The organism is Marilutibacter spongiae (genome assembly GCF_014145325.1).
GTDB classification, from domain to species: domain Bacteria; phylum Pseudomonadota; class Gammaproteobacteria; order Xanthomonadales; family Xanthomonadaceae; genus Marilutibacter; species Marilutibacter spongiae.
Genome location: NZ_JACHTF010000009.1, coordinates 1 through 56,816 on the forward strand (window position 1 = coordinate 1; position 56,816 = coordinate 56,816).

The window sequence follows — 56,816 nt, forward strand, 5'->3', positions numbered from 1 at the left end:
GCGGCCAATCCCCCCATGCCGTCATTCCAGCGAACGCTGGAATCCAGCCTTGGGCCCCGGAATCTGGCTGCTGAAGGGTGACTCGTGACCCGCTATCCGCAACGAGCCCAGGATCGAATCACCCATCCCCGATCCCCCTTCAACTGCCCCCAAACGAAACGGGCCCCGGTTCGCACCGGGGCCCGTGGCTCATGCAGCCTGGATCATGCGCCTATCAAGGCGTGTCGATCCACAGGTTGTAGCTGCCGCTGCCGGAGTACGACAGCACGCGCCAGTAGTAGTAACCGGCCGAACCGTTGTAGTTGACCGACTCCTCGCTGGTGGGCGTGGTCGACTCGGCGACCTTGCTCCAGCCCGAGCCGTTCCAGCGGTACAGCTCGAGGTCGAAGTCGGTGCCGGCCGGACCCTGCAGCCAGCCCTTCTGCGCACCCGCGCCGGACTGGTAGTAGGTGCCGTTGGGCTGCACGGCGGAGTTGCCCGTGCCCGACAGCGAACCACTGTACTTGTCGCAGCCCGTGCAGGGCTCGCCACCGCCGCCACCGGTGCTGTAATCGGCGACCAGGGACAGGCCGTTGTAGGCGCTGTAGCCGCGCAGCATCACGTGCCAGGTGCCGGCCTGCGGGCTGGCGAAGGTGCAGCTCTCGGCATTGCCGCTCTTGTACGGACGGCAGTCGTAGGTGCTGGTGGTCGGCGCCGAGCCGAAGCGGACGTACAGGTCGGCGTCGCCGCTGCCGCCGCTGGTGGTGAAGCTCAGGTTGCTGGCACCGGCCGGGACCGTCAGGGTGTAGCGGGTCTCCGAGCCCTGCGCGCCGTTGACGCTGACCGGCACGCCCTTCTGCAGCGTGCCGGGCGTCGGATCCGGATCGGGATCCGGGTCAGGGTTGCCGCCGCCGAAGACGCTGTACAGCAGCAGGTTCGGCGAGCCGGTCTTGGCATCGCTGACCTTGTTCGGGGTCGCGTTGTTGACGATCGCGCTGGTGACCTGGCTCGGCGAGGCGTTCGGGTTGCCGGCCAGATACAACGCGGCGACGCCGGCGACGTGCGGCGAAGCCATCGAGGTGCCACTGATGGAGTTGGTCGCCGTGTTGCTGGTGTTCCAGGTCGAGGTGATCGACGAGCCCGGGGCATAGATGTCCAGGCAGGTGCCGTAGTTCGAGAACGAGGAACGCGCGTCCGAGGACGTGGTCGAACCGACGGTGATCGCGCTGGCGGCGCGGGCCGGCGAGTAGTTGCAGGCGTTGCCATTGTCGTTGCCCGCGGCTACGACCACGGTGACACCCGCATTCACCATGCGGGCGACCGCCTGGTCGGTGGTCGACGACGCGCCGCCGCCCAGGCTCATGTTGGCCACGGCCGGCTTGACGTGGTTCTGGGCGACCCAGTCCATGCCGGCGATCACGCCGGAGTTGCTGCCCGAACCGTCGCAGCCCAGTACTCGGACCGGATGCAGCTTCACCGCCTTGGCCAGGCCATAGGTGGCGCTGCCGACGGTGCCGGCGACGTGGGTGCCATGGCCGTTGCAGTCGTTGGTGCCGTTGCCGTCGTTGATCGCCGAGTAGCCGCCGCTGACGCGGCCGCCGAAGTCGTTGTGGCTGGCACGGATGCCGGTGTCGATGATGTAGGCGTGCACGTTGCTCGCCGTGGTGTCGTAGCTGTACGTGCCGCTCAGCGGCAGGTTGCGCTGGTCGACGCGATCGATGCCCCAGGTCGCGTTGTTCTGCGTCGCCGAGATGTGCATGTAGCCATCTTCCTCGACGTAGGCGACGCGGTCGTCGGCGAGGATCTGCGCCAGCGCCTGGTCGTCGGCCTCCACCACGAAGCCGCGCAGGGCGCTCTGGTAGGTGCGCACGACGTTGCCGCGACCGCCACGATTGCCCTTGTTGCGGGCAAAGGACTGCGCGACGGCGGCGACGCTGGGCCGGTTCGCCGTCTGGGCCTCGAAGCCCATGCTGGCGGCATCGTCCTTGAGCACGACGATGTAGCGGCCTTCGATCGGCGCCTTGGCGAAGCGGAGCTCCGCATCGGCGGCGGTCGCGTGCCCGGCTCCGAGCATCAGCACGGCGCCGACGCTGGCGGCAAGAATGGTTTGTCTACGATTCACGATACTACCCTCACTGGTTGTATTTGGATCCGCAGTTTGTGGATCACTGCGGTGTGATGGATCGCATGTACGCAGCACAGTTCCCTTGGACTACCACGGTATCCCCGTGTTGACGATGGCCGGTCAATAGTGGCTGCGGACACGTTCAATCGAGCAATGGATGCCTCGAGTGACTGGGTCCCCTGCGTATGTCGGTGGATCTCACTGCCTGCAGTCTCCTCGTGATCGCCATGACCGGTCGATCCGGGGACGACTTGGACTCCGCGCACGTTGGGTTCCGCTCCTTCGGGCATGCGCGGGATTCGGGAAAAGCCTTCGGACCGAGGTCGGGTGCAGTGCATCTGCGATGATCTGGAAATGGGCCCCGGCGGCTGCCGGGGCCCGCATCGACTGCAGGAAGCGGCTCGACCGTTACGGCGTGTCGAGCCAGAGGTTGTAGCTGCCGCTGCCGGAGTACGACAGCACGCGCCAGTAGTAGTAGCCGGCCGCGCCGTTGTAGTTGACCGACTCCTCGCTGGAGGGCGTGGTCGACTCGGCGACCTTGCTCCAGCCGAAGCCGTTCCAGCGGTACAGCTCCAGGTCGAAGTCGGCCCCGGCCGGACCCTGCAGCCAACCCCTCTGCGCGCCTGCGCCGGACTGGTAGTAGGTGCCGTTGGGCTGCACGGCGGAGTTGCCCGTGCCCGACAGCGAACCGCTGAACTTGGTGCAGCCGGTACAGGGTTCGCCGCCACCGCCGCCGGTGCTGTAGTCCGCCACCAGCGCCAGGCCGTTGTAGGCGCTGTAGCCGCGCAGCATCACGTGCCAGGTGCCGGCCTGCGGGCTGGCGAAGGTGCAGCTCTCGGCATTGCCATTCCGGTACGGGCGACAGTCGTAGGCACTGGTGGTCGGGGCCGAACCGAAACGCACGTACAGGTCGGCGTCGCCGCTGCCGCCGCTGGTGGTGAAGCTGAGGTTGCTGGCGCCGGCCGGGACCGTCAGGGTGTAGCGGGTCTCCGAGCCCTGCGCGCCGTTGACGCTGACCGGCACGCCCTTCTGCAGCGTGCCGGGCGTCGGATCCGGATCGGGATCCGGGTCAGGGTTGCCGCCGCCGAAGACGCTGTACAGCAGCAGGTTCGGCGAGCCGGTCTTGGCATCGCTGACCTTGTTCGGGGTCGCGTTGTTGACGATCGCGCTGGTGACCTGGCTCGGCGAGGCGTTCGGGTTGCCGGCCAGATACAACGCGGCGACGCCGGCGACGTGCGGCGAAGCCATCGAGGTGCCACTGATGGAGTTGGTCGCCGTGTTGCTGGTGTTCCAGGTCGAGGTGATCGACGAGCCCGGGGCATAGATGTCCAGGCAGGTGCCGTAGTTCGAGAACGAGGAACGCGCGTCCGAGGACGTGGTCGAACCGACGGTGATCGCGCTGGCGGCGCGGGCCGGCGAGTAGTTGCAGGCGTTGCCATTGTCGTTGCCCGCGGCTACGACCACGGTGACACCCGCATTCACCATGCGGGCGACCGCCTGGTCGGTGGTCGACGATGCGCCGCCGCCCAGGCTCATGTTGGCCACGGCCGGCTTGACGTGATTCTGGGCGACCCAGTCCATGCCGGCAATCACGCCGGAGTTGCTGCCCGAACCGTCGCAGCCCAGTACGCGGACGGGGTGCAGCTTCACCGCCTTGGCGATGCCGTAGGTGGCGCTGCCGACGGTGCCGGCGACGTGGGTGCCGTGGCCGTTGCAGTCGTTGGTGCCGTTGCCGTCGTTGATGGCCGAGTAGCCGCCGCTCACGCGGCCGCCGAAGTCGTTGTGGCTGCCGCGGATGCCGGTGTCGATGATGTAGGCGTGCACGTTGCTCGCCGTGGTGTCGTAGCTGTACGTGCCGCTCAGCGGCAGGTTGCGCTGGTCGACGCGGTCGATGCCCCAGGTTGCGTTGTTCTGCGTCGCCGAGATATGCATGTAACCGTCTTCCTCGACGTAGGCGACGCGGTCGTCGGCGAGGATCTGCGCGAGCTCGTCGTCATTGGCCTCCACCACGAAGCCGCGCAAGGCGCTCTGGTAGGTGCGCACGACGTTGCCGCGTCCGCCGCGGCGGCTCTTGTTGCGGGCGAAGGACTGCGCGACGGCGGCGACGCTGGGACGGTTCGCGGTCTGGGCTTCGATGCCCAGGCTGGCGGCATCGTCCTTGAGTACGACGATGTAGCGGCCTTCGATCGGTGCCTTGGCGAAGCGGAGTTCGGCTTCGGCGGCGCTGGCGTGTCCGGCGCCAAGAAGCAAAGCGGCGCCGACGCTCGCGGCGAGAATGGTCTTTCTGCGATTCACGATACTACCCTCACTGGCTGTATTGGTTGCCCGCGGTTCGAGCCCACGGAATGGATCGCAAACGAATACCGGCCTTCCCCTGATCTGCCCCATGCGGCAGCGCCGATGTGCGATGGGCGTCGAGTCGATTTCATGCGGCATGCGGGTCTTGCGCCCGACTTGGCCTGCATCACGCGCCACCGGGACCTGGACTGGGGCCCCCGTCGCGACTTCCCCTCTCGTCGACAGGCCAAGTGAACTCCGGGCGGGGCCGGCGCGTCCAATACAGATAACGCATGACCTTATCCACCTTTTCGCTCATCGATTTTCCGGATTTGCTTATCCGGAAATCGGATAAGGCCGCTGCCATTGCTGCGACGGCGGTGCCGGCTTTACCCGGGCCCGCCGTGGTGCTATACGGGGAGTGCTCCATTGGGATGGCTGACTCCGGCTGGGCATGGCCAGGAGTGAGGCAGCGCGGTCCCGCGACTACGCCACGTCGCTGCCTCTGGCGGCGGCGGGCGCCTGCTTGCGCAAGGACGTTGCCATGACACTGAAAGAGTTGCGTTGCCTGCTGGCCATCGTCGATGCCGAGCTGAACATCAGCGCGGCGGCCGAGATCATGCATGCCAGCCAGCCCAGCCTGTCCCGCCACCTCAAGCTGCTCGAGGACGAGCTGGGTTTCCAGATCCTCATGCGCCACGGCCGCAGCATCAGCGGCATCACGCCCGCCGGCCAGGAAGTCATTCGCCTGGCGCGCCGCGTCGTCAACGACGTCGCCAGCATCCGTGCCTATGCGGCCAACGTGCGCGGCGAAGAGACCGGCGACCTGGTGCTGACCACGCCGCAGACCTACGCGCGCCACGTGCTGCCCCCCGTCCTGTCGACCCTCGTCCAGCGCTACCCCCGCCTCAACGTCCGAATCCAGAACATGGGCGAGGGTGCGCCGCCCGAGCGCACCTGCGACAACGCGGGCGACATGATGCTGGTGAGCACCGCGGGCGACCGCGTGCCGCCCGGCGTGGCGTTGCCGCTATTCCGCTGGAAGCGCATGGTGCTGGTACCGCGCGGCCACGTGCTGGCGCGCATGGACCGGCCGGTCGCCCTGGGTGAACTGGCCCGGCACGCGCTGGTCACCTATGAGGCGTCCCGGCGTTCGGACTCGTCTTTGTGCCGCGCCCTGAGCGAGGCCGGCCTGCGGGCGCGTTTTGCCTGCTCGGCCGAAGACGCGGACCTGATCAAGGTCTACGTGCGTGCAGGACTGGGTGTCGGCCTGGTCGGTGAACTGGCGCTGGAGCCGGCCGACCACCAGGAGTTCATCGTGCTGCCGGCCGATCCGGCCCTGCCCGAGTGCGTGGCCTGGGCCATCCTGCCGACGGGCCGCGTGGTCCGCGACTACGCGCTGGACCTGATCCAGTTGCTGGCGCCGCAACTCGACGTCGACGACATCCGCCGCGCGGTGGACGGCAGTGCCCGCCCGGCCTGGCCGCGACCGCGGCTGTGGGAGTCCGATTACGAGGACGTCGGCACGCCGGTGCTGCCGAGCCGTCCGATCAGTGGCGTCACCCGGTTGCCGATGCAGACCACCTACCTGGGCTGAAGGCTTTCAGGCGGTGCGTGCGGCGTCGCGCAGGGTCACCACCAGCACGTCGCGGTGGGACGGCAACGAAGGATCGATCGCCTCGACCGGGGTCACGCCATGGAACACCCGGGCATCGTCGACCAGCGCGGCATCGAACGGCCGGGTCAGGGTGAACGCGCCGACCTCGCGGCCCTGCATGTCGTGGATGCTGGTGGTGCCGCGTGCGATGTTCTCGCGATCGACCAGCAGTACCAGAACATAATCGACGCCGTCGCGATGCATGCCTTCCGGCGTCGGCTGGCCAGGGGTGTCGTCCTGCGCCTCGATGCGGAACTGGTGCACCTCGACGTGCCAACGCGCGACGCATGGCGCGAGCGAGCCGAACAGGGACTGGCAATGCCGCAGGATGGCATGCAGGCTCTGGCTGTCGCCGATGGCCGGCAGGATCGGCTCGAACCACCGCTCGATGTCGCCCTGCAACGCGTTGTAGTCCAGGCTCTGGAAGTGCGGCTGGTGCGCCTGGCGCACCGCGCTGCCCGCCGCCGGGCCGCGGTTGGGCAGGCTGTAGACCGCGTGCCGCCGCCGTCGCTGCTTGCCCAGCTTCTCCAGGTAGCGGTCGGGCGCGAGGTCGTTCCAGCTGTCGCGGAAGGCCGCCCAGTCTCCGAGCGCGCCCTGGTCCTGCAGCCAGGCCTGCATGGTGTCGGCGGCGACGAAGCAGAAGCCATCGTCGCGCAAGGCGTCCAGGAAATCGGGCGATGCGGACATCGGGAGGTGCTCAGCGGGCGACCTGGAGCGCGGCCATCGCCAGCAGCGCCAGCACGCACAGCAGCCCGCCGAGCCAGCTCAGGCTGCGCAGCAGGTGTTTGTCGGCCAGGTAGAACAGGCCATGCAGGATCCGCAGGCCGGTGAACGCCAGTGCGAGCCCGGCGATCCGCGCCTCGACCACGCCGGCCAGCTGCGCCATGAGCACGCCGGCCGCGAACGGGGCGAAGGCCTCGAAGGCATTCGCGTGCGCGGCGTTCGCGCGCCGCGTGCGCGGATCGTCCTGGCGCTCCATCCAGCCGCGCGGGTCGCGGTTGTTGTAGCGCGGCCCGCCCCCCTTGGCGATGGCGACCCAGACATAGGGCAGGAGCGCCGCGATCAGGACGCACCAGTAGGCGGTGGAAAGGGTCATGGCCGTTGCGTCGAAGGGGGAAGGCGACAGCGTAGCCGAAAACAACGACGGCGCCTTCCGGCGCCGTCGTCATGTCGAACTAGCCGATACTCATGAGCTCAGCCGCCATCCCCGCCGACGAGCTTGTCGTGCGCGGCGCGGAAGGCGTTGCCCTCGTACCAGTTCGGTCGCTTGTCGCTGCCGGCCAGATCGCGGCCGACGCCGTACAGCGCTTCCAGGTCCTGGACCACGCCGTCCATGTTCCAGCTGTCGCTGAACTCGTCGGCGGCCTTGTGGTAGCGGTTGTCGCGGTAGTCGCGCTGCGCCGCATGGCCGGCCTCGGCGCCGCCGTCGACCAGGTCGTCGCCGCCCTTGGCATAGAGCGCCGGCACGCCGGCCTTGGCGAAGTTGAAGTGGTCGGAGCGGAAGTAGAACCCGTCCTGCGGCGTGGCCTCGGGCACCAGCGTGCGGCCCTGCTCGTCGGCGTGCACCTTCAGCATGTCCTCCAGCTCGGAGCTGCCGAAGCCGACCACGGTCATGTCCCTGGCCGGGCCGATCACCGGCATGGCGTCGAGGTTGATCACGCCCACGGTCTTGTCCAGCGGGATCGCGGGGTGGGCGACGTAGTACTTCGAGCCGAGCAGGCCGGACTCCTCCAGCGTCACCGCCAGGAACAGCACCGAACGCTCGGGCGCCGGGTCCTGCGAGGCGAACGCCTCGGCGATCTCCATGATGCCGGCCACGCCGGTCGCGTTGTCCACGGCGCCGTTGTAGATCTGGTCGCCGTCGGCGCTGGCGGCTTCGCCGTGGCCTTCGTGGCCATGGTTGCCCAGGTGGTCCCAGTGCGCCATGTAGACGATGGCTTCGTCCGGGCGGGTGCTGCCCGGCAGCAGCGCGACCACGTTCTTCGACGACTTCTCTGCCGTGGTGCTCTTGAGGTCGAGCGACAGGGTGGCGTCGAGCGGGATGGCCTTGAAGCCCTTCTTGTTGGCGGCCACGTACAGCTGGTCGAGATCCTGGCCCAGGTCGGCCATCAGCTGGCGGCCCGCGTCGGCGGTGATCCAGCCCTGCGCCGGCAAGCGCGGTTCCGGGTCGTCCTTGGCCGGCAGGTCGAACTGCGGGCCCGACCAGGAGTTCTTCACCACGTCCCAGCCGTAGGACGCGCCCTCGGTGTCGTGGATGATGATCGCGGCGGCGGCGCCCTGCCGGGCGGCTTCCTCGTACTTGTAGGTCCAGCGGCCGTAATAGGTCATCCGCTTGCCTTCGAACAGCGACTCGTCCTTGGCGTGGAAGCCCGGGTCGTTGACGAACATCACGACGGTCTTGCCCTTCACGTCGACGCCGGCATAGTCGTTCCAGCCCTGCTCGGGCGCGTTCACGCCGTAACCGACGAAGACCAGCTCGCTGGCGTCGATCTTCACCTCGGGCTCGCCGGTGCGCGTGCCGATGACCATGTCGCTGCCGAACTTGAGTTCGCGCGGCTCGCCCTTCACGTCGAGCTTGAGCACGGTGGACTCGTCGGCGGTCGTCTCGACCATCGGCACGTCCTGGAACCAGCTGTCGCCGTTGCCTGGCTTGAGGCCCATGGCCTCGAACTGGGACTTGAGGTAGTCGAGCGTGCGGGTTTCGCCTTCGCTGCCGGGCGCGCGGCCCTCGAACGCGTCCGAGGCCAGCGTCTTGACGCGCTCGGCGAAGTCGCCGGCATTGATGCCGGGTTCGAAAACGTGGGTGGCCGTGTCCTTGGCGGGGGTGGCGGCGGTGCCACCGGCATCGGGCGTGGCGGGCTGCGAACAGGCCGACAGGACCAGGGCGGCGGCCACCAGCTGCGTGGCGGTATGGAGCGGGGTGCGGGACATCGAGCCTCCGTTGGAGCGGTTGCAACAAAGTCCCGATCATACGATGGCGGCGGCCACCGTGCCGGACGGGGCGCACAGCGCGCCCCGCCGGGCCCTGTTCATTCGGTCGGCGCGGTGTCGCCCGAGTAGCGGACCGCGGTCGCGCCGGTGATCGCGCCGGTGCGGGCGGTGTCGTGGATGTACAGCAGCACCTCGCGCTCGAACACCAGCGGTCCCTCGACCACCGCGTCCGGACCGATCACCACGCGCGGCGGGCGCCCGTTCTTGTTGATGCGGAACCACTGCGGGCTCGGCTTCTCGTAGTGGATGCCGCCGCGCACGTGCGATCCCGCGCCGACGGTGAGGTCGCCGCTCACGGTCTCGATGTCGCCGCCGACGTCGGCATCGACCAGGCCGATGGAGCCGTTGACGGTTTCCACGTCGTCGCCCACGTTGCCGCCCAGGCCGATGAAGATGCCGCCGTTGACGGTGCTCACGCCGCCCTGGACCTGGACGCGTTCCTCCAGGCGGATGGCGCCGTTGACGGTCTCCAGGTCGCCGGTGCGGGCCGAGGCACCGACCTTGATGCTGCCGTTGACGGTCTCGGCGTCGGCCACCTGGGCGTTGTCGCCGATGCGGATGCTGCCGTTGACGGTTTCCAGGGTGCCGTAGGTCTGCCCGGCCTCGGCGGTGATGCTGCCGTTGACCTTGTCGATGTTCTGCTGGGCGAAGGCCGCGGCCGGCGCGAGCGCCAGGGCCAGGGCGAGGGGAACGAGGCGGAGCGGCTTGCGTGCGGTCATGGGCGTGTCCGTTCAGTGGGGTCGGAAGGAAGGATGCGCGCTGCATCGCGAAGGTTTAAGGCGGCGTCCGGGCGATCCGGCCCTCGCGCCGTCTCCGCTACAATCGCAGGCCCATGCACCCCGGGCACCTGCCCGAAGTCACGGAAGCCCCCACGTGTCCCAGACCCGAGCCACCGCCACCGAGCGCGCCCCCGACCGCATCAAGCCGGTCGTCCTGCTGATCCTGGACGGCTGGGGCCATCGCGAGGACCCCACCGACAACGCGCTTGCCGCCGCGTCGCTGCCCAACTGGGACGCCCTGCTGGCGCAGGCGCCGCACACGCTCATCCACACCGAGGGCCGCCACGTCGGCCTGCCGGACGGGCAGATGGGCAATTCCGAGGTCGGGCACATGAACCTCGGCGCCGGGCGCATCGTCTACCAGGACCTGACCCGCGTGGACGCGGCGATCGGGGATGGCAGCTTCTTCGCCAACGCGGCCCTGCGCGACGCCTGCGCGGCGGCCAAGGCCGCCGGCGGCACCCTGCACCTGATGGGCCTGCTCTCGCCCGGCGGCGTGCACAGCCACGAATCGCACATCTTCGCGATGATCGAGATGGCCCGCCGTGAAGCCGTGCCGCACGTGGCGGTTCATGCCTTCCTCGACGGTCGCGACACCCCGCCGCGTTCGGCCGAGGCCAGCCTCAGGGCGCTGCAGGAGGCCTGCCAGAAGGCCGGCAACGCGGAGATCGCGAGCGTGAGCGGACGCTACTTCGCCATGGACCGCGACAACCGCTGGGACCGCGTGCGCCGCGCCTGGGACGCGATGGTCGAGGCCGCCAGCGACCACCACGCGCCGGACGCGCTGACCGCGCTGGCCGATGCCTATGCGCGCGACGAGAACGACGAATTCGTCTCGCCCACCGTCATCGACGATGGCGCGACGATGCGCGACGGCGATGCCGTGGTCTTCATGAACTTCCGAGCCGACCGCGCCCGCCAGTTGGCGGCGGCCTTCATCGCGCCGGACTTCGAGGGCTTCCATGCGCGTCGCCCGGTGCTGTCGCGCTTCGTCTGCCTGACCGAGTACGACGCGCGCCTGCAGGCGCGCCTGGCGTTCCCGCCCGACGACCTGCGCCACACCCTGGGCGAGGTCCTGGAAGCCAACGGCCTGGCCCAGTTGCGCATCGCCGAAACCGAGAAGTACGCCCATGTCACGTTCTTCTTCAGCGGCGGCCGCGAGACGCCGTATGCCGGCGAGGAGCGCATCCTGATCCCCAGCCCGCAGGTGGCGACCTACGACCTGCAGCCGGAAATGAACTGCCCGCAGCTCACCGAACAACTGGTCGAGGCGATCGCGTCCGATCGCTTCGACGCCATCGTGTGCAACATCGCCAACCCGGACATGGTCGGCCACACCGGCGTGTTCGACGCCGCGGTGAAGGCGGCCGAGGCCGTCGACGTGGCGATTGGCGCCGTGCGTCGCGCGGTCGAGGCCAAGGGCGGGGCCCTGCTGGTCACCGCCGACCACGGCAATCTGGAGATGATGCGCGACCCCGCCACCGGCCAGGCCCATACCGCCCACACGACCGGTCCGGTGCCCCTGGTGTACGTGGGGCCGCGCAAGGCCGCGCTGCGCAGCGGCGGCGCGCTGCGCGACATCGCCCCGACGATGCTCGAACTGCTCGGCCTGCCGCAGCCGGCCGAGATGACCGGCAAGAGCCTGCTGGAGGCCTGATGCGCGCCAGGCCCGTGCTTGCCGCCGCCCTGCTCGCCGGGGCCTGGCTGGGCCTGTCCAACCCGCTGTCCGCGGCCCAGGACCGCGGCGAGACCGAGCGCAAGCTCGACGCCGTCAAGGCCGAACTGCGTTCGGTCGCCGCCGAGCGCCGTCGCATCGAGGGCGAGCGCGGGACCGCGCACCGCGAGCTGCGCGAGGCCGACGAGAAGGTCGGGCAGTCGAACCGGCGGCTGCGCGAGATCGAGGCCGAGCTCGCCGCGCAGCGCGAGGCGCTGGACGGCCTGGAAGCCCGGCGCGCGACGATGCAGGCGGCGATGTCGGGCCAGCGCGAGGAACTCGCGCAGCTGGTCCGCGCGGCCTACGCGCAGGGCGGCGACGCGCCGCTGAAGGTCCTGCTGGCGCAGGACAGCGTCGCCGAGGCCAACCGCCTGCTCACCTACCATCGCTACATGCAACAGGACCGGATGAAGCGCATCCGCGAACTGGCCTCGCGCCTGGAGGCGCTGGATGCGGTCGAACGCGACATCGCCGCGCGACGGCGGGTGCTGGAGGATTCGCGTGGGCGCCTCGACGCCCAACTGGCGACCCTGCGCGAGGACCGCAGCGCGCGCGAGGCGGTGGTCGCCAACCTGGACAAGCGCTACAAGAGTCGGCGCGACCGCGAGCAGGCCCTGGGGCGCGACGCGAAGGGGCTGGAACAGTTGCTGGCACGACTTCGCGCCGCGGCGGCGAAGGCCGAGGCCGAGCGCCGTCGCATCGCCGCCGAACGCGCTGCCGCGGCAGCCGCGGCGGCGTCGGCCACGCCCGGCGGCCGCCCGGCGGCTCCGGCCCCGCAGCTGGCCAGTACCGCGATCGGCGGTCCGCAGGTGGGCGGTACCGGCTGGCCATTGAGCGGCGCCCTGCTGGCGGGCTTCCACGCCCGGATGCCGGACGGTCGCAGCAGCGACGGCCTGCTGCTGGGCGCGGCCGCGGGCACGCCGGTCAAGACCGTCGCCGATGGCAGCGTCGTCTACGCCGGCTGGATGACCGGCTATGGCCTGCTGCTGATCGTCGACCATGGCGGCGGCTACATGAGCCTGTACGCGCACAACGACGCCTTGCTCAAGGACGTCGGCGACAGCGTCAAGCGCGGCGACGCCGTCGCGACCGTGGGCAGCTCCGGCGGCCACGGGCGTCCCGCCCTGTATTTCGAGCTGCGCCGCGACGGGAAGCCGGTCAATCCGAATGTGTGGTTGCGGCGCTGAACCGCCAGGCCTGGGCGCCGCCCGTGTTAACGAAAGCTTCCGTTCGCGGGCCCTAACGTGTTCCCATCAAGGCGCCGGGGCCGTGACGGCCCCGGCCCGTCCACCGATCGCCCCGGAGTGCGCTGCATGAGGTTCCGTTTTCCTTCCAAGGCATCCCCGCTGCTGGCCCCCACGCTGTGCATGGCCCTGTTGGCCGCCCCGGCGGCGTGGGCGCAGGACGCGCCGGTCGACGAGCCGCCTGCCGCCACCGCCGCCGAGGCCCCCGACGGGGCGGCCGCGGACGAAGCGCTCGACACCACGGTGCCGCTGGAGGAAATCCGCCGCTACGTGACCGTCTACAGCGCGATCAAGCAGGCTTACGTCGAGCCGGTGGAAGACAAGGCGCTGATGGAGGCCGCGATCCGCGGCCTGCTGTTCGACCTCGACCCGCACAGCGTCTATTTCGACAAGGCATCGGCCGAGGATTTCGACGAACAGTCGCGCGGCGCCTACGAGGGCATCGGCGTCGAGCTGCAGCGCCAGCCCGACGGCAACCTCAAGGTCATCGCGCCGATCGACGGTACGCCGGCCGAGCGCGCGGGCCTGCAGTCGGGCGACCTGATCACCGCCATCGACGGCAAGACCTTCGACCCGGACGAAGGCGACACCTCCGCGCCCCTGCGCGGGCCGGCGGGCAGTTCGCTGACCTTGACGATCGTGCGCAAGGGCAAGGACGCGCCGTTCGACGTGACCCTCACCCGCGACACGATCCGCATCACCAGCATCCGCGGGCGCATGCTCGAGCCGGGCTACGGCTACATCCGCATCAGTGCCTTCCAGGCCGACACCGCGGCCGATTTCGAGACCCAGCTCGAGGCCCTGAAGACCGAGGCCGGCGGCAGGCTTCGCGGCCTGGTGATCGACCTGCGCAGCAACCCCGGCGGGCTGCTGACCTCGGCGGTGCAGATCGCCGACGACCTGCTCGAGACCGGCGACATCGTCAGCACCCGCGGACGCATCGCCATCAGCGACGCGGAATTCTCCGCCACCCCGGGCGATCGCCTCGACGGCGCCCCCGTGGTGCTGCTGGTCGACGCCGGTTCGGCCAGTGCCTCGGAGGTCCTCGCCGGCGCCCTGCGCGACAACGACCGCGCCCGCGTCGTCGGCAGCCGCACCTTCGGCAAGGGCTCGGTGCAGACCCTGCTGCCGCTGGACAATGGCGACTCGGTGAAGCTGACCACGGCGCGCTACTACACGCCCAGCGGCAAGTCGATCCAGGCATTGGGGATCGTGCCCGACGTGGTGCTCCACCCGGCCGCTGACGCCGCCGACGGCGGGCGCGCGAGCTATGTCGAATCCAGCCTGCCGGGCCACCTCAGCGGCGACGAAGAGGGCCAGGGCAACGCCGGCGACAACGCGGGGGAGGTGCTGGTCGGCGAGACGCACATCGCCGCCGCGCTCGCCGAGCTCAAGAAGCTGGCGGCGGGCGTCGCGACCGCGGCCCCCGGATCGCGCACGCGCTGAAGGCGCGGGCGGGCCCCGTCAGCGGGGCTTGCCGGGCACGGGGAAGGGCGTGACGACCTTTTCCCCGCTGCCGGCATCGCGGATGGTCGCGCTGCCTTTGCGCTCGACCTCCTCGATCCGCACGATGCTCTGCATCGGCAGGTGCAGCACGCGGGTATCGCCGAACTCGTCGCGCAGGCGTTCCTCGGTCGGGTCGACGACGACGCCCGCGTTGACGTCGAACACCAGGTCGCGGATCTCGGTGAAGCCCCACAACGCGCCGGAGGCGACCGAGCGCGCGTACAGCTCGTAGACCTTGCCGGCGTTGAGGAACGTGACCTTGTACAGGGGCTTGGACATCGGACGGGCGTTGGGTGGGCGACAGCCCTGTAGTGGTGCCGGGGTGGCGCGATTGCAATGCCGCGGTCAGAAGCCGCTGCGGCGCCGCATCTGGCGCGCGATGCCGGCACGGGCCACCAGCGCGAAGGCCCCGCCGAAGGCGAAGCCCGCCAGGTGGGCCGACCAGGCCACGGTGCCGAAGGCCGGGCCGATGTAGGTGAACAGGATCTGCAACAGGCCCCAGGTGCCGATCAGCAGCGACGCCGGCACGCGCAGGAACTGCAAGTACAGGCCCAGCGGCAACACCACGCCGAGCTTGGCCTGGGGGAACAGCGCCAGGTAGGCGCCGATCAGGGCCGAGACCGCGCCGCTGGCGCCGATGATGACGCGATCGGGGGTGCTGATCGAGATCACCGCGGCCAGGTTGGCGATCGCGCCGCCGAGCAGGAACACCGCCAGCAGGCGCCAGGGACCCATGATCCGCTCGGCGGGCAGGCCGAAGATCAGCAGGAACACCAGGTTGCCCAGCAGGTGCGCCCAGTCGGCATGCATGAACACCGCGGTGAACAGGCGTTGCCAGTCATGGAGCGAGGCCGGGCTCAGCCCGCCCGAAAGCGCGCCCCAGTCCTGGATCAGGGCGGCCTGCCGGCCCATCGGCTGGAAGGTGGTCCAGGCGAAACAGACCCACAGGACCGCGAAGAGGAGCGGCGTTGCCCAGCGGGGGGACTGCTTTCCTCGGGAGGGAACGGCTATGAACATCGGAACCGGGTACTCGGAATCGGGTGTGCGAAGCGGGCAGCATGACCACTGGGACTGGCCGTCGACCCTGGCTGTGGACCATAAGGCATGCGCGCAGGCCGATGCATCCGATACCCCCCGGAACCATGACGCAAGTAGTTAATAACCGGTTAACACGCGTTATAGTACATACGGCGTCGTATGTCGGGAGGGGTTTCCGGCACGCAAGGACCGGCAAGCCGGACCTGGGCGAACGACCCGGGAAGACCCAAATAACACTCCAATGGAGACAACACTCTATGCAACACGCAGACCGCATCATCCGCCTGTCGGCGCTCGCCCTGGGCATCACCGGCGCGCTGGCCGTGGGCCAGGTCCATGCTTCGGGTTTCCAGCTCAAGGAAAACAGCGCCAAGGCGCTCGGCAACGCGTTCGCCGGCGCGGGCGTGCGCACCGATGACGCCTCGGTGGTGACCAACAACCCGGCCTCGATGACGCAGCTCCAGGGCACGACCACCGTGCAGCTGGACGTCACCGCCGTCGACCTGAACTACGAAGCCGACGGCGTCAGCGGCACAGACGTGCTGGGCCAGCCGCTCAGCGGCGGCAACGGCGGCCAGGCCGGCGACGTCACCCCGGTCCCGGCGTTCTCGATCGTGCACCGCTTCGACGACACCGGCGCCGCGATCGGCGCGATGGTCAGCGCTCCGTTCGGCCTGAAGACCGAGTACGACCGCGACTGGGTGGGCCGCTACTACGCCGCCACGTCCGACGTGCAGATCGTCGACCTGACCCTGGCCGGCGCGCTCGACATCACCGACCGCTTCTCGGTCGGCGTGGGTGCGATCTTCTCGCGCGCCGACGTGACCCTTTCCAAGTCGGTCGACTTCGGTACCGCGCTGTTCGGCAACCCGGCCACCCGCCCGCTGCCCTTCGCCCGCCCGCAGGCGGCCGACGGCTTCGCGGACGTGCAGGGCGACGGCACCGGCTTCGGCTGGCTGGTCGGCGCCAACCTGCGTCCGACCGACAAGCTGACCCTGGGCCTGTCGCACCGCTCCGAGATCGACTACGAGCTCGACGGCGACGTGGACTGGACCGTGCCGGCCAACGTGCGCGCGGTGTTCGACTCCAGCCCGATGACCCGCGTGCTGTTCAACGACGGTGGCGTCACCGCCAACCTGACCACGCCGGCGATCACCACGCTGGACGCGAACTACCAGTTCACCGAGGCGTTCTCGATGGCGGCCACCGTGTCGCGCACCAACTGGGAATCGCTGCGCGAGGTCCGCATCGACTTCGACAACCCGGATCCGGATTCGGCCGAGGAGTTCGACTGGCAGAACACCACCTACTGGTCGATCGGCGGCGAGTACAAGCTCAACGACGCCTGGACCCTGCGCGCCGGTTACGCCCAGGACGAGACGCCGACCCACATCGAGACGCGCACCCCGCGCCTGCCCGACGCCGACCGCAACTGGTACTCGATCGGTGCGACCTGGGCGCTGAGCGACGCGTTCGAGATGAGCTTCGGCTACACCTACATCCAGCCGAAGGATCCGAAGATCGACATCGTCACCCCGCCGGCGGCCGGTGGCCAGCGCCTGGCCGGCGACTTCGACGGCGACGCCAACCTGTTCGCGATCTCGGGCCAGTACCGCTTCTGATCGGACTCGCGAACGCTGCAAGAAAAAAGCCCCGCATATGCGGGGCTTTTTTTTGGTTCTTCTCCCAACTGAGGGGGGCAGGGTGCGATGGCGGATGGTTTTGCGCCTTATAAACCCGGCGGTTCCATCCCCTGCCCAGCGCAGCGCGCTGGGCGTTCGGCCAGACCGTGCGGCAGTGCCGCGCAAGCAGTCCCTCACCCCAGCGTTCGCTGGGATGACGGCGGAAAGCGGTTGTGACGGCTGCAATGCGTTCCGCCATCGCACCCTGATCACGAATCAGCAATCAGCAATCAGCAATCAGCAATCAGCAATCAGCAATCAGCAATCAGCAATCAGCAATCAGCAATCAGCAATCAGCAATCAGCACCAACCCATCACTCGCCCAGCGTCAACAGCGAGGCGTTGCCGCCGGCGGCGGTGGTGTTGATGGTCACCGTCTTCTCGGTCACGAAACGCGTCAGGTAGTGCGGACCCCCGGCCTTGGGGCCGGTGCCGGACAGGTTCTGGCCGCCGAAGGGCTGCACGCCGACGATCGCGCCGATCTGGTTGCGGTTGACGTAGCAATTGCCGACCTTGATCGCCGAGGTGATCTTCTCGACCGTCTCGTCGATCCGCGAGTGGATGCCCAGGGTGAGGCCGAAACCGGTGGCGTTGATCGCGTCGATCACCGCGTCCAGCTCGTTCGCCTTCCAGCGGATCACGTGCAGCACCGGCCCGAAGATCTCCTTGTGCAACTGGTCCAGCGACTGAAGCTCGTAGGCGCGCGGGGCGAAGAAGGTGCCGTGCGCGGTCTCGTCGCTCGACGCCACGGTGGCGATGTGGCGGGCCTCGTAGTCCATGCGCACGGCGTGCTGCTCGAGGTTGTCCAGTGCGTCCTGGTCGATCACCGGGCCGACGTCGGTCGACAGCAGGCCCGGATCGCCGAGGCGGAGCTCGGCCATCGCGCCGGCGAGCATCTCGACCACCTTGTCGGCGATATCGTCCTGCACGAACAGCACGCGCGCGGCCGAGCAGCGCTGGCCGGCGGAGGTGAAGGCCGAAGCCATCGCGTCCTTGACCAGTTGCTCCGGCAGGGCGGACGAGTCGGCGATCAGCGCGTTCTGGCCCCCGGTCTCGGCGATCAGCACGCCGATGGCGCCGTCGCGCGCGGCCAGGGCGCGGTTGATCGCCGCGGCGGTGTCGTTGGAGCCGGTGAAGGCGACGCCGGCCACGCGCGGGTCGCGGGTCAGGGCCGCGCCGACGATCGCGCCGTCGCCCGGGACGAACTGCAGCACGTCCTCCGGAACGCCGGCCTCGTGCAGCAGCTTCGTCGCCACGTAGCCGACCAGGTTGGTCTGTTCGGCCGGCTTGGCGATCACCGCGTTGCCGGTGGCCAGCGCCGCGGCGACCTGGCCGATGTAGATCGCCAGCGGGAAGTTCCAGGGGCTGATGCAGACGAACACGCCGCGACCGTGGAGTTCGAGCACGTTGGTCTCGCCGGTCGGGCCGGGCAGCGGCTCGGGGACGAACATCGTGCGGATCTGGTTGCCGTAGTAGCGCAGGAAGTCGACCGCCTCGCGCACCTCGCCGACGCCATCGGCGATCGTCTTGCCGGCATCGCGCGTGCACATGGCGATGAACTCGGGCATGCGCTCTTCCAGCAGGTCGGCGGCGTGCTCCAGGATCGCCGCGCGGCTCGCCGCCGGCAGGGCGTTCCATTTCGGCTGCGCGGCCACCGCGTTCTCGAGCGCCCGCTCCACGGTCGCGCCGTCGGCCGCGCGCCAGTAGCCCACCACCTCGCGCAGGTCGGCGGGGTTGGTCACCGCGATGCGCTCGCCGTCGTGGCTGGCGCCGGGCACCAGCGGTTCGGCGTACCAGTCGTCGCGGTAGGCGGCGTTGATGCGGTCGGCCAGTGCGCGGAGCTGGTCGTCGTTGGCGAGGTTGATGCCCATTGAATTGCTCCTGTCGCAATAAGGCAGGCGATCCGAATAGCTGCGGTACAGGTCGACCGGCATCGGGATGTGCGGGTGGGGGATGGTGTCGAAGGCGGCGACGGTCTCGAGCGGGTCGCGGATGAGGTCCTCGACCGGTACGTCCTCGTCGGTGATGCGGTTGACGAAGCTGGAGTTGGCGCCGTTCTCGAGCAGGCGACGCACCAGGTAGGGCAGCAGGTCCTCGTGCGAGCCGACCGGCGCGTAGACGCGGCAGGGCACGTCGAGGCGATCGGCGGGGATGACCTCGTCGTACAGGTCCTCGCCCATGCCGTGCAGCTTCTGGAACTCGAAGTCGATGCGCGCGCTGCCTTCGCGCGCCATCGTGTGCACCGCCGCGATGGTGTGCGCATTGTGGGTGGCGAACATCGGATAGATCGATTCCGACGCGCCGAGCATCTTCCGCGCGCACGCGAGATAGGACACGTCGGTGTTGGGCTTGCGGGTGAACACCGGGTAGCCGGGGTGGCATTCGACCTGCGCGCGCTTGATCTCGCTGTCCCAGTACGCGCCCTTGACCAGGCGCACCGGAATCCGGCGCCCATGACGCTTCGCCAGCGCGGCGATGAAGTCGATCACTTCCGGCGCGCGCTTCTGGTAGGCCTGGATCGCCAGGCCGTAGCCCTCCCAGCCTTCCAGCGAAGGGTCGGCGTAGGCGCCGGCGAACACGTCCAGGGAGAGCTCGAGGCGATCGGCTTCCTCGGCGTCGACGGTGAAGCCGATGCCGTAGGACTTCGCCAGCTGCGCCAGCTCCAGCACGCGCGGGGTGAGTTCGGCGACCACGCGCTGGCGCTTGATGTGCTCGTAGCGCGGATGCAGGGCCGAGAGCTTCACCGAGATCGAGCCGGCGCCGAACACGCCGTCGCGGCCCTGGGCGGCATGGCCGTTGTCGCGGGTGTGCTTGCCGATCGCGTGGATCGCCTGCCGGTAGGCCTCCATGTAGCGCTGGGCGTCGGGCTCGGTCAGCGCGGCCTCGCCGAGCATGTCGAACGAGTAGCGGTAGTGGGCGTTGTTGCCCTTGCGCGCGCGCGCAAGGGCTTCGCCGATGTTGCGGCCCATCACGAACTGGTGGCCCATGATGCGCATCGCCTGGCGCACCGCGAGGCGGATCACCGGCTCGCCGACGCGGCCGACCAGGCGCTTGAACGCGCCATGCACGTTGTGCTTGGTCTCGTCGGCCAGGTCGACCAGGTGGCCGGTGAGCATCAGGCCCCAGGTCGAGGCATTCACCAGCACCGACTCGGACTGGCCCATGTGGCGTTTCCAGTCGGCCTCGCCGAGCTTGTCGCGGATCAGCTTGTCGGTGGTCTCCTGGTCGGGGATGCGCAGCAGCGCCTCGGCCACGCACATCAGCAGCACGCCTTCCTCGCTGCCCAGGTCGTACTGGCGCATGAAGGCCTCGATGGCACCCTGGTCGTGCACCCGGGCGCGCACGCGGGCGACCAGGTCGGCGGCCTTGGCGCGGGTGGATTCCCGGGCCGCGTCGTCCATTCGGGCGGCCTCGAGCAGGGCGCGCACGTGTCCGGCCTCGTCGCGCAACCAGGCATGGGTGATCGCCGCGCGCTCGGCGGCGGGCGTGGAGGGCAGCTCCGGGCTGATTAACAGGCGCGGCGAATGACCGCCGCAGGCAGCGGCAGTGCGGGTTTCAGAGGCCATGGTGACCACAGGCAGGACGGGGGAATCGGCGTAGTGTAGGGCCAGCATGGCACCCGACGCATCCCTTTTTCGAGGCCGTTGGAAACGGCAAAGCGGGTCGCTTTTCCATGCCTCGCCCAAATCGCCGCTGGTGGCGTCCAAACCCTTGCCGGCAAAGGGTTTTGGACCATTCGGAGGCGTGTGGCGGAGGCGGGCTCGAACGCGGCTCTGCTTGCCCACCTGCGGCCCTGCGGCTACCATTTCACGGTTTTCCGTAGCGCCGGCCTCGGCGTGATGGGCCCCCGCTTGCCGCGATGGGCTCGCCAGCCACCTGATCCGGCCGGTCCCGGGCGTGCATTCCACGCCGCGATCCCGGCTCCCAGGCAGCCCGCGGAGCGACGTAACCACCATCCAATGATTTATCGGGGCTCGAATCTGATGAAAGCCGGTTGTTTCAAGCAGTGGGCAGTAGGTGTCGCCGTCATGGCGCTGCCGGTGCTTGCACAGGCGCAGGCGGCGGATCCCAAGCCGTGGCAGCTGAACATGGGCAAGGGCGTGACCCACCTGTCCCACAACGCCTACGAGGCGCACATGCTGGCGCTGTGGATCTGCGTCGTCATCGGCGTGCTGGTCTTCAGCGCGATGGCGGTGGCGATGTTCAGGTTCCGCCACTCCAAGGGCGCCAAGCCGGACACCAGCTTCACCCACAGCACCAAGCTGGAGGTCATCTGGACGGTGGTGCCGGTCGTGCTGCTGGTGCTGATGGCCTTCCCGGCCACCAGCAAGCTGATCAACATGTACGACACCCGCGACGCCGAGATGACCGTCAAGATCACCGGCTACCAGTGGATGTGGAAGTACGACTACCTGGGCGAGGACGTGGGCTTCACCAGCCGCCTGGACCGCACCAGCGACCAGATCCGCCAGAGCGGCGTGCAGCCCAACATCGCCGACAACCCGCACTACCTGCTGGAAGTCGACAACATGCTGGTGCTGCCGACGGACACCAAGATCCGCTTCGTGATCACCGCCGACGACGTCATCCACGCCTGGTGGGTGCCGGCGCTGGGCTGGAAGCAGGACGCGATCCCGGGCATCGTCAATGAAGCCTGGACCGAGATCGAGGCGCCGGGCATCTACCGCGGCCAGTGTGCGGAGCTGTGCGGCAAGGACCACGGCTTCATGCCGATCGTGGTCAAGGCCGTGCCCAAGGATGAATACCGCCAGTGGCTGGCCAGCCAGCGCGGCACGTCCGACGCCGAGGCCCCCGTGGTGCCGGCAGGCGCCGAAGGCAACGCGCCGGCGCAGCTGGACCCGCAGATGCTGGAGGACATCCAGCAGGGCGACGAGCCGACCGTCCCGGTCGATGCCGCGCCCGACGCTCCGGCTGAAGAAGCCGCCGCCCCCGAAGCCGCGCCCGTCGCCGGCTGATCGATCGCCCCGTATTTTTCTGAGGTTAGGCCATGGCCGTCACCCACGCTGACCCGCTCCACGACGAACACGCCCACGATGACCACGCCCACAAGCAGGGCTTCATCGAGCGCTGGTTCTTCTCGACCAACCACAAGGACATCGGGACCCTGTACCTGGTGTTCAGCTTCATCATGTTCATCATCGGCGCCGGCATGTCGGTGGTCATCCGCACCGAGCTGATGCACCCGGGCCTGCAGCACGTCAGTCCCGAGTTCTTCAACTCCATGACCACCATGCACGCGCTGGTCATGATCTTCGGCGGCGTGATGCCGGCCTTCGTCGGCCTGGCCAACTGGATGATTCCGCTGCAGATCGGCGCGCCGGACATGGCGCTGCCGCGCATGAACAACTGGTCGTTCTGGATCCTGCCGTTCGCCTTCAGCCTGCTGCTGATGACCCTGTTCCTGGAGGGCGGCGGCCCGGCCGGCGGCTGGACCCTGTACCCGCCGCTGTCGCTGCAGGGCGGCAACAACGTCGCCTTCGTGATCTTCGCCATCCACATGATGGGCATCAGCTCGATCATGGGCGCGATCAACGTCATCGCGACGGTGCTGAACATGCGCGCGCCCGGCATCGACCTGCTGAAGATGCCGATCTTCTGCTGGACCTGGCTGATCACCGCGTTCCTGCTGATCGCGGTCATGCCGGTGCTCGCCGGCGCGGTCACCATGCTGCTGACCGACAAGTTCTTCGCCACCAGCTTCTTCAACGCGGCCGGCGGCGGCGACCCGGTGATGTTCCAGCACATCTTCTGGTTCTTCGGCCATCCCGAGGTCTACATCATGATCCTGCCGGCCTTCGGCGTGGTCTCGGAGATCATCCCGACCTTCAGCCGCAAGCCGCTGTTCGGCTACCAGGCCATGGTGTACGCGACCGCGTCGATCGCCTTCCTCTCGTTCATCGTGTGGGCCCACCACATGTTCACCGTCGGCATGCCGCTCGGTGGCGAGATCTACTTCATGTTCGCGACCATGCTGATCGCGATCCCGACCGGCGTGAAGGTGTTCAACTGGGTCACCACCATGTGGCGCGGCTCGATCTCCTTCGAGGCGCCCATGCTGTGGGCCATCGCCTTCGTGATCCTGTTCACCATCGGCGGCTTCTCGGGCCTGATGCTCGCGATCGTGCCGGCCGACTTCCAGTACCACGACACCTACTTCGTGGTCGCGCACTTCCACTACGTGCTGGTGACCGGTGCGCTGTTCTCGATCATCGCCGCGGTCTACTACTGGTGGCCGAAGTGGACCGGGCGCATGTACAACGAAGGCATGGCCAAGTTCCATTTCTGGTGGACGATGGTCTTCGTCAACCTGCTGTTCTTCCCGCAGCACTTCCTGGGCCTGGCCGGCATGCCGCGCCGCATCCCGGACTACAACGTGGTGTTCGCGGACTGGAACCTGGTCAGCTCGATCGGCGCCTTCGGCATGTTCGTCACGCCGTTCATGATGGCCTTCATCCTGTGGCGCTCGAAGGCCGCCGGCGTCAAGGCCGAGGCCCGCGCCTGGGACAGCGCGCGTGGCCTGGAATGGACCGTGCCCAGCCCGGCCCCGCACCACACCTTCGCCACACCGCCGGTGATCCGCGACGGCGACCTCGCCCACGGCGACGTCACCCACTGATCCCCGTCCCACGGCGTCCGCACCCGCGTGCGGGCGCCCCGATCCAGGCAGCGTTTCCCATCGACATGACCGGCCCCGCAGACCCGCGCAATGACCTCGACGCCCGCCGCAAGGCGGCGCGGCGGACGGCCATCTGGGTCGCGCTGGTCGCGGTCGGCGTCTACGTGGCCTTCCTGCTCAGCGGGGTCATGGGCCAGTGAGCGCGAACGGCGAGGAACGCCAGGCCAGGGCCGCCGCGGCCTCGGGCCGGATGGCGGCGATCATGGTCGGCGTCGGCGTTGGCGCGTTCGCGCTTTCGTTCGCGCTCGTCCCGCTGTACCGGATCGCGTGCGAGAAGGTCTTCGGCATCCGCCTGGAACGCAGCGCGTCGGAGGGCCGCGGGGCCGCCGAGGGCGTGCAGGCGCGATGGGTCACGGTCGAATTCGACGGCGGCGTGAACTCCAAGCTGCCCTGGGCGTTCCATCCCAACCAGGCGACGATGAAGGTCAAGGTCGGCGAGCCCTACGACACGACCTACTTCGCGCACAACAACAGCGAACGCACCATTGTCGGCAGTGCCGTGCCCTCGGTGGCGCCGGCGCGGGCCTCGGGCTACTTCAACAAGACCGAGTGCTTCTGCTTCACCGCGCAGACCCTGCAGGCGGGCGAGACCCGCGACATGCCGGTGCGCTTCATCATCGATCCGGACCTGCCGGCCGACGTCAAGACGGTCACCTTGTCCTACACTTTCTTCAAGAACGACGCGCTCACCGCGAAGCAGCAGGCCCAGTCCCCGCACGGGACCCCGGCCTCGGCTCCGCGCGCGGCGCCCTAAACACAGCTAAACGGAACCGTCGCCATGGCCCACGCCCACTCGCCAGACGCCAACATCTACTTCGTGCCGCACAGCAGCCGCTGGCCCTTCCTGGGGTCGATCGCCCTGTTCGTGACCATGATCGGCCTCGCCAGCTGGATGAACGAGGCCAGCTGGGGCAACGAAGTGTTCTTCGTCGGCATCGCGCTGCTGGTCGCGGTCCTGTTCGGCTGGTTCGGCGACGTGATCCGCGAGTCGATCGGCGGCAACTACAACAAGCAGGTGGACACCTCGTTCCGCATGGGCATGGTGTGGTTCATCTTCTCCGAAGTCATGTTCTTCGGCGCCTTCTTCGGCGCGCTGTTCTATGCCCGCCAGCTGGCCCTGCCGTGGCTGGGCGGCGCCGGCGACGGCGTGATGACCCACAGCCTGCTGTGGGACAGCTTCAGCAACGCCTGGCCGACCAACGGCCCGGCCGCCGTCGGTGGCGAGTTCCAGACCATCCCGGCCTGGGGCCTGCCGCTGCTCAACACGCTGATCCTGCTGACCTCCGGCGTGACGGTGACCATCGCCCACCACGCGCTCAAGGCCGGCCACCGCGCCCAGCTGCTGCTGTTCCTGGGCCTGACCGTGCTGCTGGGCTGCGTGTTCCTGTTCTTCCAGGCCGAGGAATACATCCACGCCTACAAGGAACTGAACCTGACCCTGGGCTCGGGCATCTACGGCTCGACCTTCTTCATGCTGACCGGCTTCCACGGCGCGCACGTCACCCTGGGCACGATCATGCTCGCGGTGATCTGGTTCCGCTGCCTGAAGGGCCACTTCAGCAAGGACGACCACTTCGCGTTCGAAGCCGTCGCCTGGTACTGGCACTTCGTCGACGTGGTCTGGCTCGGCCTGTTCCTGTTCGTCTACGTGCTTTGATGCCGTGATTCGGGGTGGGTGGTTCGTGATTCGCTAGAAGCGAAAAGCCAGGCCCCATGCAGAAAGCGACGGCCAACCGTCGCTCTTTGCTTTGTGCGAATCACAAATCACGGGTCACGAATGACCGCTTATGGATTCCGTCCCACGCCGTGGAACTCGATCCAGCCCATGTAGTTGGCCAGCACCACCAGGAGGATCAACGCCACGGACAGGGCGATGCGCTTGGTCAGCGCGTTGACGGTGCGCTTGCTCTCGCCCTTGTCGACGAGCATGTAGTAGAGGCCCGCACCGAGGTTCCAGAGGATGATGATCAGGAAGGCAATGATCACCAGTGTCTTCAGCGAGTCGTTCATGGTGGCCTCCGATCGGCGCCAGGGCGAATTTGGATGCGCATTATCGCAGTCCGTGGCGGGTAAGTCGTGAGCCGGCGCGGGCAGCTCGCGCTGGGCTGGACGCTGGCCTTGCTGGTCATCGCCCTGTTCGTGAACCTGGGCCTGTGGCAGTCGCGGCGCGCGGTCGAGAAGCAGGCCATGCTCGATGCCGCGGACCGCGTGCTCCTCGAACGCAAGGTACGGCCGCTCGCGGTCGCCGGCGATCGCGGGCGGCTGCACGACTACGACTGGGCCGAGGGTGCGGGCGAGTTCGATCCGCGCGGGGTGCTGCTGCTCGACAACCAGCAACACGACGGCCGCGCCGGCGTGCGCGCCTACCGCCTGTTCCGGCCCGAGCGGGGCGAGGCGATGCTGGTCGACCTGGGCTGGCTGCCCCTGCCCGATCGCCGGGCGATGCCCGAGGTGCCGCGGCCGGAGGGGCGCCAGGTCCTGCGTGGCCTGGTCACCGCGCCGCCCTCGGCCGGGCTGGCGATGGGCCCGGCCCTGGCGCCGCAGGGCGAGGGCTGGCTGCTGACCCGCGTGGACATGGACGCCATCGTCGCCGCGACCGGGCTGCAGGCGCCGTTGGCGCCGCGGGTGCTGCGCCTGGATCCCGACCTGCCGCTGGGCTACGCGCGCGACCTCGCGCTGCTGCCCAACACCTTGCCGCCGGACAAGCACCGCGGCTACGCCGTGCAATGGTTCGGCCTCGCGCTGGCCGTGCTGGCCACGGCCCTCATCCTGACTTTCAGACGACCCCGCACGCCATGAACGACACCGCCCAACGCACGCGAAACCGCACCCTGCTGCTGGTCATCGTCGCGATGTTCTTCGGCAGCATGCTGGTGGCCGGCGTGCTGCGTTTCTCCGGCTGGCAGCCGCACGGCATGAAGAACAACGGCGAGCTGCTGCAGCCGCCCGTCGATGCACGCGCGATCAGCCCGAAGGCCGCGGACGGCAGCGCCTATGCCTGGGCGCCGGAGTCGCGGACCTGGCGGATCGTGGTGGCCGCGCCATCGGACTGCGGCGCGCCCTGCGTCGAGGTGGCGCGCCAGGTGGACCTGGTCTGGCAGCTGTTCGGCAAGGACGCGGACCGCGTCCACGTGCTCTGGCTCGGCGAGCTGCCCGATGGCGCGGCGCGCCCGTCCACCCTGGTCGAGCTGGCCGACGACGACGGCCTGCGGGCGCGCCTGCCGCGCGCGGACGACCCGGCCGGCGTCCCGGTCTTCGTACTGGATCCAAACGGCTTCGTGGTTCTGCGTTACGCTCCCGGGTTCGATCCGGCCGGGCTGCGCAAGGACCTGTCCAAACTGCTGAAACTGCGCTGACGCGCGCCATCGATTGTTGATCCGACCCATGAACAACGCCTTCAAGGCCGCCGCCTTCTCCAAGCACTTCCACCGCATCGCCTGGCTGGCGGTGGCGCTGGCGAGTTGCGTCATCGTGTTCGGCGCCTTCGTCCGCCTGTCCAACGCGGGCCTCAGCTGCCCCGACTGGCCGACCTGCTACGGGCGCGCGACCTGGCCGGGCGCCACGGCGGACGCCGTCGACCACGTCGCCAGCGCGATCCGGCCCTTCGAGTCGCACAAGGCCTGGCGCGAACAGGTCCACCGCCACCTCGCCGCCACACTGGGCCTGCTGGTGCTGGCGCTGGCCCTGCTGGCGGCGCGCAAGCGGCGCTTCGGGATGACCCAGGTCCTCGTCGCCGCCGGCCTGGTCGCGGTCGGGATACCGCTGTACATGCAGGGCGACCATGTCGCGGCCTCCGCCCTGGCGATCCTCGGCGAAGCGATCCTGCTGGCGGCCGCGTTGCGCTGGAGCAACATCGACCTGTCGCGGGTGGCCGTGCTGACCCTGGCCGTGATCATCTTCCAGGCCCTGCTGGGCATGTGGACGGTGACGTGGCTGCTCAAGCCGATCGTGGTGATGGGCCACCTGCTGGGCGGGCTGCTCACCTTCTCGTTGCTGCTGTGGACCGCCTGGCGCGCCACCGACGCACCGATCCGCCTGGCCGACACGCCGCAGTTGCGCCGTTGGGTACTGGCGGGGCTGGCGCTGCTGGCCGTCCAGATCGCCCTGGGCGGCTGGACCAGCGCGAACTACGCCGCGCTGGCCTGCGGCAACGACTTCCCGACCTGCGTGGGCCAGTGGTGGCCGCGGCACGACTTCGGCGAGGCCTTCGTGCTCTGGCGCGGGATCGGCGTCGACTACGAGGGCGGCATCCTCGACGGCGAGGCGCGCATCGCGATCCAGCTCGCGCACCGGCTGATGGCGGGCGTGGTGTTCGCGTTCCTCGTCGCGTTCGCGGTCCGCCTGCTGCGCCTGCCGGGCATGCGCGGCTGGGGCAGCTTCATCCTCCTGCTGGGCCTGGCCCAGGTCGGGCTGGGCATCGCCAACGTCAAGCTTGGCCTGCCGCTTGCCGTGGCGGTCATGCACAACGCCGGTGCGGTGTTGCTGCTGTTCGCGATGGTCAGCCTGCTCGCGCGCCTGAAGGCGCCCGAACACTGATGGCCGGCCCCGCCCGCACCGGTTTCGCCGCCACGGCGAAGCAGTACTGGGACCTGACCAAGCCGCGGGTGGTCGCGCTGATCGTGTTCACCGCGCTGGTCGGCATGTTCCTCGCGGTGGAGGGCCTGCCGCCCTTGCGCGAGTCCGTGCTCGGCTTCCTCGGCATCTGGCTGGCGGCATCCAGCGCGGCGGCGATCAACCAGCTGCTCGACTCGCGCATCGACGCCAAGATGGCGCGCACCGCCTGGCGCCCCATCGTGGTCGGCCAGATCACCCCGGCCCGCGCGCTCGTGTTCGCGCTGGCGCTGGCGGTGCTGTCGATGGGGATCCTGGTGGCGTGGGTCAATACGGTGACGGCGGTGCTGACCTTCGCCTCGCTCATCGGCTACGCGGTCGTCTACACGGTGTTCCTCAAGCGGGCGACGCCGCAGAACATCGTCATCGGCGGCATCGCCGGCGCGGCGCCGCCGCTGCTGGGATGGGCGGCGGTGACCGGCATGCAGGGCGAGTGGGACTGGCCGCACGCGTTGCTGCTGGTGCTCATCATCTTCGTGTGGACGCCGCCGCATTTCTGGGCGCTGGCGATCTTCCGCCGCGAGGACTACGCGCGCGCGCTGGTGCCGATGCTGCCGGTGACCCACGGCGTGGCCTACACGCGCTGGCAGATCCTGTTCTACACGGTGCTGCTCGTGGTGGTCAGCGTGCTGCCGGTCGTGTTCGGCATGAGCGGGCTGTTCTACCTGGGCGGCGCGCTGGTCCTGGGCCTGGTGTTCCTGGCGTATGCGTGGAAGCTGATGGACCCGCCGGACGAGTTCTTCGCGATGAAGGTCTTCAACTACTCCATCGTCTACCTGATGGCGCTGTTCGCCTTCCTGCTGCTCGACCACTGGCTGCTGCCGTGGCTGCAGCCGTCGACGGGCCTGGAGATGGTGCCCGTCGCCTGAGCCGGGACCACCCGGCGACGGGCTTTCGCACCGTCGCCGGGAACCGCCTCACTCGTCCAGCAGGTGCTGCTGCCAGAACAGCACGGTGGCGGCGGTGAAGTAGTCGCTGTTGGTCTTCTTGCGGAATCCGTGGCCCTCGTCGTCGAACAGCAGGTACCAGACCGGCTGGCCGTTACCGCGTACCGCCTGCACGATCTGCTCGGCCTCGGTCCAGGGCACGCGCGGATCGTTCTTGCCCTGGGCGACGAACAGCGGTGAGGTGATCTTCGATGCGCCATTGAGCGGCGAGATTTCCTCGAAGATCCTGGCCATCTCCGGATCGGTCTCGTCGCCATACTCGGCCCGGCGCAGGTGGCGACGGTAGTCCTCGGTGTTCTTGAGGAAGGTGCCGAAGTGGGAGATGCCGACGATGTCGACGCCGGCGCGGATGCGCTCGGGATAGTGCATCAGCGAGGCGAGCACCATGTAACCGCCGTAGCTGCCGCCATAGACGCCGACGCGGCTGGCGTCGAGCTCCGGGTGGGTGCCCACCCAGTCGAGCAGCGCACCGATGTCGCGCACCGAGTCCTCGCGCCTGGCGGCATTGTCCAGCGCCAGGTAGGACTTGCCGTAGCCCGCCGAACCGCGCACGTTGGGGACCAGCACGGCCACTCCAAGCGCGTTGACGAGGAACTGCGTGGTCGGACTGAAAGTCGGACGCGCCTGGCTTTCGGGCCCGCCGTGGATCTGCACCACCACCGGCAGCTTCTTGCCGGCCGGCACGTCCGCCGGGCGGTAGTAGAAGGCCGGGATCATGCGCGGCTGGCCGTCGACCTGGTCGAAGGTCGGGAAGTGCACCAGGCGGGGGGCGACGAAGCGCTCGGGATCGAGTCCCCCCACCTCGCTGCGGGTCCAGCGGGTGAGCGAGCGGGCGGCCAGGTCGATGACGTAGGCATCGCTGGGCGAGGTCGCGCCGTTGATGCTCAGCGCGAGCTTCTGCCCATCCGCCGAGAACGACAGGCCGTAGGCCAGGCCGACCGGCAGATCGGGCAGGGCCACCGGCCGTTGCGAGGGCAGGGCCAGCACGTGCAGCTTGCCGATCCCGTCCTCGTTGGTGACGAAGGCCAGGTGGCGGCCGTCCTCGGACAGGGTGAACTCGCTGACGTCCCAGGGGATGTCGGCGCTCAGCACCTCCAGGCGGCCGCTGCGGGGGTCATGGTGGCGCAGGGTGAGGAACTCCTGGGCCTGGCCCTGCAGCGGCTCGTCGGACACGTAGTAGACCGATTCGCCGTCCGGGGCGTAGGCGAAGCCGCCGAAGGCCGCGCGGTCGCCATCGACGGGAAACAGCGTCAATTCGCCGCTGGCGAGGTCGACCTCGCCGGGGTGCGACTCGGCGATCGACACGTAGCGGCTGACCAGCAGGCGCTTGCCGTCCGGCGAGAAGTCCATCGGGAACCAGCTGCCGCCCTCGGTGACGACCGCGCGGGCCGTGCCCGCCTGCATGTCGCGCACCCAGATGTCGGTGTCCTTGCCGTTGCGCGAGGTGCTGCTGTAGGCCAGCTGGCGGCCGTCGTCGGAGAACACCGCCCCGCGGTTCTGCGAGCGCTTGCCGTCGGTCAGCAGGCTGACTTCGCGGCTCTGCAGGTCGAACCAGTGCAACTGCGAGAACTCGTCGCCACCGACGTCCTTGGAGAAGACGAAGCCGTCGCGGCCCGACGTGGCGGGGGCCGCGAGCGCGCCCGGTACCGGCTCGGGGTAGAACGTGAGCTGCTCGCGCATTCCCATCGGCTCGCAGACGCGATGGACCTGCGAGGTCTCCGAGAACCGCGTGCCCAGCAGCAGGCAGCCGTCGCGGGTCCAGCCGCTGGCACTGGCCCCGCGCGTGTTCTGGTAGCGGTTGAGGCGTTCGAGCAGGTCGGCGGGAATCGCCGGGATGTTTTCGCTGACGCGGTTGCCCACTTCTTCTCGGACGACGCTGGATGGCGCGCTGGCATCGGTGCCGGTCGCGGACCGGGCGGCGGTGGGCGCGCCGGCCAGGGCCAGCGCGGACAGGAGCAGGGCGCTCGCTTGGGTTCGGCCTAGGGGCATTGCATGGACTCCCGGTCTTCGGAAGCCCGAGCTTAGCCTGCCCCGGCGCACGGGGTGAGCGCCCGGCGCCCATGCGCTAGAGTCGAGGGGAGCCACCGGGAGGAGACGGGATGTCGGATCGACGCGTGTTCCTCAAGCAACTGGGTGCCTGCACGGCGACCCTCGCGGCCGCCGCCGCAGTGCCCGCATACGCGCGCACGGCGGCGCGTCCGGGGGCGTGGCCACTTTATCGCGACACGCTCGCGATCGATGGCGCCTCGGGCCTGATGCTTGCCTACCTGGAAGACGACGCGCCGGCGACGGCGCGCGAGCTCCAGGCGGCGCGCGACTGCGGACTGGCCGCCACCCTGCTGACGGTGGCCCCGTCGGGGCGCTTCTGGCTGGACGACGCCGCGTTCGAACGCACGCGGGCCAGCATCCTGCAGTGGCAGCGCCTGATCGCGCGCTACCCGGAGCGCCTGGCGGCCATCCGCACGCACGCCGACCTGGTCGACGCGCACGCGACGGGGCGCCTGGGGATGATCTTCGGCTTCCAGGGCACCGAACCCCTGGGCGAGGACCTCGAGCGCATCCCGATGTTCCGGGACATGGGCGTGCGGGTGGTCCAGCTCACCCACAACCGGCGCAACCTCGTCGGCGACGGCTGCATGGAGCCGGGCAACGCGGGCTTGAGCCACCATGGCCATGCCGTCGTCGAACGGCTCAACGCGGAACGCGTGCTGGTCGATCTTTCCCATGGCGCGCAGCGCACCATCCGCGAAGGCATCCAGGCCTCGAAGGCGCCGGTGCTCATCAGCCACACCGGCTGCCGCGCGCTCGCCGACCTGCCGCGCAATACCGGCGATGCCGAGTTGCGCGCGATGGCCGATCGCGGCGGCGTGGCCGGGATCATCTTCTGGCCCTACCTGCGCACCGACACCCAGCCGATGGCCGCCGACGTGGTGCGGCACCTCGAGCATGCGATCGACGTCTGTGGCGAGGACCACGTGGGCATCGGCACCGACACGCCGGTGGCGCCGGTGGCGCGCACGCCGGCATTCGAGCGCGACAACCGCGCCTTCATGCGCGGGATGAAGGAAGACGGCATCTTCGCCAGCGACCGCCCCGACGACATGTACACCTTCATCCCGGACCTCAATACCGCCGATCGCTTCGACACGCTGGCCGCGTTGCTGTCGCGGCGCGGCCACGCCGATGCCCGCATCGCCAAGATCCTGGGAGGCAACTTCGCCCGTGTCATGCGCGAGGTGTGGTCGGCGGCACCCGCGTAGCGGCGAACCCCGGGCGCTCAGCGCCGGAGCGCCTGCATCGCCTCGCCCAGTTCGATTTTTTCCGGCCCCGAAAGCGCGGCCGCCCCGCCTTCGCGCATGCGCTGCTGCAGCTCTTCCACTCGCTGGCGCAAGGTCTGGTCCTCGAGGCGGGCCACCGCTTCGTGGAACTCGGTGCGCCAGGCGGCTTCCTCGCCGGGCAGCGACTGCGAGGCCAGCTTCTGCAGCGCGGCCTGCTCGTCGCGGCCGGCGAAATGTTCGATCAGGCTGCCGGTGCTGATCTCGGGTCGCTCGTAGACCAGCTGCAGCAGCTCGCACAGCAGGTCGACGCCCGGCTGGCGCAGGGACGCGAACCGGTAGGGCGGCAGCAGTTCCAGCGCCAGCGAAGGCGCCTGCAGCAGCAGCGCGATCACGCCGCGCACCAGGCTGCGCCGCGCGGGTGCCGCAGGCCCACCGGCGCGCGCGCGCTGCGCCGGCACGTGGGTGTCGGGGGCGCTGGCGCGGGCGCCGACACCGGTCAGTTCGGTCAGGCGCTGGCGCATCAGGTCGGCGAAGGCGCCGTCGGGGATCTGCGCGACCAGCGGCTTGGCCCGCTCGGCCAGGCGACCCTTGCCCTCCAGCGTCGCCAGGTTGACGTCGGCCGAAAGCGAATCGAACAGGAACTGCGACAGCGGCGTGGCCTGCTTCAGTCGCGCATCGAAGCCCTCCGCGCCTTCGCTGCGCACCAGCGAGTCGGGGTCCTCGCAGTCGGGCAGGAACAGGAAGAACGCCTGGCGTCCGTCCTTCATGCGCGGCAGCACCGATTCGACCGCCTTCCAGGCGGCGCTGCGACCGGCGCGGTCGCCGTCGAAGCAGAAATACACGTCGGGCGCGTTTCGGAACAGCAGCTCGGCATGGTCGGGCGTGGTCGCCGTGCCCAGCGTCGCCACCGCGGTATCGACGCCGTGCTGGAACAGCGCCACCACGTCCATGTAGCCCTCCACCACGACGATGTGCGGGATGGTGTTGTGGGCCTGCCGTACCTGCCACAGGCCGTAGAGTTCGCGGCCCTTGTGGAACAGCGGGGTCTCGGGCGAGTTGAGGTACTTGGGGCCGTCGTCGGCCCCCATGACCCGGCCGCCGAAGGCGATCGTGCGGCCGCGCCGGTCGAGGATCGGGAACATCACCCGGTCGCGGAACTTGTCGTAGACCCGGCCGCTGTCGTTGCGCGACATCATGCCGCCGCGTTCGAGCAGGCGCAGCGTGTCGGGGCTGCCGCCCAGGGCGTCGCGCAGCGCATTGAAGCCGCCCGGCGCGTAGCCGATGCCGAAGCGCTCGCGGGTCGCGGCGTCGACGCCGCGGCCGTCGAGGTAGGCCCGGGCCTGCGGGCTGCGGCCCAGCTGCTCGCGGAAGAAACGCGCGGACGCCTCGAGGATGTCGTAGGTCGCCTGGGTGTCGGGATTGACGTTGCGCTGCTGGGTGTCGCGCGGGACCTCCATGCCGGCCGCGCGCGCCAGCTCCTCGACCGCGTCGAGGAACTCCAGGCGGTCGTAGTTCATCAGGAAGCTGATCGCGGTGCCATGCGCGCCACAGCCGAAGCAGTGGTAGAACTGCTTGTTCGGCGACACCGTGAAGCTGGGCGAACGCTCGTCGTGGAACGGGCAGCGCGCCGAATACTCCTTGCCCTGGCGCTTGAGCGGCACGCGGTTGCCGATCACCTCGACGATGTCGGTGCGCGCGAGCAGGTCATCGATGAATGCGTCGGGAATGCGGGCCATGCGTCCTGTCCGGGCGGACAGCGGGGAGCGGTTCGGTGGCCGGCTAGGATGCCACGCGCGGCCCGCTCATGCCGGACTGTCGGCGCCCGCGACCGGGTCCGGCGCGGCCTGCGCGGGGGCGGGGCCGGCTTCGGCCAGGTGGCGCGCCCGGGCGGCCTCGTCCAGCATCGCGGTGATCAGCGCGCCGGCCAGGAAGACGACCGCGCAGTAGTACAGCCAGACCAGCATCACCACCAGGCCGCCCGCGGGGCCATAGGCGCTGCCCAGGCTGGCCTGGCCCAGGTACAGGCCGATCGCCCAGCGCCCGAGCATGAACATCGCCGCGGTCAACGCGCCGCCCAGCAGCGAACGCTTCGGCGTCACCGGCCGGTCCGGCAGCAGCCGGTACATCAGCGCGAACACGGCCGCGTACAGCAGGAAGGAGACGCCGGCCGCGAAGGCCGGCAGCAGGTCGGGCAGCCAGGCCATCAGCAGGCTGAGCGCCGCCTGCACGGCCATCGAGACCACCAGCAGGAAGCCCACGCCCAGGGCCATGCCGAACGAGAGCAGGCGCTTGCGCAGCCAGGCCAGCATCCCGCCCAGGCGGCGGGCATCGGAGCGGAACACGCGGTTGAGGGCGGCCTGGAGCTGGCCGAACACGACCGAGGCGCCCAGCAGCAGCGCGCCGGTGCCCAGCAGCGCCGCCATCGAGCCGGTGCCCGGTTCGCGCTCGGCATTGGAGACGATGAGGCGGGCGGTCGATTCCACCTGAGGCCCGGCCAGCATGCCCACCTGGCGGAAGAACTCGTCCTGCGCGCTGGGATACAGCGTGGTCGTGAGCCACAGCAGCATGATCACCAGCGGTGCCATCGAGAGCAGGGTGTAGAACGACAGCGCCGCCGACAGGGCCAGGATGTCGTCGTCGAAGAAGCGCTGCACGAAGCGTCCGGGGCCGCTTGCGGCGACGCGTGCCTGGAGGGCGGCGAGGCGGCGGGTGGCGGTCGCCCTGCGCGCGGGGGACGTCGCCGGCGCGGTGGCCTGGGGCGGGGCGTCGGGATCGGGGGTCACTCGGGCCTCGTCTTCGGGAGTCGAGGCGAGTATTGCGTCGCACGGGTGAGCGCGGCGCCTACGAGGGCGCCGTCGCTCAGCTGCCGTTGTGCCGGCGCGTGCGCCGGGACGCGGTCAGCCCAGGCGCTGCTTGACCAGCTTCGACACCAGGCCCATGTCGGCCTTGCCGGCGAGCGCGGGCTTGAGCGCGCCCATCAGCTTGCCCATGTCGGCCGCGCCGGTGGCGCCGGTGCTGGCGATGGCGGCGTCGATCGCGGCGAGGATCGACGCCTCGTCCATCTTCGCCGGCAGGTAGCGTTCGATGACGACGATCTCGGCCTGCTCCACGTCGGCCAGGTCCTGGCGTCCGGCGCTGCTGTACTGGCTGACCGAGTCCTTGCGCTGCTTGACCATCTTGTCGAGGATCGCGATGACGGCGGTGTCGTCCAGCTCGACGCGCTCGTCGACTTCCTTCTGCTTGATCGCGGCGTTGATCAGCCGGATCACGCCCAGGTCGTGCTTCTCGCCGGCCTTCATGGCCGCCTTCATGTCGTCGTTCAGTCGTTGCTTGAGGCTCATCGTCTCGTCCTGCGGGAAGGGCCGCCCGGGCGGGGCGGGGAGGGCGCATCCGGGTTCGTCAGCAGGCCCCGGGGCTCGGGCCAACACAAAAAGCCGACTGCGCAGGGGCGCGGCCGGCTTCTTGCGGGCTTCCGTCGGTCCACGTCGCCACGCCCATGGGGCCTGGCGCTCGGGACCGCGCGGTGCGGATCAGTACAGGCGCTGGCGCTTGGTGACGTCGCGCGAGGCGCGGCGCGCCTGACGCTTCACCGCAGCAGCGGCCTTGCGCTTGCGCTCCTGGGTCGGCTTCTCGTAATACTCGCGCTTGCGGGTTTCGGCGAGGACGCCGGCCTTCTCGCAGGTGCGCTTGAAGCGACGCAGGGCAAACTCGAAAGGCTCGTTTTCGCGGACTTTGACGCTGGGCATACAGGATCTCGGTAACGGGAACAGACCCGGTTCATCCGGGCGAGCCGCGTATGATAGCGGGGTCCATCGGCTTGCTGCAAGTCCGGCGCGTGCGAAATGTCGGTAGGCGATCGGTTTGCCCCCTCCGGCGGGGGCCGCTCCCGCGCCCGCGGCCCCCGTCATGGCGGGCCTTTGGCGATGCCGCGCGCCACCGGTCGGCGGCGGGGCGCGGAGCCGCCCGCCGCGCGGCATGGCGTACCCTAGACGGCGCGGTGGCGCTCCGGCGCGCCGCTCCCCCTGACCCCGGAGGCCCGTTTGAACGTCCTCGGCATCGAAACCAGTTGCGACGAGACCGGCGTGGCGGTGTACGACACCGAGGCCGGGCTGCGCGCGCACGCCCTCTACAGCCAGGTCGCGCTGCACGCCGAATACGGCGGCGTGGTGCCGGAGCTGGCCAGCCGCGACCATGTGCGCAAGCTGCTGCCCCTGGTCCGCAGGACCCTGGCCGACGCCGGCCTGTCGGTGTCCGACCTCGATGGCGTGGCCTATACGGCCGGGCCGGGCCTGGTCGGCGCGCTGCTGGTGGGCGCGGGCGTCGCGCGCGCGCTGGCCTGGGCCCTGGACGTGCCCGCGATCGGCGTGCACCACATGGAGGGCCACCTGCTGGCGCCGCTGCTGGAGGAGGATCCCGCCCAGGGCCGGCCCGAGCCGCCTTTCGTCGCCCTGCTGGTGTCCGGCGGCCATACCCAGCTGGTCCATGTCGAGGCGATCGGTCGCTACCGCCTGCTCGGCGAGACCCTGGACGACGCCGCCGGCGAAGCCTTCGACAAGACCGCGAAGATGATGGGGCTGCCGTATCCCGGCGGGCCGCAGCTGGCGGCGCTCGCCGAGCGCGGTCGCCCCGGCGCGTTCAGGTTCTCCCGCCCGATGACCGATCGCCCGGGGCTGGATTTCAGCTTCAGCGGCCTGAAGACCCAGGTGCTGTTGGCCTGGAAGGGCAGCGACCAGGAGGACGACACCCGTGCCGACATCGCCCGCGGTTTCGAGGATGCCGTGGTCGAGACCCTGGCGATCAAGTGCGGCCGCGCGCTGGACGCGACCGGCTGCGACACGCTGGTGGTCGCCGGCGGCGTCGGTGCCAACACCCGCCTGCGCGCGCGCCTGCAGGCGATGGCCGCCGAGCGCGGTGGCCGCGCCAGCTTCCCGCGACCGGCGTTCTGTACCGACAACGGCGCGATGATCGCCTTCGCCGGCGCCCTCCGCCTGCGCGCCGGCCAGCACGACGACGCCTCGGTCAAGGTCACCCCGCGCTGGGACATGGCGTCCCTCCAGTCGGTGGGAAGTTCGGGAATGGCGAATGGGGAATAGGGAAAGGGAATGCTCTCCCTGTCCCGACGTTCGCCGCTCGCGTCGAGCCGGCTCGCAAGTGCCCGAGGCCTTGGTTCCCGTGTCCGGCATGGCACACTGGCTGGGCACGCATTCGCCCGCGAGCTTCCCTTCCATTCCCCATTCCCCATTCCCCATTCCCGAACCATCCATGGACCACGTCTTCATCGAAGGGCTGCGCATCGAGGCCCTGATCGGCATCTACGACTGGGAGCGGCGCGTGCGCCAGCCCCTGGTCTTCGACATCGAGATGGCCTTCGACAACCGCGTGCCAGCGGCCACCGATGCGATCGGCGACACGCTCAACTACAAGGCGGTGAGCAAGCGGGTGATCGCCTTCGTCCAGGCGTCCGACTTTGGGCTGGTGGAGACCCTGGCCGAGCGCGTCGCCGGCCTGATCCTGGACGAGTTCGGCGTGCGCCGGCTGCGCCTGAAGCTCAGCAAGCCGGGCGCGGTGCGCGGCGCGCGCGCGGTCGGCGTGGTGATCGAGCGCTCGCGCGACGAGGCCGCGGATGCCTGAACCGGTCGTGCGTCCGCAACGTCGCGCCCCTTGAAGATGAACGCCGTGCGCTTACCCTGATGCGATGGATGGCCTGAACACCGTATTGCCCGAAAGCCTCGTCGCCCGCATGCAGGCCGCGCCCGATGCCGCGGCGGGCATCGACTGGACCGTCACCGTGCTGGTGCTGGCCGGCCTGTTGCTGCTGGCCGTGCTGGTGGACTGGCTGACCCAGCGCATCGTGCGGCCGCTGCTGACGCGCGTGGTGCGCGCCAGCCCGACCCAGATCGACGATGCCCTGCTGGCCCGGGGCGTGATCAAGCAGGTCTCGCACGTCGCCCCGGCGCTGGTGGTCTATCTTGGTGTCGCCCTGGTGCCGGCCCTTCACGACACCCTGTCGCTGGTGCTCGGCAAGGCGGCGCTGGCCTACATCGTGCTGGTGCTGGCGCTGGCCGTCGGCGCCTTCCTGTCGGCCCTGAACGACCTCTACGAGCGCCGTCCCCATGCCCAGGACCGGCCCATCAAGGGCTACGTGCAGCTGGGCAAGATCGTGGTCTACACCATTGCCCTGATCACCATCGTCGCGGTGCTGATCGGCAAGTCGCCGCTTCTGCTCCTGTCGGGCCTGGGCGCGCTGGGCGCGGTGCTGCTGCTGGTGTTCAAGGACACCATCCTGTCGCTGGTCGCCAGCGTGCAGATCGCCTCCAACGACATGGTGCGCGTCGGCGACTGGATCGAGATGCCGGCGCTGGGCGTGGACGGCGACGTCGTCGACATCGCCCTGCACACGATCAAGGTGCAGAACTTCGACAAGACCATCGTGACCGTGCCCACGCATCGGCTGATCGAGGACAGCGTCAAGAACTGGCGCGGGATGAGCGAGTCGGGCGGGCGCCGGATCAAGCGCGCGCTGCACATCGACCAGGGCGGGGTGTGCTTCCTCGATGCGGCGATGCGCGCGCGCCTGTCACGCTTCGCCCTGCTGGGGCCGCACTTCGAGCGCAAGCAGGCCGAACTGGCCGAGTGGAACGCGCAGGCGCCCGAGCGCGCCAGCGAGCCGGTCAACGCGCGACGCATGACCAACATCGGCTGCCTGCGGGCCTACATCACCGCCTACCTGCAGTCGCACCGCCACGTCGACCACGGCAAGACGCTGATGGTCCGCCAGCTGCCGCCGGGGCCGGAAGGCCTGCCGCTGGAGGTCTACTGTTTCGCCAACACCACGGACTGGGGCGAGTACGAAGGCATCCAGTCGGATATCTTCGACCACTTGATGGCGATCCTGCCCGAGTTCGGCCTGCGCCTGTTCCAGCAGCCCGGTGGCGCGGACCTGGTCGCCGGACTGGCGGCATCGCGGGCGCCGGCCCCCGCCGCGACGGGAATGGACACGAACACGGAGGTGCATGCATGAGTCGTCCCCGCATCAGCAAGGCCTACCTGAGCCTGGGGAGCAACCTGGATCCAGAGGCCAACCTGCGCAGCGGCATCGACGCCTTGCGCGCGCAGTTCGGCGAGATCGTGCTGTCGCCGGTGTACCGCACGGCGGCCGTGGGCTTCCGCGGCGACGACTTCCTCAATGCCGCCGCGGTCATCGAGACCGGGCTCGATCCCTACGCCCTGAACGCCTGGCTGCATGCCCTGGAGGACGCGCACGGGCGCGACCGCCGCGGCCCGCGCTTCGGCAACCGGACCCTGGACATCGACATCGTCCTGTTCGACAACCGCGTGCTCGACGGCCCCGGCAACCTGCACATCCCGCGCCCCGAGCTCAAGCACGCCTTCGTGCTGCGGCCGCTGGCGGAGATCGCGCCGGACGTGGTGGTCCCGGACGATGGCCGGACGCTGTCGCAGATGTGGGTCGGCCACGTCGACTACGACCTGCCGATGGAAGTCGTCGCGATCTGAGCCGTCCTGGCGGGCCTGAGGGCGCCGCCTCTTCCGTTTCCGGCCCCGTTTCGGCCTGGCAGGGCGTTGGAGGGTCATTTTTTGACCCCCAGGGGCAGAAATTGTCACGGGATGGTCGTATGATCGGCCGCTGATCCGGGGAGATGGACGATCATGTTCGAGAAATTCTCGCGCAGTTGGACGCTGGTCAAGGCCAGCGCGTCGGTGTTGCGCTCCGACAAGGCCCTCATGCTGTTTCCGCTCATCTCGGGGTTCGCGACCCTGCTGGTGCTGGCGACCTTCGCCCTGCCGAGCTTCGCGCTGGGCATCTTCGACAATGGCCTGACCGCGATCAGCGCGTTCTGGGGCTTCCTGTTCTACTTCTGCCAGTACACGGTGATCATCTTCTTCAACTGCGCCCTGGTCGGTGCGGCGATGATCCGCCTGGACGGCGGCGACCCGACGCTGGCCGACGGCTTCAACGCCGCCCGATCGCGCTTTGGCGCGATCCTGGGCTACGCCGCCATCGCCGCCACCGTGGGCATGCTGCTGGGCGCGTTGAAGAACCGCGAGAACAACATCCTCGTGCGCCTCGTCGGCAGCGGCCTGGGCGCGATGTGGACCCTGGCGACCTTCCTGGTGGTGCCGATCCTGGTCAGCACCGACGTCGGGCCGATCGATGCGCTCAAGAGCAGCGTCAACCTGCTCAAGCGCACCTGGGGCGAGAGCGCCATCGGCCAGGTCGGCATCGGCATGGTGTTCGGCCTCATGACCGTGGTGCTGGTCCTGGTTGGCGTGGCCTGCACCTTCCTGGCCGCGCAGGCTTCGGTGGCACTCGCGGTCGGGGTGGCCATCGTCTTCGTCGCCGCGGTCCTGCTTATGGGCATCTACCAGGCGGCGCTCAGCGGGGTCTATTCGGCCGCGCTCTACCGCTTCGTGACCCAGGGCGAGGCCCCGCCGGCGTTCCAGGGCGTCGACATGCAGCACGCCTTCGCGGCGAAGTAAGCCGCGTCGTCGCCCGGTCCACGACCGGGCGACACGGGGGCGGCGATCGCCGACAATGACGGCATGACCGCCCCTTCCCCCAGTGCCGCCGGCGCCCGTCCCCGCGCCGTCGCGGCGCGCGTGCTCGACGCCGTGCTCCTGCGCGGCCGCTCCCTCCGGGTCGAGCTCGCCAAGTCCCTGCCCACGCTCGAGGATCCCCGCGACCGCGCGCTCGTGGAGACCCTGTGCTTCGCCGTGCTGCGCCAGCCCGGGCGCTTCGAAGCGGCCCTGTCGAACTGGATGCCCAAGCCGCCGGGGCGCCGCGACGGCGAGCTGAAGACGCTGTTGTTCGTCGGCTTCGCCCAGCTCGATCCGCTGGGGCTGCCGGCCCATGCCGCGGTCGCATCGACGGTGGAGGCGGCCCGCGTGCTCGGCCGCCGGCACCAGGCGGGCCTGGTGAACGCCCTGCTGCGCCGCGCGCAGCGCGAGGGCCTGCCCCCGGCCTCGCCCGAGGCCGACTGGCCCGACTGGCTGCGCGAGCGGATCCGCGCCGACTGGCCGGCGCAGGCCGCGGCGATCTTCGCCGAAAGCGTGGCGCCGCCGCCGCTGTGGCTGCGCGTCAATCGCCAGCAGGGCAGTCGCGACGCCTATCGCGAGCGCCTGACCGCCGCCGGGATCGAGGCGCGCCCCGACCCCGATCTCGCCGATGCGCTGCGGGTGGAAGGCACGCTCGCGGTGGCCAGCCTGCCGGGTTTCACCGCAGGTGCGGTCTCGGTGCAGGACGCGGCCGCGCAGGCGGTGGCCGACGCGCTGGCGCCGCCCGCCGGCGCCCGCGTGCTCGATGCCTGCGCCGCGCCCGGCGGCAAGACCGCGCACCTGCTCGAACGCGACCCCGGCCTGCGCCTGACCGCGCTGGACATCGACCCCAAGCGGCTGGAGGCCGTGCACGCCACGCTCAGGCGCCTGCAACTGCGCGGCGACGTCCGGCTGATGGCGGTGGACGCGGCCAGCGCCCGCGACGACTGGTGGAGCGGCGAGCCCTTCGACGCGGTCCTGCTCGACGCGCCGTGTTCGGCCACCGGCATCGTCCGCCGGCAGCCGGACGTGCGCCTGCATCGGCGCGCCGCCGACATCGAGGCGCTGGTCAAGCTGCAGGCGCGCCTGCTCGATGTCCTGTGGGCCAAGCTCGCGCCGGGCGGGGTGCTGCTCTACGCGACCTGCTCGATCCTCAAGGCCGAGAACGCCGCGCAGGTCGAGGCCTTCCTCGCGCGGACGCCCGATGCCAGCGCCGGCGCCCTGCCGGAGACCTTCGGCCACGCCTCGGGCCCGGGCCGGCAGCGCCTGCCCGGCGAGGGCGGCGGCGACGGCTTCTTCTACGCCCGCCTGGTCAAGGCGGCGGCCTGAGGTCGCCCGGCCGCGTCGCCGGCCGCCCCAACGTTCTTCCGACATCGCCCGCGGGCGCACGCCGTATCATGCGCCCCATGACGACCCCATTGCCCTCGATCCCGGCCCGCCGCACGCCCTGGCTGGGCCCCACCACCCTGTTCTGGATCGTCGCGGTCCTCGTCCTGGGCGCCGGCCTGGGCCTGCGCGATCCCTGGCCGGCAGACGAGCCGCGTTTCGCGCTGGTGGCCAAGCAGATGGTCGAGAGCGGCGACTGGCTGTTCCCGCACCGCGGCAGCGAGCTGTACTCGGACAAGCCGCCGATGCTGATGTGGCTGCAGGCGGCGTTCTACACCGTCTTCCGCGACTGGAAGGTCGCCTTCCTGCTGCCCTCGCTGCTGGCCGCGCTGGGTACCCTGTGGTGCGTCACCGATCTGGGCAAGCGCCTGTGGACGCGACGCGTGGGCCTGTACGCGGGCTGGGCGCTGCTGTTCGCGGTGCAGTTCACCTACCAGGCGAAGAAAGCGCAGATCGACCCGCTGGTCACCTTCTACATCACCCTGGCCAACTACGGCCTGTTGCGCCACCTGCTGCTGGGCGACGGCTGGAAGTGGTGGTGGCTGGGCTGGTTCGCCGCCGGCCTGGGCACGATCACCAAGGGCGTCGGCGCCCTGGCGCTGGTGATGCTGGTGCCGGCCACGGTCGCCGCCGTGGCCGGATGGCCACGCGTGCGACAGGGCTTCCGCGATCCGCGCTGGTGGCTGGGACCGGTGATGTTCGCGCTCGCGGCGTCGATCTGGCTGGTGCCGATGGTGACCGCCGCGCTCTCGCACCCCGATCCGGCCTATCGGGCGTATCTGGACGACATCCTCTTCAACCAGACCGCCAACCGCTACGCCAAGTCCTGGGACCACCACCAGCCGCCGTGGTACCACCTGGGCGTGATCCTGACGATGTGGCTGCCGCCCATGCTGGCCCTGCCCTGGGCCCTGCCGGCCTGGTGGCGCCGCCTGCGCCGGCGCGACCCGCGCTACCTCCTGCCACTGGCCTGGTGGCTGCTGGTGGTGGTGTTCTTCTCGATCCCGCAGGGCAAGCGCGACGTCTACATCATGCCGGCGCTGCCGATGGCCTGCCTGGCGCTGGCGCCCCTGCTGCCGGGCCTGCTGCGCAAGGCCTGGCCGCCGCGACTGGCCTTCGGTTTCGGCGCCCTGCTGGCGCTCGCGGCCCTGGGCATCGGCATCGCGATGTGGACGGGCGAGCCCGCGTTCGAACGCAAGCTGGTCACGGACCGCGGCTTCACCGCCGCCGCCGTGGAGCAGGCCAACTGGCTGATGCTGGCGATCGGCGTCTGGTTCAGCGCGGCCCTGCTGTGGTTCGGCCCGCGTCGCGGTGCCCACGGCACCGTCGCCGGCCTCGCCGGCCTGTGGGTGCTGTACGGCGTGCTGGCCTATCCGCTGATGAACCCCTCGTCCTCGGCAAGCGAGGTCATGGAGAAGACCGGGCGCATGATCGGTCCGGGTACCGAACTCGGCCTGGTCGGCTGGAAGGAGCAGAACCTGCTGCAGGCCGACCGCCCGGCGATGGACTGGGGCTTCCGGCAGCCGCCGCACGTGCAGCTGGCCGGCGCGATCGACTGGATGCAGGCCGATCCGTCGCGCAAGGTGCTGATCCTCGATGCCGTCATGGGGCCGTGCATCGATGCATCGAAGGCAGTGCCGGTCGGCACCGCCAATCGCCGCGCCTGGTCGCTGGTCGATGCCGGCGCCGTGGTGCCCGGCTGCACGCCGCCCGAGCTGGATCCCGGCACCTGGCGCGGCGGCGACGACGAAACCGGGGACTGAGCTCAGTCCCCCAGCAGGCCCAACAACGCCGCGACCGCACCGGGCAGGCCGTTGTCCAGGCCCAGCTGGCGGCTGGACGCGCGCAGGCCCGCGCAGCGATCGGCGTCCGCGGCGAGGGCGAGCAGGGCGCCGGCGAGCCCCTCGGGGTCGGCGCCGTCGGCGGGCTGAAGTGCGCCCGCGTCGGCCAGCCAGCGCACCCGCGCGGCCTGTTCGTCCTGCATCGGCAGCGCCACCACGGGCGTGCCGAGCGCCAGGGCCTGGACCAGCAGGCTGCCGCCGGCCAGCAGGGCGGCGCTGGCGCCGCCCAGGACGGCCATCAGCTCGGCATTGGGCAGGGCATCGACCCGGATCGCGGGCGCGGCCGCGCCCGTCGCGACCGCCAGCGTGGCCATGCCATTGCGCGCGCTGGCCGCCGCGGCCTCGCCGAACACCTCGGCCGCCTCCCGCTCGCCGAGCCGGTGCCGGCCGCCGCCATGGCAGGCCACCACATAGGGCGTGGACAGGCCCAGTCGCTGCAGCAGGGGCGGTAGCGCCGCGGGCGGCGCGAACAGGGTGGCGAAGCGCCGCACCGCCACGCGCGGGTGGCGCCAGCGGCCCAGCCGCTCGCGCCAGTGCCGGCGCGCCAGCAGGTCGGCGCCGACCAGCCAGTGCGCGTCCAGCCGGGCCATGCGGCGCCAGCGGAAGCCGCGGTCGGCGGCGCTGGGCCGCGAGCTGAGCAGTACGACGCGGGCGCCCACGCGCCGCGCGGCGTCGAGCGCGGCCACGCGCGTGTTGCCGTCGAACACCACCAGCGCCGGCCGCAGCGCCGCGATGGCCGCGACCACCTCGGCGACGGCGCGCGTCGGCGAGGCGGTGAGCGCGGTCGTCGGCCAGGGCAGCGGGGCGCTGCCCGCGGCCAGCAGGAAGTGCAGCTCGATGCCGGGCCGCGCCGCCACGAGCGCATCGGCAAGCAGTCGACAGCGCTGCACCTCGCCGCTGCCGGCGCCGCCGGAGACCGGGACGAACAGGATTCGCGTCATGGCGTCGTGGGCATCGATAAGATGTCGGGCGGGAATCGCGCCGAAGGCGCCGGTGCCGCCATGGTGCCCGCCCCGCCCGCCGACTGGAAGAGACACGCCCCATGCCCCCCATGCGCACCACGTTCTACCTGGCGGTCGACGACGCGGAGATCGCGCGCTGGCGCACGCTCGACCCGGACCTCGAGCCGCACCGGCTGGTGCTGGGCGAGCACTACTGGATCGTCCTGAGCTACCTGCGCCTGCGCGATGCGGGTGTCGACGTGGCGCTCGACAACCGCATCCCCGCCGAGGGGCCGGTGCTGTTCTACGCCGGCGACAAGCGTCGCGCGCTGGACGCCTATCGCCGGGCCGGGAGCCGCGCCCTGCTGGTGTCGGTACGCAGCGATCGCCACCCCGTCGGCTTCGCCGACGTGGAAGTGGTGCAGAACGCGTCCTCGGCCGACGCACGCCATGCCTTCCACGTGCCGCACTGGCCGCAACCGGGCCTGGTCGCGCGCGATCCCGCCCGTGGCGACCGTCCGCGCACGCTCCTGTACCCGGGCACCCCGCAGAACCTGCATCCGGGTTTCCGCGACCGCGCCTGGCAGGATTTCCTCGCCGACCGTGGCCTGGTCATGCAAACCCACGTGGCCGACGGCGACGTCGCGCCGGCCTACCAGGACCTCGCCGCGGTCGACCTGATGCTGGCGGCACGGCCGAGCGGCGCCCGGCTGGTGCGCAACAAGCCGGCCTGGAAGCTGTTCAACGCATGGCTGGCCGGCGTGCCCGCCCTGCTCGGGCCGGAGTCGGGCTACCGCGAGCTGCGCGAGGGGCCGCTGGATTTCATCGAGGTCGACGGTCCGGCGGCGGCGATGGCGGCGATCGACCGCCTGCTCGCCGATCCCGCGCTGTACGCCGCCATGGCCGACAACGGCCGGCGACGTGGGGCGGCCTTCTCCAACGAGGCAACGGTCGCGCGGTGGCGTCGCCTCATCGACGACGTGCTGCTGCCGCGGGCGCGCCAGCAACAACTGCGGCCGACCCCGGCCTGGCGAAGGCGCTGGCGCGACGTCGGCGCGCGCCTGCGCCGGACGGTGCAGGGCAAGGGCTGAGGCGGGCGTGACCGCGCACGAGGCGCGGTGCCCTCGTCACCAGCGCAACGGACGCCGCGACAGGCTCCCGGCGAGGCGGTCGTAGAGTTCGCGCGCCTGGGTGTCGGGCAGGAAGCGGATGCGCAGCGGCGGCCCCAGCGCGTTCGCCCCCGCGGTATCGAGGAACAGCGTGGTGCTGCCCAACCAGCGGTCCAGCGGCGAGCGCCCCAGGCGCAGCGCCTGCAGCTTGTCGATCTCGGCGAAGCGCCAATGCCGCGACCACCAGCCCTCGCGCACGGCGACCAGCTCCTCGCCCAGCGCGAAGGCCATGCAACGCGCGTGTTTGCGCGCCTTGAACGCCGACCACGGCAACCACAGCAACAGCCACAGGCCCGGCATGCCGAAGCGCAGGTACAGCAGCGCGGTGGTGGCGCAGGTGACCAGCGCCCCTGGCAGGAAGATCCGCCACCAGACCGCCTTGGGCAGCGGTTGCCAGTCCAGGCCGGTCCAGGCCGCGTGCGGCAGCAGGCGCTCGACCAGGTCGTCGCAGGCCGCCGGCGTCGCGACCGGCGCGAGCTCGCGGAGCGCTCGCTGCTGCTGCGCGTGCTGCGACACCGCGATGTCCACGTCCAGGCTGCGGCGCCGGAACAGACGGTGCAGCACCGTCTCGGTCAGCGTCCAGGCCTGGATGCGGCGGCGCGAGGCGCTGGTGCGCCAGCGTCCCAGCAGGCCGCGCTCGACGGTCAGGCGACGGCCGTGGCCGGTCAGCGTGAAGCCGTGGAACTGGAGCAGGGCCAGCACCACCGAGAGCAGGCGGACCAGGGCCAGCAGCACCAGCAGCAGCACGACCGCGCCGATCGCGTACTCGCTGGTGCCGTAGCTGTGGTCGCCGGCCCAGCCGACCGCTTGCCTGACGCCCTGCTCGGCGTAGTCCTCGACGACGTCGCCGCCGCCGAACTGGAACAGGGCGGCCACCGATGCCGCGACCACCACCATGCCGCGGTTGGAGATCAGGCCCAGGCGCACGACCTCGCCCGTCGGCAGGTACAACAGCGGCTCGGCGTCGTCGCGGACCGCGGCGTCGGCGGGCGCGTCGACGGCGTGGGCGCGGCGCCGCACCAGCGCCTCCAGCGCCAGCGCCTTGTCCAGCTTGAGCACGCGCATCTCGGCCTCGGGCTTCTGGCCGCCGGCCGACTCCAGCCGCACCTCGGCCACCCCGAACACCCGGTGCAGGAGGTTCTGCTGCAGGGCCACGTTGTGGATGCGCGCGAACGGGATGACCCGCAGGCTGCGCTCGAGCAGCCCGCTGCGGATGACCAGCGCATCGCCGAGCACGCCGTAGCGGTAGGTGAAATATTGCCAAAGCGACACCAGGACCAGCGCGCCGACGCCGACCAGGCCCCACAGTTCGTACATGTTGTCGCCGCGACGGCCGGCGACCAGCACCACCAGCAGCGGGATGATGAAGGACTTGACCTGCTGCACCAGCACGAACAGCCACGACATCGGGTGCAGGCGGTGGTCCGCGTCCTCGGCGGAGACGCCGGCGGGCGGGCCGTCCGGCGTGCGCGCCGCGTCGGGCAGCGGGGGCGGCTCAGTCGTCATCGCGATCGATCTGTCGGCCGAGCTGCTCGCGCAGGTGCTCGGCGTCGCCCGCGTCCAGGTTGGGCACGGCAACCGCGCTGTTGGCCGTGCCGGCGGTGTGCACGACGAGGGTGGCCAGGTCGCGGCGCCGCTGCAGCGGCCCGCGCTTGACGTCCAGGTGCTGGACCCGGGTCAGCGGTACCCGCGTCTCGCGGTGCCACAGCCGCCCGCGGCGGACCGCCAGCCCGTGCGCATCCAGCAGCCAGCGGGTGTGGCGGTACTGCTTGGCGCCCAGCCACGTGCCCAGCGCACCGAGCAGCAGGCCCAGCGCGACGGCGGCGAGCGGCACCAGCACCACCGGGCCGATGTCCTCCAGCACCGTGCCCAGGACCAGGCCAAGCCCCGCGCCCGCCGCGGTGCCGAGCACCAGCATCGGCAGGCCGCCGGCCAGCAGGAACAGGGTGCGGCTACGCTCGGGCAGGGCCTGCCAGGCGACCTCGGAAGCGGGAACGGCGTCGTTCATCGGGCGGCGCGCTCATAGACGCTGTAGTCCTGCACGAAGTCCTTGCCACGCGCATACAGGGCCTCGCGCGCGCGCATCTCCTCCAGGTCGGCGCCGGCATCGTCGGGCATCCCCGCGACGGCGCGTGCCTGGAAGTCGGCGGCCGCCTGGAACTCGCCATTGGCGGCGAAGGTCGCCGCCACGGTGTCCAGTTCGAAGGGGGACAGCGTGTCCGCGTTCTCCACCAGGTGCTGGGCCAGGGCCATCGCGCGCGCGGGATCGCGTTGCGCGGGGATCGGGCAGGCCGCCAGGAACCACACGCGCTCGTTGCGCGCATAGTCCAGCCCGGCGTCCTCGGCCCGCGCCAGCCACGACTCCGCTTCCACGCAATCGCGCGCCTGCCCCGCGGCGCCGTTGAAGATGAGGTTGCCGGTCACCGACATCGCTTCCGCATCGCCGGCATTGGCGGCCAGCCGGGCATGGCGGGCGAGCCTGCGCAGGTAGTGTTCGGTCGGCACTTCGCCGGGCTTGGGCGCGGCTTCACCGGTGAGGGCCTCCACCAGCAGGCTCGAGGCGCGGACGTTGCCCGCGGCACTGGCCGCTTCCATCAGCTGCATGCCGCGCGCGGTGTCCTGGGGCGCCAGCTCGGGGAACCTCCCGCTGTAGACGATCGCGCCCAGCACCATCATCGCCAGGTCTTCGCCGGATTCGGCCTTGCGCTCCAGCGCCCCGATCCGGGTCTTCATGTGCGCGTCGTAGCCCGGCCAGCGTTCGTTGAGACGCGTACGCGCCGCACGGTCGTCGCGCAGGGGCTGGTCGAGCAGGGCCAGGCTGGGGGGCGTGTCGGTGTCCAGCATGTCGGCGAGGATCGCCGCCACGACGTCGTCCTCCTCCAGTCCGTTGCTGCGCACGGCCTGGTTGGCCATCGCCGAGTCGTTGAGCACCAGGCTCTCGTCGCGGACCTTCCATGCGCCGTCGATCCGCACCAGCTCGGGGCCGAAGTGATAGTTGCCGCTGGGCGGCGCCAACTCGCCGATCGCAAGGTCGGGCGTGACCAGGGTGACGTGGGTCAGCGCCAGCGGGGGCTGGCCTTCTTCGCGCGCGGCAATGCCGCAGACGCCGGCCTCGATGCACGCGCGGGCCACCGCTTCCCCGTCCATGGCGTCCAGCGCCGCGGGCGCGTAGCGCGCGCGGAACAGGTAGACCTCGAGGCGCTTGGTCAGCGGCAGGCGCTTCACCTGGGGGGCAGACGCGTAGAGGGCCGCGTCGCGCACGAACGCATATTCGGCGATGCTCGACGGCGCGAGCCACCGCGCCGCGTCCGGGTCGTCGGCGCTGCTGGCGGCCACGTAGGCATCCCATGCCTGGCTCACCGCGTTCATCGCGTCCAGGTCGTCCTTGGCCGGGGCGTTGCCCCAGGCGAGCGCCAGCATGACGCCCAGTGTCCATCGATATGCCATGTCCCTTCGTTCCCCCTTGTTTCCGCGGTCAGTGTGGCCCCGCCGGCCCGTGTGCGGCGCCGGACCCGGTGTCAGGACGAGGCATACGGATTGCGCTCGCCCGATCCATCGGGCCTGAGGGTATAGCGTTTGTACGTCCACTGGTATTGGGCCGGGTCGCGTCGCGCGATGTGTTCCACGGCCTGGTTGAGCGCGGCGACCGCGACCTTGGGGTCGGGGTCGGCGATCGCCGCCGGCGCGGCGTCCACGTGCAGGGCGAAGCCCGGCGCGCCGGCATGGGTGTCGATGCGCTCGCACCAGGCGAACAGCACGGTCGCGCCGGTGCGCTGGGCGAGGCGGCCGACCAGGGTCATGGTGAAGGCCTCCACGCCGAAGAAGGGCGCGAACTCGCCGTCGCCCGCCTTGGGCTGCTGGTCGGGCAGGATGCCGACCACGCCGCCGGCGCCCAGGCGCTTGAACAGCTGGCGCACCGCCGGGCCTTCGGCGCGGATCTGGGTGACGCGGTCGGCGGAGGCGCCGCTGGCGGCGCGCACGCGGTTGAGGAAGGCCTCGCCCACGGCCGACTCGGGCGGCCGGTAGAGGATCGCCAGCGGCGTGCGCGCGGCCAGCCACTGGTTGAGCAGTTCCCAGTTGCCGTGGTGCGGCGCGGCGACGATGACGCCGCGGCCGGCCGCGATCGCGGCGTCGAGCAGCCCGGTGCCGTGGCTTTCGCGGATCAGCTGCAGGTTGTCCCGGTGCGGGCGGGTCCACAGGCGCAGGGTCTCGAGCGCCTGGCGCGCGGTGGTGCGCAGGATCGCCCGGTGCCACTGCACGCGTTCGCCGGCGAGCAGGCCCGGATAGGCGAGCTCGAGGTTGCGCCGCGCCACGCGGCTCTCGCGGGCGTCCAGTCGCCGCCACAGCGCCGCCAGGCCGTCGCCGAGCGCCATCAGCCAGGACCAGGGCAGGCGTCCCAGTGCGGCAGCGCAGAAGAACAGCAGGCGGGCGAGCAGTTCGGTCATGGCCGGAGTGTAGCCGGCGCGGGTGCTTGCCATCCCCGCATCCGCCGCTACGCTCTTCCTCATTCCCGACTCCGCATTCCCCATTCCCCATGCTTGCCCTCATCCAGCGCGTCAGCCAGGCCCGGGTCGAAGTCGACGGCGAGACCGTGGGCGCGATCGGACCGGGCCTGCTCGCCCTGGTCGGGGTCGAGCCCGAAGACGGGCCCGCGCAGGTCGCGAAGATGGCCGACCGCCTGCTGAACTACCGCGTGTTCGCCGACGCCGACGGCCGGATGAACCTGGGCCTGGCCCAGTCTGGCGGCGGCCTGTTGCTGGTCAGCCAGTTCACCCTGGCCGCCGACACCCGCAGCGGCCTGCGTCCGGGCTTCTCGACCGCCGCCGCGCCGGCCCTGGCTGAACCCCTGTTCAGCGATCTGGTCGCGATTTGTCGAGAAAAACACCCCAAGGGGGTGGAAACCGGCCGCTTTGGTGCGCATATGAGTGTCAGCCTGGTCAACGACGGCCCGGTCACGTTCCTGTTGAAGGCCTGAGCCGGCAAAACGGCCCCCGGGCTGGTATACTGGAGCGTTCACTCCTTCCCAAATTCCAGCGGTGGCGAGCCCTATGGCCAACGAACGTCAGGCCCCCCAGTCCGACATCAAGCAGCTGATCAGCAAAGGCCTTGAGCAGGGCTACCTGACCTATGCCGAAGTCAACGATCACCTGCCCGACGACATCGTCGATCCGGAGCAGATCGAAGACATCATCGGCATGATCAACGGCATGGGCATCGAGGTGCACGAAGTCGCGCCGGATGCCGAAACCCTGCTCATCACCGGCGAGGGCAGCAACCGCGATGTCGACGACACCGCGGCCGAGGAAGCCGCCGCCGCGCTGACCGGCCTCGACACCGAGGGTGGCCGCACCACCGACCCGGTGCGCATGTACATGCGCGAGATGGGCACGGTCGAGCTGCTGACCCGCGAGGGCGAGATCGCCATCGCCAAGCGCATCGAGGACGGCCTGTCCCAGGTGCAGGCCTCGCTGGGCCTGTTCCCGGCGACGATCGACGCCCTGCTGTCCGACTACGCCGAGCACAAGGAAGGCAAGAAGCGCCTGGCCGAGATCGTGGTCGGCTTCAACGACGCCCTGCTCGAGGAGCAGCAGCAGGAAGAAGCGCTGCGCAACGGCGAGGAGATCGAGGACACCAGCGCCGAGGAAGCCGACGAGGACAGCGAAGCCGACGACGACGACGAGGACGGCGACGACTCCAGCGAGGACGCCCCCACCGGTCCCGACCCGGTCGAGGTCGACACGCGCCTGGGCGCCATCGCCGAGGCCTACGCCAAGTTCGAGAAGGCCTATGCCAAGCACGGCCCCGCGCACAAGAGCGTGGTTGCCGCGCGCGAGGACATGGCCGCGACCTTCATCACCCTCAAGCTGCCGCTGCCGCTGACCGACGTGCTGGTGCGCAACCTGCGCGACGTCGTGATGGAAGTGAAGAAGCACGAGCGCCGCATCCTCGAGCTGGCCACCCGCCAGGCCCGCATGCCGCGCAAGGACTTCATCCGTTCCTGGGACGGCAACCAGACCAACCTGGACTGGGTCGACGAGCTGATCAAGCGCAAGCAGAAGTGGTCGTCGGGCCTGCGCGACGTCAAGGACCAGATCGTCGCCGAACAGCAGGCGACGCTGGACCTGGAGAAGCGCATGCGCCTGAGCCTGGCCGATCTCAAGGAGATCAGCCGCGCGATGGCCTACGGCGAAGCCAAGGCCCGCAAGGCCAAGAAGGAGATGGTCGAGGCCAACCTGCGCCTGGTGATCTCCATCGCCAAGAAGTACACCAACCGCGGCCTGCAGTTCCTGGACCTGATCCAGGAGGGCAACATCGGCCTGATGAAGGCGGTCGACAAGTTCGAGCACCGTCGCGGCTTCAAGTTCTCGACCTACGCCACCTGGTGGATCCGCCAGGCGATCACGCGTTCGATCGCCGACCAGGCGCGTACCATCCGCATCCCGGTGCACATGATCGAGACGATCAACAAGCTCAACCGCATTTCCCGCCAGATGCTCCAGCAGTACGGCCGCGAGGCCACGCCGGAGGAGCTGGCCAAGGAAATGGAGATGCCCGAGGACAAGGTCCGCAAGGTCATGAAGATCGCCAAGGAGCCGATCTCCATGGAGACCCCGATCGGCGACGACGAGGACTCGCACCTGGGCGACTTCATCGAGGACACCAACGCGGAGTCCCCGATCGACGCGACCACCAACATCAACCTGTCGGAAACCGTCCGCGACGTGCTCGCCGGGCTGACCCCGAGGGAAGCCAAGGTGCTGCGCATGCGCTTCGGCATCGACATGAACACCGACCACACCCTCGAGGAAGTCGGCAAGCAGTTCGATGTCACCCGCGAGCGCATCCGCCAGATAGAGGCCAAGGCGCTGCGAAAGCTGCGCCACCCCAGCCGCTCCGAGCAGCTGCGCAGCTTCCTCGACATCGACTGACCGGCGTCCCGCGCCGCTGCCCAGAAGCCCCGCCAAGCGCGGGGCTTCTGCTTTTTTGGGGCCTGGACCCGCGTTGTCGGGCAGGCCGCAACGGCTCCGTCGCCTCCCGGCGCGGAATGCCGCCACCCCCGCAGGATGGGTAGAGCGCAGCGAAACCCATCATTCGCGCGTGGAACGGGCGACGATGATGGGTTTCACCTTCGGTTCCACCCATCCTACGGTTCCGCGTCGCGCCCCGGGAACAACATGCGGTCACCCTCGTAGGATGGGTAGAGCGCAGCGAAACCCATCGTTCGGGCGTGGAACGGGCGACGTTGATGGGTTTCACCTTCGGTTCTACCCATCCCACGGTTCCGCGTCGTGCCGCCGGAACAACATGCCGCCACCCCCGCAGGATGGGTAGAGCGCAGCGGAACCCATCATTCGCCGGTGGAACGGGCGACGATGATGGGTTTCACCTTCGGTTCCACCCATCCTACGGTTCCGCGTCGCGCCCCCGGAACAACATGCCGTCACCCTCGTAGGATGGGTAGAGCGCAGCGAAACCCATCATTCGCCGGTGGCACGGGCGACGATGATGGGTTTCACCTTCGGTTCCACCCATCCTGCGGCTCTACGGCGCGTCCCCGGAACAAGATGCCGCCACCTTCGTAGGATGGGTAAAGCGCAGCGAAACCCATCATTCGCCGGTGGCACGGGCGACGTTGATGGGTTTCACCTTCGGTTCTACCCATCCTACGGCTCTACGGCGGCGCGGCGGCCGAGGGCGCTATCGCGCGCTGCGCGCCGTTGCGTTGCCGGCGCCGCCACGGGCCACCGGCTGGGCCGGGGCGTTCGTCGCCGGGCAGCTGAAGAGGTGCGAGGCGTGCAGCCACTTCGGGTCCGGGTAGTAGGCGAACAGGTACTGGCCGCCCTTGATGTCGTCGATCAACGTGCGGGCGATGTCCGGGCGTACGGCCGGGCAGCCCCAGCTGCGACCGAGCCGGCCCATCTGCCGGATCGTGCCCTGGCTGACGTAGGGCGCGCCGTGCATGACGATGGCGCGCTCGCGGGCGCGGTCGTTGAATCCGGGCTCCAGGCCGTCCAGCCGCAGCGAATACCCGTTCTTGCCGACATAGGTCTCGCTGGTGCGGAACATGCCGATGCTGCTCTGGTGGCTGCCGGGACGGTTCGAGAACGCGGTGGTGCGGTTGTCGCCCGAGCCCTGCCCGTGGGCGACGTAGTCGACGAGCATCAGGCGGCGCTCGGCGAGGTCGAAGACCCACATGCGCGGTTCCGTGGAGGGCAGCGAGTAGTCGATCACGGCCAGGCGCTCCGGGCGCGACTGCTCGGGGTGCAGGCGCTGGGCGCACTCCAGCGAACGGGCGGCGAGGGTCAGCATGCCCGGGTCGGCCTCGGGGGCGGCGCGGGTGAGTGCGGCGGACAGGCCGCCCTCGGCGGGTGGCTGGGCGAAGGCCGCGGGGACCAGGGCCAGCAGGCCGAGCAGGGGCAGGGAACGGGGCGTCGATCGCGTCATCGGCGGCTTCCTGTGATGGGGGCGAACGGCACGGGGGCCGTGCGCCGCCCCGGGTCCGCCCGCAAGGCGGGGTCGGGCCGGACGGCGCGTCAATTCCTTCACATTACCTGCACACCCCGGGACCCTGCCTGAATATCCGCCTCCCGAGGGCGCAGCGGCGCCGCCCAGGGGCCTTCGCGTTCAGCCAGAAGGCCCGGTCTATTCCCCGTCCTCGGTCGAACTGTCGTCCGGCGGTGCGTTGTCGACCACGGTCATCTCCACGCCGGTGGTCGAGGGCAGGATGGGCGCGTCGGTGACCATCAGCGTCGTGCCGGGGGCGAGGTAGGGCGTGGCGGCGGCGACGAAGGCGGGGGGCAGGACCACCCGTTCGACCTCCTCGGGCTTCATCTTGCTGCCGGCCTCGCCTTCCAGGCCCGGCACGCTGACCGCGGTCCAGTCGGGTTCGTAGCCGGCCGGCATGCGGCCCTCGGCATCGGGCTGCTGGGTGCCGACCACGGTGTAGACATGCGAACCCAGCGGGCGGTGCGCGTCGCGGAAGACCATGCGCGTGCGGCCGATCTCCACGCCGTTGCGATAGACCAGGACGCGGCGGTCGGCGGTGCTGAGCAGGATCGAGATGGGGCCTTCGGTCGCCAGCTCGGGCTGCCAGCGGTAGACCTCGCCGGTGTACAGGGGCGGGATCTCGATCTTCTCGCCGGAGATCGGATGCACCGGGGCCAGCGCGCCGGGGTGGTTGACCTCCTGCGGCGCGCTCGACTCGTCGGCGACCACCACGGTCATCCCCAGCGGGCTGACCTCGAACAGCTTCTCGGCGAACACCGAGGGCAGGTGCACGCAGCCGTGCGAGGAGGGGTAGCCGGGCAGGCCGCCGGCATGCAGCGCCACCCCACCCCAGGTCAGGCGCTGGGTATAGGGCATCGCCGCGTTGTTGTAGATCGAGGAGCGGTGGTCCTTGTCCTTCTGCAGCGTGGTGAACACGCCGGTCGGGGTCTGGTGGCCCTTCTTGCCGGTGCTGATCGTGGTGTAGCCGATCAGCACGCCGTTGCGGTACGCGTAGGCCAGCTGTTCGTTGAGGCTGACGACCACGACGATCGGCCCGGCGGGCGCAAGCTCCGGCGACCAGACGAACTGGCCCGGCTGGAGCGCCGAGGCCGGGATGGTGCGGGCCTGGGATTCCTTGTCGCCCCAGAACGGGGTGGACGCTTCGGCTTCACCGGCCGAGGCCGTCAGCAACAGGGCGAGGGCGAGATGGCGCAGCATGGGGCCTCCGGGTCGCGTTCCGTCGCCTGCGACTGTGCCATATCACGCGCCCGCGTGCGCGGCCTCCCCGTGGCCCGCGCGAAGCAGGGCGAGGACGTCGTGGCAGGCGCCCATGGTGTGGTAATCGGTCTTGCCCGCGGGGCTCTTGAGGTCGTCGTACCGGCGGTTGCGGCGGTCGAGGGTCCGGTACCACGCGCCATGCCGGTGGTCGACGAAGTGGGTCCAGGCATAGGTCCACAGGCGCTGGTACCACGCCCAGTAGCGCGCATCGCCGGTGGCCACGGCCAGGCGCGCGGCCGCGGCGATGGACTCGGCCTGCACCCAGAAATACTTGTCGTCGTCGCAGACCCGGCCGTGGGGGTCGAAGCCGTAGCACAGGCCGCCGTACTCGTGGTCCCAGGCATGGCGCATGGCGCGGTCGAACAGCTGGCGCGCGGTCTCGACCAGCCCGTCGCGGGGGGCGCCGCGCGCGGCCTGGTGGCCGTCGAGGATCAGCAGCAGCTTGGCCCACTCGGTCTGGTGGCCGGGCTGGAAGCCCCAGGGCCGGAACAGGTGGCGGGGGTCGTCGCGGTGGTAGTCCCAGTCGACGTTCCAGTACCGGTCGTAGTGCTCCCAGACCAGGCCGCCGGCAAGGCCGGCCTGGCGCCGGGTCATGTTGACGGCCAGGGTGAGCGCGCGATCGAGGTAGCGCGTGTC

47 protein-coding genes and 1 pseudogene (1 of these 48 running past the window's edge) are annotated in these 56,816 nt (G+C 70.1%); 25 read left to right on the plus strand and 23 right to left on the minus strand.

The annotated features are described in order from the left end of the window. Positions 1-214: 214 nt before the first annotated feature. Entirely contained in the window at positions 215-2,101 is a 1,887-nt protein-coding gene (locus H4F98_RS09280) for a S8 family peptidase (protein ID WP_220479163.1), read from the minus strand. Positions 2,102-2,512: 411 nt separating this feature from the next. Beyond that, on the minus strand, positions 2,513-4,399 hold the full coding sequence (locus tag H4F98_RS09285) for a S8 family peptidase (RefSeq protein WP_220479164.1): 1,887 nt from the start codon (positions 4,397-4,399) through the stop codon (positions 2,513-2,515). Positions 4,400-4,925: 526 nt separating this feature from the next. On the opposite strand from H4F98_RS09285, the pseudogene H4F98_RS09290 reads away from it, so the two are divergent. Continuing rightward, a pseudogene (locus H4F98_RS09290) lies at positions 4,926-5,888 on the plus strand (LysR substrate-binding domain-containing protein); the annotation flags it as partial. Positions 5,889-5,984: 96 nt separating this feature from the next. On the opposite strand, the gene H4F98_RS09295 reads toward H4F98_RS09290, so the two are convergent. The 4 genes from H4F98_RS09295 to H4F98_RS09310 form a co-directional block, all read right to left on the minus strand. After that, a complete protein-coding gene (locus H4F98_RS09295; protein WP_182687035.1) occupies positions 5,985-6,725 on the minus strand; it encodes a 2OG-Fe dioxygenase family protein in 741 nt (246 codons plus the stop codon). Positions 6,726-6,735: 10 nt separating this feature from the next. Beyond that, positions 6,736-7,134, minus strand: a complete 399-nt coding sequence (locus H4F98_RS09300; protein WP_182687036.1) for an MAPEG family protein — start codon at positions 7,132-7,134, stop codon at positions 6,736-6,738. Between the two features lie 98 nt (positions 7,135-7,232). Next, positions 7,233-8,969 carry a M28 family metallopeptidase gene (locus H4F98_RS09305; RefSeq protein WP_182687038.1) on the minus strand — a complete coding sequence of 579 codons (1,737 nt, stop codon included), beginning with the start codon at positions 8,967-8,969 and terminating at the stop codon, positions 7,233-7,235. 98 nt (positions 8,970-9,067) lie between these two features. Further along, positions 9,068-9,748, minus strand: coding sequence for a DUF4097 family beta strand repeat-containing protein (locus tag H4F98_RS09310; RefSeq protein ID WP_182687040.1), 681 nt, complete (start codon positions 9,746-9,748; stop codon positions 9,068-9,070). A 154-nt stretch (positions 9,749-9,902) separates the two neighbouring features. On the opposite strand from H4F98_RS09310, the gene gpmI reads away from it, so the two are divergent. The 3 genes from gpmI to H4F98_RS09325 all read left to right on the plus strand — a co-directional run bounded on the left by gpmI (position 9,903) and on the right by H4F98_RS09325 (position 14,212). Further along, entirely contained in the window at positions 9,903-11,465 is a 1,563-nt protein-coding gene (gpmI, locus tag H4F98_RS09315) for a 2,3-bisphosphoglycerate-independent phosphoglycerate mutase (protein WP_343064752.1), read from the plus strand. Then, on the plus strand, positions 11,465-12,709 hold the full coding sequence (locus H4F98_RS09320; protein ID WP_182687044.1) for a murein hydrolase activator EnvC family protein: 1,245 nt from the start codon (positions 11,465-11,467) through the stop codon (positions 12,707-12,709). The genes gpmI and H4F98_RS09320 overlap by 1 nt, the downstream gene beginning before the upstream one ends. Before the next feature lie 126 nt (positions 12,710-12,835). Beyond that, positions 12,836-14,212, plus strand: coding sequence for a S41 family peptidase (locus tag H4F98_RS09325; RefSeq protein ID WP_182687046.1), 1,377 nt, complete (start codon positions 12,836-12,838; stop codon positions 14,210-14,212). A gap of 18 nt (positions 14,213-14,230) precedes the next feature. On the opposite strand, the gene H4F98_RS09330 is transcribed toward H4F98_RS09325, so the two are convergent. Together H4F98_RS09330 and H4F98_RS09335 are read right to left on the minus strand one after the other, a co-directional pair. Then, the gene (locus H4F98_RS09330) at positions 14,231-14,551 is read right to left on the minus strand and encodes a DUF1820 family protein (protein ID WP_182687047.1); all 321 of its coding nucleotides are present in this window, start codon (positions 14,549-14,551) and stop codon (positions 14,231-14,233) included. Between the two features lie 66 nt (positions 14,552-14,617). Next, on the minus strand, positions 14,618-15,289 hold the full coding sequence (locus tag H4F98_RS09335; protein ID WP_182687050.1) for a rhomboid family intramembrane serine protease: 672 nt from the start codon (positions 15,287-15,289) through the stop codon (positions 14,618-14,620). 278 nt (positions 15,290-15,567) lie between these two features. Between H4F98_RS09335 and H4F98_RS09340 the strand changes: the two genes are divergently transcribed. Next, positions 15,568-16,932 carry an OmpP1/FadL family transporter gene (locus H4F98_RS09340; protein ID WP_182687052.1) on the plus strand — a complete coding sequence of 455 codons (1,365 nt, stop codon included), beginning with the start codon at positions 15,568-15,570 and terminating at the stop codon, positions 16,930-16,932. A 374-nt stretch (positions 16,933-17,306) separates the two neighbouring features. Here the strand turns inward: H4F98_RS09340 and putA are convergent, their stop codons facing one another. Further along, complete coding sequence (gene putA / locus H4F98_RS09345) at positions 17,307-20,558, minus strand: bifunctional proline dehydrogenase/L-glutamate gamma-semialdehyde dehydrogenase PutA (RefSeq protein WP_182687054.1); 3,252 nt, start codon at positions 20,556-20,558, stop codon at positions 17,307-17,309. A gap of 417 nt (positions 20,559-20,975) precedes the next feature. On the opposite strand from putA, the gene coxB reads away from it, so the two are divergent. The 5 genes from coxB to H4F98_RS09365 all read left to right on the plus strand — a co-directional run bounded on the left by coxB (position 20,976) and on the right by H4F98_RS09365 (position 25,346). Beyond that, positions 20,976-21,968, plus strand: coding sequence for a cytochrome c oxidase subunit II (gene coxB / locus H4F98_RS09350; protein ID WP_246373056.1), 993 nt, complete (start codon positions 20,976-20,978; stop codon positions 21,966-21,968). Positions 21,969-22,000: 32 nt separating this feature from the next. Continuing rightward, on the plus strand, positions 22,001-23,629 hold the full coding sequence (gene ctaD, locus H4F98_RS09355; RefSeq protein WP_182687058.1) for a cytochrome c oxidase subunit I: 1,629 nt from the start codon (positions 22,001-22,003) through the stop codon (positions 23,627-23,629). Between the two features lie 65 nt (positions 23,630-23,694). After that, positions 23,695-23,829, plus strand: a complete 135-nt coding sequence (locus H4F98_RS16920; RefSeq protein WP_281368137.1) for a hypothetical protein — start codon at positions 23,695-23,697, stop codon at positions 23,827-23,829. A 50-nt stretch (positions 23,830-23,879) separates the two neighbouring features. Continuing rightward, positions 23,880-24,443 carry a cytochrome c oxidase assembly protein gene (locus H4F98_RS09360; protein ID WP_182687271.1) on the plus strand — a complete coding sequence of 188 codons (564 nt, stop codon included), beginning with the start codon at positions 23,880-23,882 and terminating at the stop codon, positions 24,441-24,443. 24 nt (positions 24,444-24,467) lie between these two features. After that, positions 24,468-25,346, plus strand: coding sequence for a cytochrome c oxidase subunit 3 (locus H4F98_RS09365; protein ID WP_182687060.1), 879 nt, complete (start codon positions 24,468-24,470; stop codon positions 25,344-25,346). Positions 25,347-25,474: 128 nt separating this feature from the next. On the opposite strand, the gene H4F98_RS09370 is transcribed toward H4F98_RS09365, so the two are convergent. Beyond that, positions 25,475-25,699, minus strand: coding sequence for a twin transmembrane helix small protein (locus tag H4F98_RS09370; RefSeq protein WP_141517370.1), 225 nt, complete (start codon positions 25,697-25,699; stop codon positions 25,475-25,477). Positions 25,700-25,765: 66 nt separating this feature from the next. Between H4F98_RS09370 and H4F98_RS09375 the strand changes: the two genes are divergently transcribed. Genes H4F98_RS09375 through cyoE form a run of 4 tightly spaced genes read left to right on the plus strand, consistent with a single transcriptional unit; the run spans position 25,766 to position 29,169 of the window. After that, positions 25,766-26,488, plus strand: coding sequence for an SURF1 family cytochrome oxidase biogenesis protein (locus H4F98_RS09375; protein WP_182687062.1), 723 nt, complete (start codon positions 25,766-25,768; stop codon positions 26,486-26,488). Beyond that, positions 26,485-27,045 carry a hypothetical protein gene (locus tag H4F98_RS09380; protein WP_182687064.1) on the plus strand — a complete coding sequence of 187 codons (561 nt, stop codon included), beginning with the start codon at positions 26,485-26,487 and terminating at the stop codon, positions 27,043-27,045. Before H4F98_RS09375 ends, H4F98_RS09380 begins: the two co-directional genes overlap by 4 nt. Before the next feature lie 28 nt (positions 27,046-27,073). Further along, positions 27,074-28,225, plus strand: coding sequence for a COX15/CtaA family protein (locus H4F98_RS09385; RefSeq protein WP_182687066.1), 1,152 nt, complete (start codon positions 27,074-27,076; stop codon positions 28,223-28,225). Continuing rightward, a complete protein-coding gene (gene cyoE / locus H4F98_RS09390) occupies positions 28,225-29,169 on the plus strand; it encodes a heme o synthase (protein WP_182687067.1) in 945 nt (314 codons plus the stop codon). The genes H4F98_RS09385 and cyoE overlap by 1 nt, the downstream gene beginning before the upstream one ends. A gap of 48 nt (positions 29,170-29,217) precedes the next feature. Here the strand turns inward: cyoE and H4F98_RS09395 are convergent, their stop codons facing one another. Then, positions 29,218-31,236: a S9 family peptidase gene (locus H4F98_RS09395; RefSeq protein ID WP_182687069.1), complete on the minus strand. Its 2,019-nt coding sequence runs from the start codon at positions 31,234-31,236 to the stop codon at positions 29,218-29,220. Between the two features lie 110 nt (positions 31,237-31,346). On the opposite strand from H4F98_RS09395, the gene H4F98_RS09400 reads away from it, so the two are divergent. After that, positions 31,347-32,507 (plus strand): dipeptidase, encoded by a 1,161-nt coding sequence (locus H4F98_RS09400; RefSeq protein WP_182687071.1) that lies wholly within the window; start codon positions 31,347-31,349, stop codon positions 32,505-32,507. A gap of 17 nt (positions 32,508-32,524) precedes the next feature. Here the strand turns inward: H4F98_RS09400 and dnaG are convergent, their stop codons facing one another. The 4 genes from dnaG to rpsU form a co-directional block, all read right to left on the minus strand. Beyond that, positions 32,525-34,261 (minus strand): DNA primase, encoded by a 1,737-nt coding sequence (dnaG, locus tag H4F98_RS09405; RefSeq protein ID WP_182687073.1) that lies wholly within the window; start codon positions 34,259-34,261, stop codon positions 32,525-32,527. A 66-nt stretch (positions 34,262-34,327) separates the two neighbouring features. Continuing rightward, entirely contained in the window at positions 34,328-35,308 is a 981-nt protein-coding gene (locus H4F98_RS09410) for a YhjD/YihY/BrkB family envelope integrity protein (RefSeq protein ID WP_182687075.1), read from the minus strand. Between the two features lie 114 nt (positions 35,309-35,422). Next, the gene (locus tag H4F98_RS09415) at positions 35,423-35,866 is read right to left on the minus strand and encodes a GatB/YqeY domain-containing protein (RefSeq protein WP_182687078.1); all 444 of its coding nucleotides are present in this window, start codon (positions 35,864-35,866) and stop codon (positions 35,423-35,425) included. A 189-nt stretch (positions 35,867-36,055) separates the two neighbouring features. Next, positions 36,056-36,271, minus strand: coding sequence for a 30S ribosomal protein S21 (gene rpsU, locus H4F98_RS09420; RefSeq protein WP_111267721.1), 216 nt, complete (start codon positions 36,269-36,271; stop codon positions 36,056-36,058). A 294-nt stretch (positions 36,272-36,565) separates the two neighbouring features. Between rpsU and tsaD the strand changes: the two genes are divergently transcribed. From tsaD to H4F98_RS09455, 7 genes are all read left to right on the plus strand, one after another. After that, positions 36,566-37,618, plus strand: a complete 1,053-nt coding sequence (tsaD, locus tag H4F98_RS09425; protein WP_182687080.1) for a tRNA (adenosine(37)-N6)-threonylcarbamoyltransferase complex transferase subunit TsaD — start codon at positions 36,566-36,568, stop codon at positions 37,616-37,618. A gap of 169 nt (positions 37,619-37,787) precedes the next feature. Further along, positions 37,788-38,156 carry a dihydroneopterin aldolase gene (gene folB, locus H4F98_RS09430; protein ID WP_182687082.1) on the plus strand — a complete coding sequence of 123 codons (369 nt, stop codon included), beginning with the start codon at positions 37,788-37,790 and terminating at the stop codon, positions 38,154-38,156. Between the two features lie 85 nt (positions 38,157-38,241). Continuing rightward, the gene (locus tag H4F98_RS09435; protein WP_246373057.1) at positions 38,242-39,546 is read left to right on the plus strand and encodes a mechanosensitive ion channel family protein; all 1,305 of its coding nucleotides are present in this window, start codon (positions 38,242-38,244) and stop codon (positions 39,544-39,546) included. Positions 39,547-39,557: 11 nt separating this feature from the next. Next, positions 39,558-40,040: a 2-amino-4-hydroxy-6-hydroxymethyldihydropteridine diphosphokinase gene (folK, locus tag H4F98_RS09440; RefSeq protein ID WP_182687273.1), complete on the plus strand. Its 483-nt coding sequence runs from the start codon at positions 39,558-39,560 to the stop codon at positions 40,038-40,040. A 153-nt stretch (positions 40,041-40,193) separates the two neighbouring features. After that, positions 40,194-41,024, plus strand: a complete 831-nt coding sequence (locus tag H4F98_RS09445) for a DUF6159 family protein (protein WP_182687086.1) — start codon at positions 40,194-40,196, stop codon at positions 41,022-41,024. A 63-nt stretch (positions 41,025-41,087) separates the two neighbouring features. Continuing rightward, the gene (gene rsmB, locus H4F98_RS09450) at positions 41,088-42,407 is read left to right on the plus strand and encodes a 16S rRNA (cytosine(967)-C(5))-methyltransferase RsmB (RefSeq protein WP_182687088.1); all 1,320 of its coding nucleotides are present in this window, start codon (positions 41,088-41,090) and stop codon (positions 42,405-42,407) included. Between the two features lie 77 nt (positions 42,408-42,484). Then, positions 42,485-44,227: an ArnT family glycosyltransferase gene (locus tag H4F98_RS09455; RefSeq protein WP_182687090.1), complete on the plus strand. Its 1,743-nt coding sequence runs from the start codon at positions 42,485-42,487 to the stop codon at positions 44,225-44,227. A 2-nt stretch (positions 44,228-44,229) separates the two neighbouring features. On the opposite strand, the gene H4F98_RS09460 is transcribed toward H4F98_RS09455, so the two are convergent. Next, positions 44,230-45,246, minus strand: a complete 1,017-nt coding sequence (locus H4F98_RS09460) for a hypothetical protein (RefSeq protein ID WP_182687092.1) — start codon at positions 45,244-45,246, stop codon at positions 44,230-44,232. Between the two features lie 101 nt (positions 45,247-45,347). Between H4F98_RS09460 and H4F98_RS09465 the strand changes: the two genes are divergently transcribed. After that, complete coding sequence (locus tag H4F98_RS09465) at positions 45,348-46,337, plus strand: glycosyltransferase (protein ID WP_182687094.1); 990 nt, start codon at positions 45,348-45,350, stop codon at positions 46,335-46,337. Positions 46,338-46,373: 36 nt separating this feature from the next. Here H4F98_RS09465 and H4F98_RS09470 read toward each other — a convergent pair whose 3' ends face one another. The 4 genes from H4F98_RS09470 to H4F98_RS09485 form a co-directional block, all read right to left on the minus strand. Beyond that, complete coding sequence (locus H4F98_RS09470) at positions 46,374-47,822, minus strand: PH domain-containing protein (RefSeq protein WP_246373068.1); 1,449 nt, start codon at positions 47,820-47,822, stop codon at positions 46,374-46,376. A gap of 88 nt (positions 47,823-47,910) precedes the next feature. Continuing rightward, positions 47,911-48,423 (minus strand): PH domain-containing protein, encoded by a 513-nt coding sequence (locus H4F98_RS09475; protein WP_182687097.1) that lies wholly within the window; start codon positions 48,421-48,423, stop codon positions 47,911-47,913. Beyond that, entirely contained in the window at positions 48,420-49,862 is a 1,443-nt protein-coding gene (locus H4F98_RS09480) for a hypothetical protein (protein WP_182687099.1), read from the minus strand. Before H4F98_RS09480 ends, H4F98_RS09475 begins: the two co-directional genes overlap by 4 nt. Positions 49,863-49,933: 71 nt before the next feature. Then, on the minus strand, positions 49,934-50,893 hold the full coding sequence (locus tag H4F98_RS09485; protein WP_425487590.1) for a lauroyl acyltransferase: 960 nt from the start codon (positions 50,891-50,893) through the stop codon (positions 49,934-49,936). Between the two features lie 56 nt (positions 50,894-50,949). Between H4F98_RS09485 and dtd the strand changes: the two genes are divergently transcribed. Together dtd and rpoD are read left to right on the plus strand one after the other, a co-directional pair. Next, on the plus strand, positions 50,950-51,390 hold the full coding sequence (gene dtd / locus H4F98_RS09490) for a D-aminoacyl-tRNA deacylase (protein WP_182687101.1): 441 nt from the start codon (positions 50,950-50,952) through the stop codon (positions 51,388-51,390). Positions 51,391-51,463: 73 nt separating this feature from the next. Next, positions 51,464-53,344: an RNA polymerase sigma factor RpoD gene (gene rpoD, locus H4F98_RS09495; protein ID WP_182687103.1), complete on the plus strand. Its 1,881-nt coding sequence runs from the start codon at positions 51,464-51,466 to the stop codon at positions 53,342-53,344. Between the two features lie 769 nt (positions 53,345-54,113). Here rpoD and H4F98_RS09500 read toward each other — a convergent pair. The 3 genes from H4F98_RS09500 to H4F98_RS09510 form a co-directional block, all read right to left on the minus strand. After that, complete coding sequence (locus H4F98_RS09500; protein WP_182687105.1) at positions 54,114-54,860, minus strand: murein L,D-transpeptidase catalytic domain family protein; 747 nt, start codon at positions 54,858-54,860, stop codon at positions 54,114-54,116. Between the two features lie 198 nt (positions 54,861-55,058). Beyond that, entirely contained in the window at positions 55,059-56,120 is a 1,062-nt protein-coding gene (locus H4F98_RS09505; protein ID WP_182687107.1) for a L,D-transpeptidase, read from the minus strand. A gap of 42 nt (positions 56,121-56,162) precedes the next feature. After that, positions 56,163-56,816, minus strand: the 3' portion of a protein-coding gene (locus H4F98_RS09510; RefSeq protein ID WP_182687109.1) for an AGE family epimerase/isomerase. The gene runs 576 nt beyond the window's last position; the window shows 654 of its 1,230 coding nt (coding positions 577-1,230); its start codon lies beyond the right edge, outside the window; its stop codon occupies positions 56,163-56,165.

What these genes read in the sequence shown, in the direction of transcription:
- H4F98_RS09485 (WP_425487590.1), bottom strand. Translation starts at nt 50,893, where the DNA reads ATGGCAAGCACCCGCGCCGGCTACACTCCGGCCATGACCGAACTGCTC.
- H4F98_RS09380 (WP_182687064.1), top strand. Translation starts at nt 26,485, where the DNA reads ATGAACGACACCGCCCAACGCACGCGAAACCGCACCCTGCTGCTGGTC.
- H4F98_RS16920 (WP_281368137.1), top strand. Translation starts at nt 23,695, where the DNA reads ATGACCGGCCCCGCAGACCCGCGCAATGACCTCGACGCCCGCCGCAAG.
- H4F98_RS09330 (WP_182687047.1), bottom strand. Translation starts at nt 14,551, where the DNA reads ATGTCCAAGCCCCTGTACAAGGTCACGTTCCTCAACGCCGGCAAGGTC.
- H4F98_RS09340 (WP_182687052.1), top strand. Translation starts at nt 15,568, where the DNA reads ATGCAACACGCAGACCGCATCATCCGCCTGTCGGCGCTCGCCCTGGGC.
- H4F98_RS09475 (WP_182687097.1), bottom strand. Translation starts at nt 48,423, where the DNA reads ATGAACGACGCCGTTCCCGCTTCCGAGGTCGCCTGGCAGGCCCTGCCC.
- H4F98_RS09395 (WP_182687069.1), bottom strand. Translation starts at nt 31,236, where the DNA reads ATGCCCCTAGGCCGAACCCAAGCGAGCGCCCTGCTCCTGTCCGCGCTG.
- cyoE (WP_182687067.1), top strand. Translation starts at nt 28,225, where the DNA reads ATGGCCGGCCCCGCCCGCACCGGTTTCGCCGCCACGGCGAAGCAGTAC.
- H4F98_RS09480 (WP_182687099.1), bottom strand. Translation starts at nt 49,862, where the DNA reads ATGGCATATCGATGGACACTGGGCGTCATGCTGGCGCTCGCCTGGGGC.
- dnaG (WP_182687073.1), bottom strand. Translation starts at nt 34,261, where the DNA reads ATGGCCCGCATTCCCGACGCATTCATCGATGACCTGCTCGCGCGCACC.
- putA (WP_182687054.1), bottom strand. Translation starts at nt 20,558, where the DNA reads ATGGCCTCTGAAACCCGCACTGCCGCTGCCTGCGGCGGTCATTCGCCG.
- H4F98_RS09310 (WP_182687040.1), bottom strand. Translation starts at nt 9,748, where the DNA reads ATGACCGCACGCAAGCCGCTCCGCCTCGTTCCCCTCGCCCTGGCCCTG.
- folB (WP_182687082.1), top strand. Translation starts at nt 37,788, where the DNA reads ATGGACCACGTCTTCATCGAAGGGCTGCGCATCGAGGCCCTGATCGGC.
- rpsU (WP_111267721.1), bottom strand. Translation starts at nt 36,271, where the DNA reads ATGCCCAGCGTCAAAGTCCGCGAAAACGAGCCTTTCGAGTTTGCCCTG.
- H4F98_RS09370 (WP_141517370.1), bottom strand. Translation starts at nt 25,699, where the DNA reads ATGAACGACTCGCTGAAGACACTGGTGATCATTGCCTTCCTGATCATC.
- H4F98_RS09500 (WP_182687105.1), bottom strand. Translation starts at nt 54,860, where the DNA reads ATGACGCGATCGACGCCCCGTTCCCTGCCCCTGCTCGGCCTGCTGGCC.
- ctaD (WP_182687058.1), top strand. Translation starts at nt 22,001, where the DNA reads ATGGCCGTCACCCACGCTGACCCGCTCCACGACGAACACGCCCACGAT.
- H4F98_RS09325 (WP_182687046.1), top strand. Translation starts at nt 12,836, where the DNA reads ATGAGGTTCCGTTTTCCTTCCAAGGCATCCCCGCTGCTGGCCCCCACG.
- H4F98_RS09385 (WP_182687066.1), top strand. Translation starts at nt 27,074, where the DNA reads ATGAACAACGCCTTCAAGGCCGCCGCCTTCTCCAAGCACTTCCACCGC.
- H4F98_RS09460 (WP_182687092.1), bottom strand. Translation starts at nt 45,246, where the DNA reads ATGACGCGAATCCTGTTCGTCCCGGTCTCCGGCGGCGCCGGCAGCGGC.
- H4F98_RS09300 (WP_182687036.1), bottom strand. Translation starts at nt 7,134, where the DNA reads ATGACCCTTTCCACCGCCTACTGGTGCGTCCTGATCGCGGCGCTCCTG.
- H4F98_RS09295 (WP_182687035.1), bottom strand. Translation starts at nt 6,725, where the DNA reads ATGTCCGCATCGCCCGATTTCCTGGACGCCTTGCGCGACGATGGCTTC.
- rsmB (WP_182687088.1), top strand. Translation starts at nt 41,088, where the DNA reads ATGACCGCCCCTTCCCCCAGTGCCGCCGGCGCCCGTCCCCGCGCCGTC.
- H4F98_RS09470 (WP_246373068.1), bottom strand. Translation starts at nt 47,822, where the DNA reads ATGTCGTGGCTGTTCGTGCTGGTGCAGCAGGTCAAGTCCTTCATCATC.
- dtd (WP_182687101.1), top strand. Translation starts at nt 50,950, where the DNA reads ATGCTTGCCCTCATCCAGCGCGTCAGCCAGGCCCGGGTCGAAGTCGAC.
- H4F98_RS09415 (WP_182687078.1), bottom strand. Translation starts at nt 35,866, where the DNA reads ATGAGCCTCAAGCAACGACTGAACGACGACATGAAGGCGGCCATGAAG.
- H4F98_RS09335 (WP_182687050.1), bottom strand. Translation starts at nt 15,289, where the DNA reads ATGTTCATAGCCGTTCCCTCCCGAGGAAAGCAGTCCCCCCGCTGGGCA.
- H4F98_RS09505 (WP_182687107.1), bottom strand. Translation starts at nt 56,120, where the DNA reads ATGCTGCGCCATCTCGCCCTCGCCCTGTTGCTGACGGCCTCGGCCGGT.
- coxB (WP_246373056.1), top strand. Translation starts at nt 20,976, where the DNA reads ATGAAAGCCGGTTGTTTCAAGCAGTGGGCAGTAGGTGTCGCCGTCATG.
- H4F98_RS09320 (WP_182687044.1), top strand. Translation starts at nt 11,465, where the DNA reads ATGCGCGCCAGGCCCGTGCTTGCCGCCGCCCTGCTCGCCGGGGCCTGG.
- H4F98_RS09455 (WP_182687090.1), top strand. Translation starts at nt 42,485, where the DNA reads ATGACGACCCCATTGCCCTCGATCCCGGCCCGCCGCACGCCCTGGCTG.
- H4F98_RS09400 (WP_182687071.1), top strand. Translation starts at nt 31,347, where the DNA reads ATGTCGGATCGACGCGTGTTCCTCAAGCAACTGGGTGCCTGCACGGCG.
- H4F98_RS09360 (WP_182687271.1), top strand. Translation starts at nt 23,880, where the DNA reads ATGGCGGCGATCATGGTCGGCGTCGGCGTTGGCGCGTTCGCGCTTTCG.
- H4F98_RS09305 (WP_182687038.1), bottom strand. Translation starts at nt 8,969, where the DNA reads ATGTCCCGCACCCCGCTCCATACCGCCACGCAGCTGGTGGCCGCCGCC.
- H4F98_RS09445 (WP_182687086.1), top strand. Translation starts at nt 40,194, where the DNA reads ATGTTCGAGAAATTCTCGCGCAGTTGGACGCTGGTCAAGGCCAGCGCG.
- rpoD (WP_182687103.1), top strand. Translation starts at nt 51,464, where the DNA reads ATGGCCAACGAACGTCAGGCCCCCCAGTCCGACATCAAGCAGCTGATC.
- H4F98_RS09465 (WP_182687094.1), top strand. Translation starts at nt 45,348, where the DNA reads ATGCCCCCCATGCGCACCACGTTCTACCTGGCGGTCGACGACGCGGAG.
- H4F98_RS09365 (WP_182687060.1), top strand. Translation starts at nt 24,468, where the DNA reads ATGGCCCACGCCCACTCGCCAGACGCCAACATCTACTTCGTGCCGCAC.